Origin of the sequence: Neobacillus sp. C211, from assembly GCF_051842875.1 — a bacterium.
Taxonomy (GTDB): domain Bacteria; phylum Bacillota; class Bacilli; order Bacillales; family Cytobacillaceae; genus Neobacillus.
This window is the reverse complement of the sequence record NZ_JBPXRO010000019.1, coordinates 57,672-110,216: the sequence shown is the minus strand read 5'-3', so window position 1 is coordinate 110,216 and position 52,545 is coordinate 57,672. Positions and strand designations below refer to the sequence as shown.

Annotated in this window: 52 protein-coding genes, 4 tRNA genes and 6 pseudogenes (1 of these 62 cut by a window edge); 48 read left to right on the top strand and 14 right to left on the bottom strand. The window is 37.7% G+C overall.

All coding sequences use genetic code 11. From position 1 onward, the window contains the following. The first annotated feature begins 180 nt into the window (after positions 1-180). The 4 genes from ACSU6B_RS18300 (at position 181) to ACSU6B_RS18285 (ending at position 539) form a co-directional block, all read left to right on the top strand. Positions 181-257: transfer RNA gene (locus ACSU6B_RS18300), tRNA-Ile, on the top strand. 23 nt (positions 258-280) lie between these two features. Continuing rightward, positions 281-355: transfer RNA gene (locus ACSU6B_RS18295), tRNA-Asn, on the top strand. A 9-nt stretch (positions 356-364) separates the two neighbouring features. Then, positions 365-455 (top strand) — tRNA-Ser (locus tag ACSU6B_RS18290). 10 nt (positions 456-465) lie between these two features. Beyond that, positions 466-539: transfer RNA gene (locus tag ACSU6B_RS18285), tRNA-Arg, on the top strand. A gap of 419 nt (positions 540-958) precedes the next feature. On the opposite strand, the gene ACSU6B_RS18280 is transcribed toward ACSU6B_RS18285, so the two are convergent. The 8 genes from ACSU6B_RS18280 to ACSU6B_RS18245 all read right to left on the bottom strand — a co-directional run bounded on the left by ACSU6B_RS18280 (position 959) and on the right by ACSU6B_RS18245 (position 7,874). Beyond that, positions 959-1,489, bottom strand: coding sequence for an SRPBCC family protein (locus tag ACSU6B_RS18280; RefSeq protein WP_410887409.1), 531 nt, complete (start codon positions 1,487-1,489; stop codon positions 959-961). Between the two features lie 39 nt (positions 1,490-1,528). Next, a complete protein-coding gene (locus ACSU6B_RS18275; protein WP_168243682.1) occupies positions 1,529-1,927 on the bottom strand; it encodes a DoxX family protein in 399 nt (132 codons plus the stop codon). Positions 1,928-2,001: 74 nt separating this feature from the next. After that, positions 2,002-2,484 carry an SRPBCC family protein gene (locus tag ACSU6B_RS18270; protein ID WP_410887407.1) on the bottom strand — a complete coding sequence of 161 codons (483 nt, stop codon included), beginning with the start codon at positions 2,482-2,484 and terminating at the stop codon, positions 2,002-2,004. A 44-nt stretch (positions 2,485-2,528) separates the two neighbouring features. After that, a complete protein-coding gene (locus ACSU6B_RS18265) occupies positions 2,529-2,864 on the bottom strand; it encodes an ArsR/SmtB family transcription factor (protein WP_410887405.1) in 336 nt (111 codons plus the stop codon). Positions 2,865-4,346: 1,482 nt separating this feature from the next. Continuing rightward, on the bottom strand, positions 4,347-5,585 hold the full coding sequence (locus ACSU6B_RS18260; RefSeq protein ID WP_410887403.1) for an NAD(P)/FAD-dependent oxidoreductase: 1,239 nt from the start codon (positions 5,583-5,585) through the stop codon (positions 4,347-4,349). Beyond that, positions 5,582-5,914 carry a (2Fe-2S)-binding protein gene (locus tag ACSU6B_RS18255; protein WP_410887401.1) on the bottom strand — a complete coding sequence of 111 codons (333 nt, stop codon included), beginning with the start codon at positions 5,912-5,914 and terminating at the stop codon, positions 5,582-5,584. The genes ACSU6B_RS18260 and ACSU6B_RS18255 overlap by 4 nt, the downstream gene beginning before the upstream one ends. Continuing rightward, a complete protein-coding gene (locus tag ACSU6B_RS18250) occupies positions 5,907-6,182 on the bottom strand; it encodes a (2Fe-2S)-binding protein (RefSeq protein ID WP_410887399.1) in 276 nt (91 codons plus the stop codon). The genes ACSU6B_RS18255 and ACSU6B_RS18250 overlap by 8 nt, the downstream gene beginning before the upstream one ends. Positions 6,183-6,260: 78 nt before the next feature. Continuing rightward, entirely contained in the window at positions 6,261-7,874 is a 1,614-nt protein-coding gene (locus ACSU6B_RS18245; protein ID WP_410887396.1) for a sigma-54 interaction domain-containing protein, read from the bottom strand. A gap of 203 nt (positions 7,875-8,077) precedes the next feature. On the opposite strand from ACSU6B_RS18245, the gene ACSU6B_RS18240 reads away from it, so the two are divergent. The 6 genes from ACSU6B_RS18240 to ACSU6B_RS18215 all read left to right on the top strand — a co-directional run bounded on the left by ACSU6B_RS18240 (position 8,078) and on the right by ACSU6B_RS18215 (position 15,351). Beyond that, complete coding sequence (locus ACSU6B_RS18240; RefSeq protein ID WP_410887394.1) at positions 8,078-9,253, top strand: NAD(P)/FAD-dependent oxidoreductase; 1,176 nt, start codon at positions 8,078-8,080, stop codon at positions 9,251-9,253. Then, positions 9,253-10,290 carry a proline racemase family protein gene (locus tag ACSU6B_RS18235; protein ID WP_410887392.1) on the top strand — a complete coding sequence of 346 codons (1,038 nt, stop codon included), beginning with the start codon at positions 9,253-9,255 and terminating at the stop codon, positions 10,288-10,290. The genes ACSU6B_RS18240 and ACSU6B_RS18235 overlap by 1 nt, the downstream gene beginning before the upstream one ends. Further along, positions 10,287-11,240 carry a proline racemase family protein gene (locus tag ACSU6B_RS18230; protein WP_410887390.1) on the top strand — a complete coding sequence of 318 codons (954 nt, stop codon included), beginning with the start codon at positions 10,287-10,289 and terminating at the stop codon, positions 11,238-11,240. Before ACSU6B_RS18235 ends, ACSU6B_RS18230 begins: the two co-directional genes overlap by 4 nt. A gap of 32 nt (positions 11,241-11,272) precedes the next feature. Then, entirely contained in the window at positions 11,273-12,166 is an 894-nt protein-coding gene (gene dapA / locus ACSU6B_RS18225) for a 4-hydroxy-tetrahydrodipicolinate synthase (protein WP_410887388.1), read from the top strand. A 20-nt stretch (positions 12,167-12,186) separates the two neighbouring features. After that, complete coding sequence (locus ACSU6B_RS18220; RefSeq protein ID WP_410887386.1) at positions 12,187-13,689, top strand: aldehyde dehydrogenase family protein; 1,503 nt, start codon at positions 12,187-12,189, stop codon at positions 13,687-13,689. Positions 13,690-13,848: 159 nt separating this feature from the next. Next, on the top strand, positions 13,849-15,351 hold the full coding sequence (locus ACSU6B_RS18215; RefSeq protein ID WP_410887384.1) for an alanine/glycine:cation symporter family protein: 1,503 nt from the start codon (positions 13,849-13,851) through the stop codon (positions 15,349-15,351). A 657-nt stretch (positions 15,352-16,008) separates the two neighbouring features. Here ACSU6B_RS18215 and ACSU6B_RS18210 read toward each other — a convergent pair. Both ACSU6B_RS18210 and ACSU6B_RS18205 read right to left on the bottom strand, forming a co-directional pair. Continuing rightward, positions 16,009-16,254 (bottom strand): annotated as a pseudogene (locus tag ACSU6B_RS18210) (helix-turn-helix domain-containing protein); the annotation flags it as partial. A gap of 547 nt (positions 16,255-16,801) precedes the next feature. Continuing rightward, the gene (locus ACSU6B_RS18205; protein WP_410887415.1) at positions 16,802-19,021 is read right to left on the bottom strand and encodes a YhgE/Pip family protein; all 2,220 of its coding nucleotides are present in this window, start codon (positions 19,019-19,021) and stop codon (positions 16,802-16,804) included. Positions 19,022-19,612: 591 nt separating this feature from the next. Here ACSU6B_RS18205 and ACSU6B_RS18200 point away from each other — a divergent pair. From ACSU6B_RS18200 to ACSU6B_RS18160, 9 genes are all read left to right on the top strand, one after another. Then, positions 19,613-19,852, top strand: coding sequence for a hypothetical protein (locus ACSU6B_RS18200; protein WP_410887382.1), 240 nt, complete (start codon positions 19,613-19,615; stop codon positions 19,850-19,852). Positions 19,853-20,023: 171 nt separating this feature from the next. After that, the gene (yhfH, locus tag ACSU6B_RS18195) at positions 20,024-20,158 is read left to right on the top strand and encodes a protein YhfH (RefSeq protein ID WP_410887380.1); all 135 of its coding nucleotides are present in this window, start codon (positions 20,024-20,026) and stop codon (positions 20,156-20,158) included. Between the two features lie 395 nt (positions 20,159-20,553). Continuing rightward, positions 20,554-21,048 carry a DinB family protein gene (locus tag ACSU6B_RS18190; RefSeq protein ID WP_410887378.1) on the top strand — a complete coding sequence of 165 codons (495 nt, stop codon included), beginning with the start codon at positions 20,554-20,556 and terminating at the stop codon, positions 21,046-21,048. Between the two features lie 219 nt (positions 21,049-21,267). Further along, a complete protein-coding gene (locus ACSU6B_RS18185) occupies positions 21,268-22,296 on the top strand; it encodes a DUF1835 domain-containing protein (RefSeq protein WP_410887376.1) in 1,029 nt (342 codons plus the stop codon). A gap of 251 nt (positions 22,297-22,547) precedes the next feature. Further along, complete coding sequence (locus ACSU6B_RS18180) at positions 22,548-23,885, top strand: DUF5050 domain-containing protein (RefSeq protein ID WP_410887374.1); 1,338 nt, start codon at positions 22,548-22,550, stop codon at positions 23,883-23,885. A 240-nt stretch (positions 23,886-24,125) separates the two neighbouring features. Further along, complete coding sequence (locus ACSU6B_RS18175) at positions 24,126-24,275, top strand: hypothetical protein (RefSeq protein WP_214997700.1); 150 nt, start codon at positions 24,126-24,128, stop codon at positions 24,273-24,275. A 319-nt stretch (positions 24,276-24,594) separates the two neighbouring features. After that, a complete protein-coding gene (locus ACSU6B_RS18170; protein ID WP_410887372.1) occupies positions 24,595-25,074 on the top strand; it encodes a DUF2975 domain-containing protein in 480 nt (159 codons plus the stop codon). Positions 25,075-25,084: 10 nt separating this feature from the next. After that, positions 25,085-25,309 carry a helix-turn-helix domain-containing protein gene (locus ACSU6B_RS18165; protein ID WP_410887370.1) on the top strand — a complete coding sequence of 75 codons (225 nt, stop codon included), beginning with the start codon at positions 25,085-25,087 and terminating at the stop codon, positions 25,307-25,309. A 320-nt stretch (positions 25,310-25,629) separates the two neighbouring features. Next, complete coding sequence (locus ACSU6B_RS18160; protein ID WP_410887368.1) at positions 25,630-26,451, top strand: squalene/phytoene synthase family protein; 822 nt, start codon at positions 25,630-25,632, stop codon at positions 26,449-26,451. 335 nt (positions 26,452-26,786) lie between these two features. On the opposite strand, the gene ACSU6B_RS18155 is transcribed toward ACSU6B_RS18160, so the two are convergent. Then, positions 26,787-27,509: an NADPH-dependent F420 reductase gene (locus ACSU6B_RS18155; protein ID WP_410887366.1), complete on the bottom strand. Its 723-nt coding sequence runs from the start codon at positions 27,507-27,509 to the stop codon at positions 26,787-26,789. Positions 27,510-27,740: 231 nt separating this feature from the next. On the opposite strand from ACSU6B_RS18155, the gene ACSU6B_RS18150 reads away from it, so the two are divergent. The 13 genes and pseudogenes from ACSU6B_RS18150 (at position 27,741) to ACSU6B_RS18090 (ending at position 37,521) form a co-directional block, all read left to right on the top strand. Next, entirely contained in the window at positions 27,741-28,112 is a 372-nt protein-coding gene (locus ACSU6B_RS18150) for a winged helix-turn-helix transcriptional regulator (RefSeq protein WP_410887364.1), read from the top strand. Positions 28,113-28,587: 475 nt separating this feature from the next. Then, positions 28,588-28,962, top strand: coding sequence for a hypothetical protein (locus ACSU6B_RS18145; protein WP_410887362.1), 375 nt, complete (start codon positions 28,588-28,590; stop codon positions 28,960-28,962). A gap of 105 nt (positions 28,963-29,067) precedes the next feature. Further along, on the top strand, positions 29,068-30,615 hold the full coding sequence (locus ACSU6B_RS18140) for a spore germination protein (protein ID WP_410887360.1): 1,548 nt from the start codon (positions 29,068-29,070) through the stop codon (positions 30,613-30,615). Between the two features lie 4 nt (positions 30,616-30,619). After that, entirely contained in the window at positions 30,620-31,720 is a 1,101-nt protein-coding gene (locus ACSU6B_RS18135) for a GerAB/ArcD/ProY family transporter (protein ID WP_410887358.1), read from the top strand. Further along, positions 31,717-32,820 (top strand): Ger(x)C family spore germination protein, encoded by a 1,104-nt coding sequence (locus ACSU6B_RS18130; protein ID WP_410887356.1) that lies wholly within the window; start codon positions 31,717-31,719, stop codon positions 32,818-32,820. Before ACSU6B_RS18135 ends, ACSU6B_RS18130 begins: the two co-directional genes overlap by 4 nt. Positions 32,821-33,351: 531 nt before the next feature. Then, on the top strand, positions 33,352-33,822 hold the full coding sequence (locus ACSU6B_RS18125) for a hypothetical protein (RefSeq protein ID WP_410887354.1): 471 nt from the start codon (positions 33,352-33,354) through the stop codon (positions 33,820-33,822). A 130-nt stretch (positions 33,823-33,952) separates the two neighbouring features. After that, the gene (locus ACSU6B_RS18120; protein ID WP_410887352.1) at positions 33,953-34,108 is read left to right on the top strand and encodes a hypothetical protein; all 156 of its coding nucleotides are present in this window, start codon (positions 33,953-33,955) and stop codon (positions 34,106-34,108) included. Between the two features lie 287 nt (positions 34,109-34,395). Continuing rightward, positions 34,396-34,998: pseudogene (locus ACSU6B_RS18115) on the top strand (macro domain-containing protein). 56 nt (positions 34,999-35,054) lie between these two features. Next, the gene (locus ACSU6B_RS18110) at positions 35,055-35,888 is read left to right on the top strand and encodes an SPL family radical SAM protein (RefSeq protein ID WP_410887350.1); all 834 of its coding nucleotides are present in this window, start codon (positions 35,055-35,057) and stop codon (positions 35,886-35,888) included. A 347-nt stretch (positions 35,889-36,235) separates the two neighbouring features. Further along, entirely contained in the window at positions 36,236-36,379 is a 144-nt protein-coding gene (locus ACSU6B_RS18105) for a hypothetical protein (RefSeq protein ID WP_410887348.1), read from the top strand. A 158-nt stretch (positions 36,380-36,537) separates the two neighbouring features. Beyond that, a pseudogene (locus tag ACSU6B_RS18100) lies at positions 36,538-36,711 on the top strand (branched-chain amino acid transporter permease); the annotation flags it as partial. A gap of 72 nt (positions 36,712-36,783) precedes the next feature. After that, entirely contained in the window at positions 36,784-37,002 is a 219-nt protein-coding gene (locus ACSU6B_RS18095) for a PaaI family thioesterase (protein ID WP_410887346.1), read from the top strand. 336 nt (positions 37,003-37,338) lie between these two features. After that, positions 37,339-37,521, top strand: a complete 183-nt coding sequence (locus ACSU6B_RS18090) for a hypothetical protein (protein WP_215007432.1) — start codon at positions 37,339-37,341, stop codon at positions 37,519-37,521. A gap of 188 nt (positions 37,522-37,709) precedes the next feature. On the opposite strand, the gene ACSU6B_RS18085 is transcribed toward ACSU6B_RS18090, so the two are convergent. Next, complete coding sequence (locus ACSU6B_RS18085; protein ID WP_215007412.1) at positions 37,710-37,991, bottom strand: hydrolase; 282 nt, start codon at positions 37,989-37,991, stop codon at positions 37,710-37,712. Between the two features lie 527 nt (positions 37,992-38,518). Here ACSU6B_RS18085 and ACSU6B_RS18080 point away from each other — a divergent pair. The 5 genes and pseudogenes from ACSU6B_RS18080 to ACSU6B_RS18060 form a co-directional block, all read left to right on the top strand. Then, positions 38,519-38,758 carry a hypothetical protein gene (locus ACSU6B_RS18080; protein ID WP_410887343.1) on the top strand — a complete coding sequence of 80 codons (240 nt, stop codon included), beginning with the start codon at positions 38,519-38,521 and terminating at the stop codon, positions 38,756-38,758. Positions 38,759-39,171: 413 nt separating this feature from the next. Beyond that, entirely contained in the window at positions 39,172-39,498 is a 327-nt protein-coding gene (locus ACSU6B_RS18075) for a hypothetical protein (RefSeq protein ID WP_410887341.1), read from the top strand. Continuing rightward, positions 39,499-39,819, top strand: coding sequence for a hypothetical protein (locus ACSU6B_RS18070; protein WP_410887339.1), 321 nt, complete (start codon positions 39,499-39,501; stop codon positions 39,817-39,819). Positions 39,820-40,047: 228 nt separating this feature from the next. Further along, positions 40,048-40,566, top strand: a complete 519-nt coding sequence (locus tag ACSU6B_RS18065) for a YfiT family bacillithiol transferase (RefSeq protein ID WP_410887337.1) — start codon at positions 40,048-40,050, stop codon at positions 40,564-40,566. A 248-nt stretch (positions 40,567-40,814) separates the two neighbouring features. Continuing rightward, positions 40,815-41,100 (top strand): annotated as a pseudogene (locus tag ACSU6B_RS18060) (IS3 family transposase); the annotation flags it as partial. 291 nt (positions 41,101-41,391) lie between these two features. On the opposite strand, the pseudogene ACSU6B_RS18055 reads toward ACSU6B_RS18060, so the two are convergent. Together ACSU6B_RS18055 and ACSU6B_RS18050 are read right to left on the bottom strand one after the other, a co-directional pair. Continuing rightward, positions 41,392-42,619, bottom strand: a pseudogene (locus ACSU6B_RS18055) (IS3 family transposase). A gap of 176 nt (positions 42,620-42,795) precedes the next feature. After that, a complete protein-coding gene (locus tag ACSU6B_RS18050) occupies positions 42,796-42,984 on the bottom strand; it encodes a hypothetical protein (protein WP_215006231.1) in 189 nt (62 codons plus the stop codon). A 236-nt stretch (positions 42,985-43,220) separates the two neighbouring features. Here ACSU6B_RS18050 and ACSU6B_RS18045 point away from each other — a divergent pair, with 236 nt between their 5' ends. The 11 genes and pseudogenes from ACSU6B_RS18045 to ACSU6B_RS17995 form a co-directional block, all read left to right on the top strand. Then, positions 43,221-43,799 carry a TetR/AcrR family transcriptional regulator gene (locus ACSU6B_RS18045; protein ID WP_410887335.1) on the top strand — a complete coding sequence of 193 codons (579 nt, stop codon included), beginning with the start codon at positions 43,221-43,223 and terminating at the stop codon, positions 43,797-43,799. A gap of 375 nt (positions 43,800-44,174) precedes the next feature. Next, positions 44,175-44,384: an oxidoreductase gene (locus ACSU6B_RS18040; protein WP_410887413.1), complete on the top strand. Its 210-nt coding sequence runs from the start codon at positions 44,175-44,177 to the stop codon at positions 44,382-44,384. Between the two features lie 736 nt (positions 44,385-45,120). Continuing rightward, positions 45,121-45,723 carry a TetR/AcrR family transcriptional regulator gene (locus tag ACSU6B_RS18035; protein ID WP_410887333.1) on the top strand — a complete coding sequence of 201 codons (603 nt, stop codon included), beginning with the start codon at positions 45,121-45,123 and terminating at the stop codon, positions 45,721-45,723. A 169-nt stretch (positions 45,724-45,892) separates the two neighbouring features. After that, the gene (locus tag ACSU6B_RS18030; RefSeq protein WP_410887331.1) at positions 45,893-46,213 is read left to right on the top strand and encodes an SDR family NAD(P)-dependent oxidoreductase; all 321 of its coding nucleotides are present in this window, start codon (positions 45,893-45,895) and stop codon (positions 46,211-46,213) included. Then, positions 46,174-46,611: an SDR family NAD(P)-dependent oxidoreductase gene (locus tag ACSU6B_RS18025; protein WP_410887329.1), complete on the top strand. Its 438-nt coding sequence runs from the start codon at positions 46,174-46,176 to the stop codon at positions 46,609-46,611. Before ACSU6B_RS18030 ends, ACSU6B_RS18025 begins: the two co-directional genes overlap by 40 nt. 144 nt (positions 46,612-46,755) lie before the next feature. Continuing rightward, positions 46,756-48,150: an MFS transporter gene (locus ACSU6B_RS18020; protein ID WP_410887327.1), complete on the top strand. Its 1,395-nt coding sequence runs from the start codon at positions 46,756-46,758 to the stop codon at positions 48,148-48,150. Positions 48,151-48,459: 309 nt separating this feature from the next. Beyond that, positions 48,460-49,695, top strand: coding sequence for a beta-ketoacyl-ACP synthase II (gene fabF / locus ACSU6B_RS18015; RefSeq protein WP_410887411.1), 1,236 nt, complete (start codon positions 48,460-48,462; stop codon positions 49,693-49,695). A gap of 401 nt (positions 49,696-50,096) precedes the next feature. Next, positions 50,097-50,795 (top strand): YetF domain-containing protein, encoded by a 699-nt coding sequence (locus tag ACSU6B_RS18010; protein ID WP_410887325.1) that lies wholly within the window; start codon positions 50,097-50,099, stop codon positions 50,793-50,795. 336 nt (positions 50,796-51,131) lie between these two features. Further along, a complete protein-coding gene (locus ACSU6B_RS18005) occupies positions 51,132-51,596 on the top strand; it encodes a MarR family winged helix-turn-helix transcriptional regulator (protein WP_410887323.1) in 465 nt (154 codons plus the stop codon). A gap of 99 nt (positions 51,597-51,695) precedes the next feature. Further along, positions 51,696-52,046, top strand: a pseudogene (locus ACSU6B_RS18000) (SDR family NAD(P)-dependent oxidoreductase); the annotation flags it as partial. Between the two features lie 95 nt (positions 52,047-52,141). Further along, positions 52,142-52,545: the 5' portion of a YhgE/Pip domain-containing protein gene (locus tag ACSU6B_RS17995; RefSeq protein WP_410887321.1), read on the top strand. 766 nt of this gene lie beyond the right edge of the window; 404 of the gene's 1,170 nt are visible here — the first part of the coding sequence; its start codon is at positions 52,142-52,144; its stop codon lies beyond the right edge, outside the window.

Below are 52,545 nucleotides of genomic sequence, written 5' to 3'. Positions count from 1 at the left end.
AAGGGTGCTTATGTAAAAGATGGGATGTCTGCGGCGATCACATTTTCTTATTGTGCTAACGAAGCAGGTTACTTCAATAAGAAAAAGGACACTATCTTTAAAAGAGGTAAAAAAATATATGATGGAAGTACATTTTGAAAATGTTGTGAGTTCGATTCTCATCACCCGCTCCAAAATTATGGGCCTATAGCTCAGCTGGTTAGAGCGCACGCCTGATAAGCGTGAGGTCGATGGTTCGAGTCCATTTAGGCCCACCATAATAAGATAATATACTTTTTGTTCCGCAGTAGCTCAGTGGTAGAGCAATCGGCTGTTAACCGATCGGTCGTAGGTTCGAGTCCTACCTGCGGAGCCATTTTTTTATGGAGAAGTACTCAAGAGGCTGAAGAGGCGCACCTGCTAAGGGTGTAGGTCGGGTAACCGGCGCGAGGGTTCAAATCCCTCCTTCTCCGCCATTCATATAATGCGCCTTTAGCTCAGCTGGATAGAGCATACGCCTTCTAAGCGTACGGTCAGAGGTTCGAATCCTCTAAGGCGCGTAAATGTAAAAAACGATTGGATATGTACATTACTTTAATTGTCAATTCCTAGGTGATGGAAAATGGCATTCAAATTTTAATAACTATAATCTTCCTTTTTTAAAATTAATGGATTATTCGTTATTTTTAGTAATTAGGTCAGATGAATAAAGTTTGATTAAAATCCTGTATTAATTAAACAGGGTTTTCTTTTTATGTTCTTGCCGATGTTGTAAAATTCCAGTTTGTTACTCCACTAAAGGGCGCGTTTATTGAGGAACGGGTCTTTTTAGTGTATCGGGCCAGATTGTTGAGGATTGGCAGTTCTTTTTACAAAGTGATCGAAGTTGAAATCATAAAACGCTCTAGACTTTCAACCAAAAAAAACACCAATTATCGGTGCTTTTCTTTGATACACAAGGCAGCTATTATCCAATTCGTCACACTCTAGTCAAGTAATCGTCGAGCTGATCAAAGGTTCCGCCAAAACCTTGCTTCATTGATTCAAACTCTTCCAAAAATCTCTTACGTTCTGTCTCAGATGCATTTATAGGACCACCTCGAAGGATGATTGTGGTTTTGCCTTCATTTTCTGAAAGCGTCAGTGTATTTAATACTTCTAGCGGCCAGATCGGGCTAAATGGTGCACGGATCGTATTGCCCTCTTCATCAGAAAATGAATTGATGAAGATGATTTTCTCTGGTGCAATGATTTCGCGATAAACAAACTTGCCCCACATTTCGTACCCATCAGAGGATCGCATGCAGTAGTGAAAGACACCATCTGGGCGGAGATCGAACTTAGTTACATCTATCGTGAAGCCTTTCGGTCCCCACCAGTGCTTCAGATGTTCAGCATCGGTCCACACCTTGAATACCAGCTCGCGTGGTGCATCGAAGGAACGCGTGATAACCAATTCACATTCATCAGTGTTCATTATTGTGGAGTTTATTACATTTTCCTTTGACATTTCAGTTCCTCCTTAAATGTGTAGGTTGTTGCATTTTAGTTATATTGTTAAGCTATTCTTACTACTCAATGAAGCGGATTTTATTTTTTTGTGATGGAAAATATAAGAGCCGGCTATCAAAATGTAGCCGATAATAAAAAGCAGCCATCCACTAGCAGGGTCGCCAACAGATATGCTTGAATACATAGCACCCGTTAAATCAAATACAAAACCTGCATAAGCCCATTCCTTAATTCTCGGAAAGCCAGGAATAAGTATCGCCACAACACCTAATAGTTTGGCAATTCCGAGAAAGGGTAGGAGGTAGGTTGGATAGCCTAAATGATTAAATAAAGCAACTGCATCGGGAACAGACATTATATCCGGAATAGAACCAAAAATCATTAATGCCACCAACGGCCCTGTAAAAATCCAGTATATAATTTTTATTTTTTTCATTTACTCATTTCCTCCCTTAGTTTTGTATAATAATCGCATATTGCAAATTTCCTATTTTGGTGTGTTTTTGTTCCTTAAATCTTCGTCAATTGTTCCTCAAGGCGATCAAGCGTGGGTTTTGCTCCCTCAATGGCGCCGTACTCCTTGACCACCTTATCCAATTCGGCAGCAGACTTGAAGAGCATCCGCATGGTGAGCTCGGTCCTATTTCCTTGCTCTGCAAACGTTACAGTCACTTGAAATTGTTCGTCCTCTTCACCTCCGCCATGGGAATAAACGAGTCGTTCGGGGCTTACAACCTCGATGTAGACGATTTTATTGTCATAATCGACACCATCGGGACCGTGCATGACGTAATGCCATACACCGCCTGGCTTTACGTCTATTTCTTGAACCGTAATCGTAAAGCCTTTTGGTCCCCACCAATGCGGTAAATGTTTAGGGTCAGTCCAAGCCTTATATACTAGATCACGTGGAGAATTAAAGACACGATTGATAATAAGTTCCTGATCTTCTACAGACGTAAAAGTGTTATTCGTGGTTTGGCCTTCTGCCATGATTTCTTCTTCCTATTTCGTTTTTTTAATGTACTTTTGCAGGACTATTGCTTGTCGTCATGGTTCACTTCCTTGCTTTGCAGATCCTGCAAGTAATCGTCTAAGCGGTCGAATCTCTCGTTCCAGATGTGGCGGTAAGACTCTAACCATGAATCAAGCTCTTTGAACGGCTCGGCCCTCAGTTTGTAGATCCGTCGATTGGCCATCGCCTGCACCTCTACCAGCCCGGCATTATTAAGTACACGGAGATGTTTGGAAGCTTGAGGCTGGTTAAGCCCAAGTCGATCGGCAATTTCCCCTACTGTGAGAGGCCCGTCACGCAAGAGTTCTACGATGTGTAGTCGGTTGGGCTCAGCAAGAGCATGCAATGTTGTTTTCATGAATCAAATATACACAAATGAGAATATTCCTGTCAAGGTATATAGTGGAGCTTTTTTCCAAATTTAAGTTCCTTGTTGCCTCTGTGATTGTTTGCAGTCTGATTTTTACTAAACGAGAGGCTCTAGTTCCATATGCGCTAGTTAGCTTTAGAAGCACTTTATATTATTATAGATCTTCCACAATCGGGCGCTTTAATGGAGCAACGAAAAAAACCTAATTTCTCAATTTAATGCTGAGAAAGGAGAGCAAGGGCAAGTGCCCCCGTCAAGTTAAATGATCCAACTGCACATTTGGTTTTTAAGTTGAACAAGGAAACTTTATTCATTGCTGAATAATGCACCATTTCCTCATTATTATACAAAAAGGGATATGAGGAAGTTTCATATCCCTGTTTGGCCATGGAAGGTATCTCTTTCTGCTAAAACAGCGGAAATTAAAATAAAATTTGGTGAAATTTGGAAATTGGTTTATTGTTATATAGCGAATATATTAAATTGGGAAAAAATGATAGTTTTTAAACTAAAACTATCATTTTTTTACTTTTATTTTGAGTTTGAGGAACAGGAATGTGTAAAAAAATAATGTACATGCTTTTATTATTGGTATGTATCATGGGGGTAACAAACGGTATTGCAAATGCAGCACCAACAAAGGGCCAAGAATGTGCTGACTAAGGAAAATATTATTCATACCGAAGTGATAGAAATTGTTTGATACAAATCCTTTGAACCTAGATGCTTAGTATACTTGTAATTTTAACAAAGACAACCACACCGGCTATATTACAGCCGGTGAAGCTCACGGATGGAGGAAAAAAACATTCGTTTTTTCTTGATGGAAGCCGGCAGCGAGCCTGATTTAGGTTGCTGCAGAAACCTTAAACCATTGAGAGACATATGAGGAATAGATGATGTATGAAGTAGGCAGGGCTGTAAACCTTTAAGATTAAGAGACTAAAAGAATAAAAGGTAAAGGAAAACATCATATTTTCGACCTGGTGCACCTGTTCGTAAACCGATTGGAGCAATGAATTTCTCACTGGGGTAGAAAGTTCAAAATACAGGATCAAAGAAGAGGATTAGAATTGAAAACTTGTCCATATTGCGGTAGCAACATTGAAAGAATGGATCATCAGTATAACTTTTGTGATTTTTGTTGCATGAATATTGATATCAGGATTGTTAAAGAGAATCACGAACGCTTAGACGTTCGATTTCGTGATTTTGTTTTGGATTCTTATATTGATATAGGGAGATGTGATCATGAAACAGACAAATAATAAGTCATTTAGGGAAAAAGCAAAGGAAATTATAGATGTTAGTACTGAGGAAGGAGTATCAACACTATCCGAATGGAGAGACTAAATAACCCGTTCAAAAGAGCATTTTTTTGAACGGATTATTTTTTGTATAGGGTTAGTGAATTGAAGCCATTACTTCACAATAAAATTGACGGTTAGATCTAATCATTCATTCTTTCTTTTATCCTATATTTTGTAAAGAATCCTGTTCTTTTCCATAAAGCTCGTCCCAAAGCTCATAAATTTTCCTGCGGCCGTTTGCAATTTCAGGGTTGAATTGAATAGCAGCATTTTGACGGACAGTATGAACATTCTTCATTGCCTGTTCAAGCTTCTCGTTGATGTCATTACTACCTTTACCTGCTTGTTTAGCAATTGAAATTCCGGCTGTTGTTCCTTGGGCCATGGCGATTTTTCCGCTTTCGATGCCAGTGATATTTCCGGCAACAAATAATCCTTCGAGTGGGGTTTCCATTTTTTCAGAATGATGTGGAACATGTCCGCCTAGTTCCGGAACGTATTGGAATGGGCAACCAGCAACCGCTGTAAGCTCTGCTAACGGATACAAGCCACCTGCGATACATACAAAATCTGCTTCGTAAGTTTTTTCCGTACCTTTGATCACATTTCCAATCGCATCAATATCTGCAGTGAGGACGCCTTCTACCTGATCCTTGCCAAGAATTTCAAGAGCTGCTTTTCTAAGCTGCAATGGTGTGCCATTCACCTTAACGCCGCTCTTAGGGAAAAACTTTATTCCTAATTTGCGGAATCCTTCATTTTTCATAAAGTGGCTACCGAAACGCAAGATTGGTGACGGGGCAAGATGGGCCGCATTTAGAAGCGACTTCATGACTTCCTCCGGTTCTCCGGCATTTTTGCTAAGCGGGCTCTTTTCTGGCAGAACAATGCGTTCCACATTAATTCCAGTTAATTGCAGCTCGTTTAAAATCGCAAATGCTAGAATGTTAGCACCAATGATGATGCCTTTTTTGCCGACCTCAACACGATGAACATTGGTCATGACCTGTGCAGCCCCAATTGACATAACGCCTGGAAGAGTCCAACCTGGCACAGGAATTGGGAACTCAGCTGCACCAGTTGCCACTAGCACAAAAGGAGCTGTTAGTGTTCCTATATTAGTATGAACATTCCATGAATCCTCGTCTTTTTCAAGGTTGTATACAGAAACGCCGCAGCGGATATCTACTGATAGTTTTTGAGCTTCATTGTGCAGACGCTCTGATTCTTTTATTCCATTCCACCATTCACCAGACGGTTCCTGGTGCAATTGGCCGAGTAATCTTCCGCCTGGTCTGACAAATTCATCAATGACGGTTACTTTTAAGCCATTTTCAGCACAGGATATGGCACCAGCTAAACCGGCTGGTCCAGCTCCTATTACGATTACATCTATCATTGATTCTCCACCATCCTTTTAACAATATTAGGATGCTGTTTCCCACTTTCAACAACCATATTTTCCTTCACAACAGTTAAACAGGCTCTTACATTGGCCTGACCATTTACATTTACACGGCATTCCATGCAGTGTCCGATATTGCAGTAGAACCCTCTTGGTGTTCCGCCTTCCTCATGAACACGCAGTGTTCTCACACCGTTTGCTAGCATGGCTGCCGCGATTGTTTCATTCTCGTGTGCTTCATATTCTTTTCCACCAAATATGAAAGGAATCTTTTTTCTATCGTCTAATTTTCCTAAAACCGGATGATCTATAATTCTAGCCATGATTTTCACCTACTGTTCCAAAAGTTACTGGGCGAATTGGAGGCTGATATTTTAATGGAATTTCGCCTTCTTCTGTATTAGGTACGACACTTTCAATGATCCGATCGACCGTAATTCTGCAAGTGCGTCCTCCGCAGAAACCCATTCCTGCCCTTGTTCTTAGCTTTAGTTCCCTGGCTGTGCATTGATATTCTTCCGCTGTTGCGAAAAGCTGTCCATAGGTAACTTCTTCACAACGGCAGATCACAAGTGCTTCTTTGTTACTCATTTGGAAAATCCCCCTCTTTAATTATATGTAAAAATATAATGCAAGAATCGTACCAACTTTGAAGATTGTAATTTTAAATTAGCCTAAGCCAAGGCGTTTTAGACGATTGTAAAGGGTCGCTCGGGTGATTCCCAGCTTTTTTGAGCATTCTAATTTGTTGCCATGGGTTAATGCCAATGCTTTTTCGAACACCTTCTTCTCATGCTGATCCATTTCTTCCTGAAGCGGCAAAATGACTGTGTCCATTTCCATGTTGTTTTCCTGTAGGTCCGTATTAGATACATCTGGATAGCTCATTTCTGAATGAAATGGCAAGTATTCTTTTCGAATGACGCCATCTGTCGTAAAAACAACAAGGCGTTCAATGACATTACGTAGCTCTCGGACATTGCCTGGCCAATAATATTGAAGCATCTCTTGCATAACCTCCTGTGGGAAGTTATGGATCGGTCGCTGATAGCGCGGTGAAAAATCCTTTAAAAAATAATAAATCAGTTCAACGATATCTTCTCGGCGCTCTCTTAATGGAGGAATTTTTATACTGACGACATTCAGCCGATAATATAAATCCTCACGAAATTGGCCTTCTTTTATTAATTCTTTTAAATCCCTATTTGTTGCGGCAATTACCCGGAAATCAGCTTCAATTTCTTTTTCGCCGCCAACCTTGTAATACTTTCTTTCCTGAAGCACCCGAAGCATCTTGACCTGCATTTCTAAAGGCATTTCGCCAATTTCATCAAGAAAAAGAGTACCGCCTTTAGCGAGTTCAATTTTTCCTTTTTTTCCTCTATGATCTGCACCGGAGAAGGCACCTCGCTCATATCCGAATAATTCGCTTTCAAATAATGATTCAGGAATGGCGCCACAGTTGATTGAAATAAATGGTGCGTCAGGCCCTTCGGTTGCCTCATGAATGGCTTTGGAAAAGACCTCCTTACCGACCCCGCTTTCTCCTAAGATCAATACAGTTGATCGGACAGTGCATACCTTTTTCGCCATTTGCACCGTTTTTTCCATTACAACACTTTTCCCTTTAATGGCATTAAAGGGATCTGAAGGTCTGTATTTTGCTACCTCCTGTTCTAAACGGTGGACTTCTGTCGACATATTAAATAGTTTTTCATTAAGAACAACCTGGTTTGTCACATTGGTCTCTGATACAACTGCCCCGATAATACTTTCATTAAAGTAAACAGGGTTGGCATTTATAAGAACAAATAGATCAGATCTTGCTTGGTGATGCTTTCCCCGAATTCTTTTTCCTTTGTGTAATGATTCCAAGATTTCTAGATTTTGATGTTCAAAGAATTCTATTATTGGTTTGCCTATAATCTCATCTTTGTTAACGGAGAAAATTTTTTCAGCTCCTTTTGTCCATGTGCGGACACGTTCATCGGCATCAATCACCGTGACTGAAGCGTCCGACGTTTCAATGACAGTTTCATAGAAAACCTTTAATTGATTGTAGGAATCGTGTAAAAAATTAATGATTTGTTCATTTGTGATGCAGCCAAGCGTTTGACCGTTTGAATCTGTGATGGCAACGACAGGATAGCGCTTAAAAGAATCAGCTAATACGGCAAAGGAATCATGCAAATAAACCTTCGGTAAAGTGTTTTCATTATCTACTTGGTTTAGACAGATAAAATTATTTTCAATTATTTCTTTGACTGACGGTAATTCAAACATGACAGCCTCCTGATGTGTAAAAAAAAATTTACACTGTTTAATATTTTATACACTAATTTATCAAAAATTTTGACAATTGTAAACGAATGTAAAAGAATATTTGGAATAATTGTAAAATTAGTTTGAAATTTGTTGTTTTATAAAAGTTGGCACGCTACTTGCAATAATATAAGTATGTAACGAGATGAAGGGAGGTTGGTTTTGTGAGACATCATTGTGATGTTTTGATTATAGGTGGGGGAATCATTGGCTGCGCAATTGCCTATTATACTTCTAAATCTGGAAGAGATGTAACAGTTATTGAAAAAGGTGAATTTGTCAGCGGTACTTCATCCCGCTGTGATGGAAATATTTTAGCTATTGATAAAGATCCTGGATTTGACAGTCAAATGTCACTTGTCAGCCAGAGATTAGTAGATGAATTAAGTAGAGAATTGAAACAGCCTTTTGATTATCGCGCACCTGGAAGCATACTTGTCTGTGAGACAGAAGAAGAAATGGAAGCCGCACAAAAATGGGTTGACCGTCAGAAGGGGGCTGGTTTGCCGTTCAGGATGTTGGATCGTCAGGATATCCGCCAAGATTCCAAGTATTTTGCTGATGATTTATTAGGCGGCTTAGAATGTGCGACAGATTCAACAGTTAATCCATATCTTCTTGCTTTTAACCTTTTTGAGGGTGCAAAAAAGATGGAAGCTAAAGCGCATAAACAAACTGAAGTGACTGGAATGAAAAGGAAGACGGACGACACTTTTACAGTTGAAACAACTAATGGGACTTTCACTGCAAATCATGTCATTAATGCTGCAGGTGTATGGGCTCCATATATTGGCGAGATGCTGGACTTGACCATTCCAATTAAACCAAGAAAAGGCCATATCATTGTCGCATCACGCCAGGAATTTGTAGGTCCAAGAAAAGTTATGGAATTTGGCTACTTAATATCCAAATTTGGCGGCAAGCGCCAGGTTGATCCGATTACTGAAAAATACGGTGTAGCCCTTGTTTTCGAACCAACTGAAAGTCAAAATTTCCTGATTGGAAGCAGTCGCGAATTTGTTGGATTTAATACAAAGGTCAACAATGAAATTATTAAATGTATTGCTAATCGCGCAATTAGATTTTATCCAAAAATGGCTGACATGATGGTCATACGTTCCTATGCGGGGTTAAGGCCTTGGACAGAAGACCACTTACCAATTGTGTCAGAAGTTGAGGGAATTCCAAACTATTATATTGCAGCTGGTCATGAGGGAGATGGAATAAGTCTTGCCGCTGTTACTGGAAAAGTGTTAGAGGAAATGATTAATGAAAAGGACACTTGCATCCCAATTGAACCGCTGAGATTTTCTCGATTTAAGGAAAGGGTGTTGAGCTGATGAAGGCAAATCGAGTTTTTACAACCATTGATACACACACGGGCGGAAATCCGACAAGAACATTGATTAGTGGACTCCCAGAGTTAAAGGGAGCAACAATGTCCGAAAAAATGCTACATATGCAAAAAGAGTATGACTGGATTCGTAAGCTGCTGATGAATGAACCAAGAGGACATGATGTGATGTCAGGTGCACTGTTGACAGATCCGTGTCACCCAGAAGCAGATATTGGTGTTATATATATCGAAACTGGCGGTTATTTGCCAATGTGCGGACATGACACAATAGGTGTTAGTACAGCATTAATTGAAGCAGGGCTAATCCCTGTTCAAGAACCAGTTACTTCAATCAAACTTGATACACCAGCAGGACTTGTTGAGGTAGAGATTAAGGTAGAGGACGGAAAAGCAAAAGAGGTTTCCTTCTGTAATGTCCCTGCATTCCTGTTAAAGAGTGTATCTGTTGATGTTGAGGGAATTGGAATTATTGATGCAGACATTGCTTATGGTGGCAATTTCTATGGAATTATTGACGCAAAATCTGTTGGATTAGAGCTGATACCGGAGAATGCATCAAAAATCATTGAAATAGGTATCAAAATTAGAAATACCATTAACGAAAAAACGGATGTCGTTCATCCACAGTACCCATTTATTCGCGGGTTGACCCATATTGAATTTTTCACTGATCCAACCCATAAAGAAGCAGATGTGAAAAACACGGTCATCGTCCCTCCAGGCGGGATTGATCGTTCACCATGCGGTACAGGTACATCGGCCAAATTATCTGTCCTCTATTCCAAAAAGGAGATAGGTATCGATGAGGAATTTGTGCATGAGAGTATTGTCGGCTCTTTATTCCGTGGACGAGTCCTTGAAACCACAGATGTACAGGGCGTGGAAGCTGTTATTACAAGAATCACTGGTTCTGCATGGCTAATGGGAATGCACCGGTTCTTTTATAACGAGGAAGATCCGCTTAAAGAAGGCTTTTTACTCATTCCCCCAATGGAACATGAAATGGAGGATGTGAAATGAAAATTCAAAGTGCTTACATAGCAACCGATGTACACGTAGCAGGAGAGGCATACCGTATTATTAGGAATGCTCCATTTATTTATTATCAAAGTTTACAGGAGCTGAATGATCAATTTCCACTTGCCTATGAGGAACAGATTAAACTTCTTTTAAATGAGCCCCGCGGATTTGCTGGACTGAATGGCTGTTTGGTCGTTCCACCTATTAAAAGCGGTGCCGATGTAGCTGTTATCTTTTTCGATCATAACGGAACTCTTCCAATTCAATATGGTGGAATTGTCGCTGTCATAACCGTATTGCTAGAGTGCGGTCAATTAAAGGCAAATCCTTCCAATGAATACAGCATTGAAACAGTCAACGGTATTGTTACTGTTACTGCTGGTATGAAAGACGATGAAGTGAAATTAGTTAAGTTAAAAAGCGAACCATGCCAGGTTGTACAAACTCGTGTGGCAGTGTCTTATTTAGATTTACAGACAGAAGTTGCTCTAGTTAAAGCCGATCAGCTTTATGCGATATTTGATAAGGCAGAACTACCTTTTGAGATTGAGATGGAGAACCTTCCTGACATTAACCAATGGGGACAAAAGGCGATTGAGGCCTTAGAAGGCAAATATGCTGTCAGCCGAGTGATCTTGCTGGATCATTCGCAAAAAAGTGAAGGAAAAATCAAAACGGTAACATTCCGTCCTGATCGTTATATTGTGCGTTCTCCAGGATTTGGCACTCTAGCTGCCTGCAACGCCTATTTATTAGGAAATGGTGATATATCTGCAGATAGCCGAATTGAAAATGAAAGCATTTTTAATGGCAAATTGACAGCAGAACTTTCAGCACAAATTGAAAACGGTTACGAGTTTAGTTTTTCAGCCCGCGGATTTATTACGGGTATGCAGACATATGTATTAGACCCGACAGATCCATTATCCGCAGGGTTTTTATTAAAATAAAAAACTATTAAATATACAGGAGGAAAATAAAAATGACTACAATTAAAGGAGCTTATCCGGTATTAATTACACCAATGACACAGGAGCAAGAAATCGATTGGGGCGGAGTAAAGAATAATGTTAATTACTTCATGGATCAAGGTGTGGCAGGTATCGTCATCAATGGGAGTACAGGTGAATTTGTCAGTCTATCAAAAGAAGAAAAATTCCAAATGGTAGAAACTGTTATGAAGGAGGTAAACGGCCGCATCCCTGTTATTGTTGGTACTGCTGCTGAAACAACAAAAGAAACAATTGAGTATACAAAGCAGGCTGAAGCACATGGGGCTGATTGTGCTCTAATCATTAACCCTTATTACATGAAGCCGAAGGAAAATGAAATCTACCATCATTTCAAAGAAGTATCTAGTGCTGTTAATCTACCAATCATGCTTTATAACAACCCATTTACTTCTGGCGTTAATATGAGCACAGATTTAATGCTTCAGATTGGTAAGGATTGTGAAAATGTGACTCACATTAAGGAATCAAGCGGTGAAATTGGCAAGGTAAGAGATCTCGCAAGAAAAGGTAAGGGAGATTTTGAAGTTTTCTGCGGCGCTGAAGAGCTTGTTATGGAGTCTTACTTAGTTGGAGCAACTGGATGGATTTCTGTTGCAGGAAATATCGTGCCTAAGCTTGTTACAGACATGTATAACCATTTCCAAAACGGTGAGTTGGAAGAAGCATGGGCCATCAATGATCGTATTTTACCACTTTGTGCGTTCCTTGAAGGATCTGGAAAGTATGTGCAAATTGTGAAGAGAGCCATGGAATTAAATGGACAGGATGGAGGTCCTGCGCGTTACCCTCGTTTAGGTCTATCACCTGAGGAAGATCAAAAGCTAAAAGACCTACTTGCCAATTTAGAAACAGTAAATAACTAAAACTGTGAAGGAGAGAGAAAATGCAAGCGACAAACTACAATTTGAAACCGAAAGTTCAGGAATTCTTGGAAGGGGTGAAAGGGTTATATATCAACGGTGAATATGTACCGGCGATTAGTGGTAAAACGTTTTCCGTTGTTAATCCTGCAAATGAAGAGATCATTGCGGAAGTAAGTGAAGCACAAGAGGAAGATATTAACGTTGCGGTAGCTGCTGCAAGAAAGGCATTTGATGAAGGCAAATGGACAAAAATGGATGCCGCAGAACGCTCTCATCTAATCTATAAATTTGCGGACCTCTTAGAAGAAAATCGAGAGGAACTTGCACAGCTAGAATCATTGGATAATGGAAAGCCCTACAAGGTCGCTCTCGCAGATGATATCGATGGAACCATCCAGCATTTTAGATATTATGCCGGCTGGGCCACGAAAATATTTGGTAAGACAACTCAAATTTCAAAGGATTATGTAACCTATACTGTACACGAGCCTGTTGGGGTTGTAGGCCAAATTATTCCATGGAACTTCCCGCTTGCCATGGCTGCCTGGAAGCTCGGATCTGCACTTGCCGTTGGATGTACGACTGTTATTAAGCCAGCAACTGAAACACCACTATCTCTTCTATACGTAGGAAAGTTGTTTAAAGAAGCTGGTTTTCCAGACGGTGTTGTGAATATTGTGCCAGGAACAGGAAGAATTGCGGGAGAATCGATCATCGCTCATAAAAATGTTGATAAAGTCGCATTTACTGGATCAACAGCTGTCGGAAAAGAAGTTATGAAAAAAGCTGCAGATCAAATTAAAGGCGTTACGCTAGAGCTTGGCGGAAAATCACCAGCCATTATTTTAGAAGATGCCAATCTTGAAGAAGCAATTGAAGGGGCCTTTAACGGAACGATGTACAATCATGGGCAAAACTGTAGTGCTTGTACACGTGTATTTGTACAGCGAAACATTTATGACCGTGTCGTAGAAGCTTTAGCTGAGCGGGCGAAAGCACTGAAGCTAGGTGACGGAATGAACCTTGAAACGGAAATGGGCCCACTTGTTTCAGCTAAACAGCATCAAACTGTACTTAATTATATTGAACAAGGGAAAAAAGAAGGAGCGCGCCTTGTAGCCGGTGGGGAAAAAGGATTTGAAAAAGGATATTTTGTACAGCCAACCATTTTCGCTGATGTAGAGGATCATATGGTGATTGCTCGTGAAGAAATCTTTGGTCCAGTCATGTCCATTTTCGTTTTCGATACGGTTGAAGAGGTCATTAAACGAGCAAACGATAGTGACTATGGCTTAGCCGCAAGTATTTGGACAGAAAGTATGAAAAAAGGTCATTACATTGCCAGCAAGCTGCAATCAGGTACTGTTTGGATTAATGATTTTGGTCTTGAATGGGAAACAATGCCTTTCGGTGGCTATAAACAATCAGGAATCGGCCGCGAAATGGGTGGAGAGTATGGTTTACAAAACTATACAGAAGTGAAAAGTGTATTTGTTAACATCAAGCAGGACGAGTTAATCTAAGGAACAATGGGACGGGTCACGTGTACTATCGGTTGGGAACGGGACAGCTAGTCTGTCTATGTCCTATTGCACAGTCTGTATTTATCTGAAAATTACAACTATATTAAATAGTTGGAAAGTGTAGAATTATCAATTTTAAGTTTGTGGAGGAGGTATAGGATGGAAGAATTAGTGAATAAAGCGTCGGGTATGGTTTGGAGTCTCGGGCTAGTAGTGTTTGCTCTTGGTGCTGGATTGTTCTTTTCCATTATGACACGTTTTGTGCAAATTAGATATTTTAAGGAAATGATTAGGCTTCTTTTTGACAAGGGTGAGCCAGAATCTGGTGTGTCCTCTTTCCAGGCGTTTTGTATGGCTTTAGCTGGCCGGGTCGGTATTGGAAATATCGCTGGGGTTGCTACTGCGATTGCATTTGGAGGTCCAGGAGCGGTTTTCTGGATGTGGATCATGGCTTTATTAGGAGGAGCAAGTGCTTTTGTTGAATCGACTCTTGCACAGGTCTATAAAGTAAAAGATGGTAATCAATACCGAGGCGGAACTCCTTATTTTATTGAAAAAGGTTTAAATATGAAGTGGTTCGGGGTGTTGGTTGCGATTGTTGTTACACTGTGTTACGGAATTTTAGTTCCAGGTATTCAGGCTAACACGATTGCTGTTGGATTCGAAAACACAATTGGACTCAATAAAAGCATCACGGGTATCGTTCTTGTTGTATTACTTGGCATCATTATTTTTGGCGGTGTGAAGCGAATCGCTTCTGTTGCGGATAAAGTTGTACCTTTTATGGCTTTAGGGTATGTGATTATCACTTTCGTTCTTTTAGTTGCCAATGCATCAGAAATTCCAGCAATGTTTGGGTTAATTATTTCAAGTGCATTTGGGGCAAATGAAATGTTTGGCGGTATGATCGGTGCAGCGATTGCATGGGGTGTTAAGAGAGCAGTATTTTCCAACGTTGCTGGTGTAGGGGAAGGAACCTATAGTTCAGCTGCTGCTGCTGTATCCCATCCGGCAAAACAAGGTCTTGTTCAAGCATTCTCTGTTTATATTGATACGATCATTGTCTGTACAGCTACGGCACTTATGATTCTAATCACCGGCATGTACAGTGTTACTCCAGAAGGACAGCAGCCGATTGTTGACAACATCCCAGGTGTTGAAGCTGGACCAATGTGGACACAGGCGGCTGTTGAAAGCGTTATCCCTGGATTTGGTGGTTTGTTTGTTGCGATAGCGATCTTCTTCTTTGCCTTTACAACGCTAATGGCTTACTACTATATTTCTGAAACAACCCTCTTTTACCTTGGAAGAAATAGAAATTTAAAAGGGTTTAAAGTAGGCTTAATGATTCTTTTCTTAGGAATGATCTACATTGGAAGTGTCGAAAACGCATCCCTATTATGGGGACTTGGTGACTTTGGCTTCGGAAGCATGGCTTGGCTAAACTTAGTGGCTATTTTAATGCTAACTAAAACAGCCTTAAAAGTATTTAAAGATTATGAAAAACAGAAGAAAGCAGGCATTGAACCAGTCTTCGACCCTGGTAAACTCGGCATTAAAGGTGCTGATTTTTGGGAGGAGAAAGTGAAAGAACGTAATTCAAAAGGTAAGAGGAAAATAGAAGAAAAGCAATCGGTAAAGGAGAACACTTTACATTTATAATTCTTAAACACCCTTATTGCGGGTGGTGACAGCTTCACTGGTACTTCCCCCAACTACTGGAGCTTGATTCTTATAATTTTTTGGGTTCTTATTAAGCTAAATTATTGTTGTACAATCTTCAATTATAGAACAATGAAAGTTCTTTATTACTAAGAAATTCAGAATAGTACGCACTATAAATGATTGGATGTGCAAAATAAATATAAAATTTACACAAGTGAGTTATGGTAACTAAAAAAAAGTGAGAAGAGGACCAGCAAACTTAAGTTTTGTTGGTCCTCTTCTCGTATAGGTGTTCAATTTAAGTACACCCTGCATGAACAAATGAAAAAGCGATGATATCAAGCTATCAATATGTTCAAACAGACTTGTTCAAAGTATAGGATGGAGATTATATGAAATTTGGCTATGCAAGGGTCAGCACAAAGGATCAAATGTTCTTTATATATATAACGAGCAATGCAAAGTTATGTTTTAACTTTCACTTTCCTTTTACTTTAATTAACTTTGCGTTAAATCCTTATTTAACGAACAATTTAATAAAGTTAAAACGAAATATATTATAATAGGCCTAGTCACAGGGTTGCTGTCATAGACCGCAAAGTAACAGATAAGTATAGAGATGATATGGGGAAACAGGAGCAAAGTGCATGCTCCTTATGTTGTTACTAGGATCCGTTTCTGAATAGCTCTGTATAGAGAGCCTTGTGAAATACCAGTGCCTTCTATAATCTCTTTTACAGAGTATTCCTTACTTTCATACATCCGTAGGGCCAATGCTATTTTATCCTTGTCAAACCTTCGGTCTTCCAAGTTTTTTCCCACGCTTCGTGCTGCTTCCAATCCCTCTTTTACTCGTTCAGCGATGAGATTCCGTTCCAATTCAGCAATAACGCACATCAAAGAAGAAGAGGTTGGGGACAACTTGCGTGGCTTTTTTACAAAATAAAGTACATAATGATAAAAATTGGAAAGTTTTACAACGGAAAATTGATCAAATTTTGATGATCTGGAAGATAAACATATTTATAAAAATATACAAGAAATTATTAAAAGTTCATTATCAAGAAAGTTTTCAATTGTTTTGAAAGGTCTCCTAATTTGAGATATGCCTTCTTATTTCATTAAGGTTTTATCAGTGTTCTTTGTCATGTGCCTGAATACGAAAAATCGTGTGGTTGCTGTCCATCGTTGTCATGTCGGAAGTTTGAATGCCAGTGTTAGGGTGTGGTAGGTTGACAGTTTCGTTCAAACCAAAATTTAATCTGGGATTAAAGAAATAACCAAGGTTGCTGCTACTCTATATTTCGCAAGTATTCGATTCCATAGGTGAAATTTTAAATTGGGGATCAGCCTTAAGGAGTATCCCGAAAGTAAGATCAATATAAATAGGCCCAATATCTCTGTATAAAGAAATAATGGGCCTATTTACCATATTTAAATGATTTACTTAAGCGGCAGAGATGCTTTTCTTATGTCTTAATTGAAGAACAAAAAATAAGAATGTAATAGCATTAAAGACAAATCCAAACAAGGCTAACATTAGTGCATTGCTCCATACATCATGCAGATCATTTCCAATCGAGATAAGGTCACGAAATCCTTTGATCGCGTACGTCATTGGAAGGAATGCATGTATGTGTTGGTAAAATGGAGGTGCTAGAGCTATAGGGAATGTGCCAGAGCTTCCGCCAATTTGCAGTAAGAGTAGAATGAATCCAAGCATCTGTCCGATTTTTCCCAAAATGGTACAGAGCATTTGCACCAAAGATAGGAAAGTAAGACTCGTCAAAATTGTAAATAGATATAAGCCCCATACATGTTTAACTTCTAGGCTCATGCCTTGGATAAGTATAGTTACTGCTAGAATGGATTGAACCAACCCAACCATAATAACTACACTGTGCTTACTGAGAAACCAAGAAGCCCCAGATGATGGTTCTAACGGTGTTTCCTTAAGTTGATAGGTAGAAACGAAAAATAATGCACTAGCCATCAAGCCTATAGCCAAAATATAAGGAATTAATCCAGCTCCATAATCATTTACCTCGCTGATTTTGTAAGATTCCAACTTTGTTGGATTAGAAAACATGTCAAAATTTTTATCATTCAATTTCAGTTCATTCGCTTTTGTAGCACCGGATTGTAATGAAGAAAGTAATTGACCCGTTCCGTTAGATAGTTGGGAAGCTCCTTTATATATTGATGCGGAACCATCTGCAAGTTTTTGAGAGCTTTTACTTAATTGATTGGCACTAGAGTTAAGCTTTTCAATCCCTTTTGCATATTGATTACTTGCATTGTCCATTTTTAAAATACTGTCGGAAACAGCGCTGGTTCCATCCGTTAATTTGTTAGCACCGCTATGTGCTTCGGCTAACAGTTTGTTAAATGTCCCTAGATTTGAACTAAAGGTATGTTGCCCTTCTGCCAATCTTTTAGCGCCTTCATACATTGATAGTTGTCCTTTTACAAACTGATCAAGTTGACTCTGCACTTGCTGTGAACCTTGTGAAACGTTTACCAGCCTAGACTCGAATTCAGTGATTCCTTGTTCTAAATCAACCGGCGCTCCTATGGTGGAAGGAGACATGAAATGATCCAAATTCGAAAGCAACTGTTGTTTCTCTTGCTCTGAAAGACTTTTGCTTGTATTGATAAGCTCTTTTTGTTCTTTAATTAGTTGGTTCTGGCCCTGAATAATTTGTTGTAAGGAGTTTAGTTGGCTTATTATTTCAGGCTTTTTTTCATTTACATCCTCTAACGCGATCAAAAGTGGGTCAAATTTTTCTTGAATCCCAATTGTACCCTGGTATGCCTGCTGTAAGTTTCTTTTAAGATCGTTAGCTCCTTGTTCTAATTCTTTAGAACCTTTAGAAAGAATTTCGCCATTTTTGTTAAGGACTCCCAAGCCATTTTCTAAATTACCCATCCCACTATTAAGTGTTTGAACCCCGTTAGACAGTTGTCCAATTTCCGTTTGAAATTGTTGTGTTCCATTGTATATCCTTTGTGTGCCGTCTTTAAATAAGACGGTGCCAACAGCTAAACTCTGCAAATAGTCTTGTAGGGTTTCGGAAGCATTTGTAATTTTGTTGGCAGCCTGGTCTATTTTATTCGCTCCATTACTTGCTTTTTGTAAATTATCGCCTACTTGATTTAAACTATTAAATAATGTGATTGCATATTGTTTTGTGATAGAATTTGATATTTTCTCATTGATTTTACTCATTCCAGAGGTTGCTATCTTTGATGCAGTATAGTTTTTCCCTGGATTTGTGTAATATCTCAACCCCATTTTACTAGGATGTTCGTCTAACAAGGATGATCCATTTTTAGAGAAATCATTTGGAATTTCGACTACCATGTAAAAATCTTCATTTTTTAATCCTTTAAACGCTTCTTTACTATTGGTAAATGTCCATTTAAACGAGTGATTCTGTTTCAAATCATGAACCAAGTCTTTTCCCAACTGCAAATTCTGCCCAGCAAATGTTGATCCCAGATCTTTATTTACTACTGCAATTGGAAGGTCCCCAGTTTTAGAATAGGGATTTCTAAAAGCGGATAGAAAAATGCTGCTATAGAGCAACGGTATAAAAAGAATGGCTATCAATGTTAATCCAGTTTTGCGATGGCTGAAAATATTTCTCCACTCGCCCCTTATCATATTCAACTATATTATCCCCCATTGTTTCCGGGTACCGATTTATTTTGTGGGACCCTTATTTCATAGGCTAATTTTACTATAAGATGTCCTTGGGTGTTAGATACTTCATTTTTCCATTTTGAATACTTTTTATATTGACCCAATTCACCTTTTGGAAACGATTATCCCACATTGTTTAAAATCTTGGCTAAAAACATACCGAACGTACTCTGGGCGGCAGCACTACGGACTGATCAGAAAGGAAAAAGCCCCCTTTCTGTCATTCCGTACGTGTCGCTTCGGCATTAAATGGACCGATAACCACGGTCTGTACGGCTCACGCCTACATTCCGTAGGTTCCTATTCCATTTACGGCTTATGCGCCATACCGAACGAGCCGAAAACCGAAAAATCAAAAGATTGAAAGATCAAAAGAATAAAAGACAAAATGAGAGCAGTCGAAACGGCTGCTTTTATTGTTTATTTTTCCCTTTTGCCTTCCGAATCGTAAAACAACGCAAGCCTTCTATCTAACGATTTCAGTGATTAGTTCAAAAGGTTATTAAGCTGTCGGGTGCATTTCTTAAATAAAATCCAGTACAAGGAACAGGTATGAAAGAAGTAATTCGTGTTGAATTATGTAAATTATTGGGTTTGAAATCACAAAATGCTGGAAGAGCATCTAACCTTTTTTGGATGGGGTTCGGGGATATGATTCAAATAAACAGAAAAGGCAGAACCCAAGAAACACCAGAATATGCATTACATATTCAATGTTCGTGGAGAATTACCTTAGATAACACAATTGTTGTAGCTTCCGAGATTTCTATCTCCTCACTCGGAATGGGATGATGGTACTGAGGATTTCGATTGTGATATACAAGGTAAAAATAGATTTGATGAAAATATTAAAACTTTTATTATTTATTTAAAAAAGGTCTATACTTTTTTCTCTTTTTTGCTTATACTGTACTATAACAAGATAAGAAACAACGAACTGTATTAATGAAGGGGGAGATTTAAATGTTAATTAGTCCGGTTGGATTTTTCCGAAATTTGCCAAAAAAGGAATGCCCTGAATGCGGGCAGCATATGCAAGAGCAAGCAGAAAGTTATTTGATGGATTGTGATCGTTGTTTATCCAAAAAAGAAAAGTAAAGTTTGCTAACTCTCCAGCATTGATCTGCCCCGTAAATGTTAGACACCATTCTAACATTTTCGGGGTGTTTTTAATTTCATAACAATAAATTAGTAGAATTCTTGGAAAGTAGAAAAGCATTTGATACAGCAACTAAAGTAATTATATTTATCGAAATGAATGTCTAAATATCTGTTAATTTTTATAAATGAGCCATATTAACTAACCTCTTGCATTAATTAAAAGATCGTCTTTTTTTACGATCTTTTTTATGAGTAATCAGAATCTCCAAAATATTTACTCCTTGCAGAAGATTGAAGTTATGTACTTAAACTTACTGGGCAGGTTCGTGGAAGAGGGTTTATTATTACATATCTAGAATATGTATTATCATTATAAGAAAGTGGGTGTATTGATGATGTTTCATCAAAACGAATATGAATGGGTTCGTCAGACACGATTAACGGTGCTAGACTATTGTAAGGAACTTAATCAAAATGATTTTACTCGCCAAAATGGATACGGTTGGGAAAGTGTGCGAGACTCATTGGTTCACATAGCAGATTGTTATATTGCGTGGCTCGGCTCATTTGTTTTATTAAAAACAAATGAGCCAATTACACCAAAGGATGAACGACAGAAATTGAAACTGGACGATATAAAAATACGCTTTGAACAGGTTGATTCTTTTGTAAATGAGGTATTTGAATTACACGGAAAGCAATTATCTGAGCCAATTCAAAGAAGGATTCCTTGGAGAGATGAAACAGAAATTATAACATTTACCCCTGGTAAATTAATAATGCATACTATAACTCACGAATTTCACCACAAGGGACAAATTGTAGCTATGATACGTCAGATGGGTTATGAACCTCCAAATACAGATGTATTAGGAACTAACGATTAATATATGTAAGAGAAAATAGATTTCTTTACATTTCTCTATTAACAGCTACAAGGGTAAAGTTCAGCTGCCAATTCAGGCGGCTTTTCCTATTGAACTTAAGGAACAGGTTTGTTGAAGAAGGAAACTAAATCCAATTAACGGATAAGGATTTAGAATTTACACTTAGAGGTTTGATATACTGAACATATGAACAGCTCAATAAGATAAGGAGTTTTTTATGTGGATATTTTTGAGATTAAAAACATAGTTAAAGACTTACCAGAACGGGCAGTAAGGTCATACTTGCAACTTATTCTTTTTAGGATAGGACTGTTAGAGGAAAGGGAATATTCTTTAGTTGAGTTTTCAAAAGACCTTAAAGAATTTTATAACCACATTCTTTACCCACAAGACCCAAATGAAAATATATTCGATAAAGGCGATTACAAAAAAGTTCACATCAATTTCGGATACCCATTTTTAAGACATACATTAAAAGAAATAAACTTACACGAGGAAGAATTTATTGTTACTTTCGAAGATAATTTTGCTGTTGCCCCATTAGGTAATTTGGACACAGAAAATGGTCAAAGAGAAAGATTTAAATGGATAAAAAACAACTTAGAACGAATTGAAGAAGAAACAGAAAATTTTTGTGATAAACTTCAAAGAACGATTGCTCGATTAGTTTCTATTCCAGAAAATATTCCAATTTACATATGGGTTTCAGGAAACGCTAATGAACAAACAGGACTTCTTTTTACAATTTACTTGTTAAGGGAAAGAAAAAATAATATCTTTATCGTTAATACTGAGCAATTGTATAGAGAATTATTTAAGAAAAAATCTAAAAAGTACATCCCATTTTTTTCAGGGGGAATACTTACTGAAGAATTACAATCCATTTACAACTATACTCAAGAAAATCAAAAAAATTTATCTGACACAGAGCGTAAACAGGTTGAAATACAGTGGTTAAAACTTTCTGGAAATTCTGCAACCTTAAGAATTTGGGAAAACGGTGAAATAAAGTTTGTTCCTGAAGACTTTTACGATGATTTTATAATTGAAAAAGCCAAGAAGCTGATTGGTAAGAAAAAGGGATATATAAAGTGTGCAAGGTTAATTGGTGAAGTGTATGGACATATTTTTCAGTATATCGGTGATAGTTTTTTAGAATATAGGGTTAGAAAATTAATCGAAAATGGAATTTTTACTTATGAAGGCAGCTTAGAAGCAATGCGTAGTTACGGTATTAAATTTAGTTAAATATTTTATTGGATACGTTGAGGGAAGCTCGAAATAGAAATAGGGGCTTCTCTTTTTCATAATTCTTATTTAACTTTTGTTAAAATGTTTGTGAAGAATAGTACTTAAAGTAACGTGTGCTAGAGTTAAATAAGGGGGTGCTGCGGCATCTCCTTTTATATTGAGCTAACGGATGTAAAATCAATTAGGCACTTTTTCTTTTACAGAATAATACGATAAATAATGTAATCTGTCATAAGGAGGGTGCAATAATGAACAGAAACCTTAATCTTAGTTATGTTGTTCAACCAGTTGATAATTTATATTCAATAGCATTGAAGTTCAATACTTCTGTGGAAAGTATTGTTTTCTTAAATCATCTCGTAAGCCCGATCATATATATTGGCCAAACGCTATTGATTCCCGAAACAGCTTCAAAAAAGGGTATTGAAGCTAGGCAATTACAATACAAACCTGTTACAGCGTATACAGCAGATAGACCTATTTTGGTTAATGGTGTAGATATTAATACTGGGCTATATCCTGTATTAAATTTTCAACCTACAGGTGCAACCTACCCTTTTATTTATGTTCCAATTGCCGAGTTTAGCAGGGTTGGGGCCAAGGTTGTATGGGATGAGACAAATCAGGTAATTAGGGTTACTTCTGATTATGATGAATTGAAAAATAGAGTCAATGCCCTAACCCAGGAGAATCAATATTTATTATCACTTACTGAAGATTTGTCTATGGAGGGGCTGGGGAATACAGCAGGTAATATATTGAACAGTGGTATTGTTGGTAAAGAAAACGAATGGCTTTATTATAATAAACGGCAAGGTACAGCGTTGTATGGAACATTATCTAAAATTAAAACAGATTTGACAATGGATACACCGTTAATGGCCAATGATGATCCAACCTATATTAATGTTTTAAATGGATGGGTCTATTATCGAAATGGCAGGGATAATGGGAAGATATACAAAATAAAAATTGATAGTACAGAAAGGACAAAATTAACGGATGATAGTTCTACCGATATTATGGTTGCAGGTAATTGGATTTACTATGCAAATCAGTCGGACGGTGCTAAATTATATAAATTAAACGTAGATGGAACAGGAAGGATAAAATTAAATGAAGATCAATCCTCCGCTATTAACCTAATTGGTAATTGGATTTATTACCAAAATGTATCAGATGGCCAAAAACCATACAAAGTAAAAATTGATGGAACGGAAAAAACAAAACTAAATGATACAAGTGCCTACAATATTCAAATAAATGGCTATTGGATTTATTTCAGAAATCCAGCAGATGAAAATAGAATTTATAAGATGACTTTAGATGGATCAAATAAAATCAAATTAAGCGATGTTCCTACTTCAACCTTTAATGTGTCAAATGGTTGGATATACTATACCACTGTAGATATACCTGGCGGTGATCTCTACAAAATGAAGATTGATGGAACAGGTAAAACTTTTTTAAATGAACATTTTGTAACAAACACAAACATTTTCGACGATTGGATTTATTACACAAGAACGGAGAAAATGGTATATCGAATAAAAACAGATGGGACACAAAAGCAAACTGTGTATTAGTGCTTTCACCTCCCAAAAATCCTTAATTGACAAATTATCGTAAGATGTTGTTTAACTAACGGTTGCAAGAGTTGAAGATTCAGCTGCCATTTTGGTAGCTTTTTATTATTCGACTAACGTAAGCGGGTTAGCTTAAGAAGAAACCATAATGAGCATTTGAATAAAGTTATAAATTAAACACAAAATGAAAAGGGAAATGAATACCCTAATATAAACAAGATGAAATGTAGGAGTGAAAGTATGGATAAAAACAAAGGGAAAACACCAAATGTTTCAGGAAGTTTTCAAGTGATTGAAGATGACCGAAAAGAAACTATTGAGGAATTGAGAAAAGACAACAAACTAGATGAAGAAACGGAATACTACGCACGAGTTTTTATGGAAGAATAGGCGTTTCTTTCAACAAGTGGATTGTAATACAAGAAGAGCTGGCTGATATTGCTAGCTTTTTGTTATTCAACTAAAGGGGCTTAACAATGTAATTCGCACCACATCAACTAACGGGTACAGGTTAATTGAATAAGTTATAAATTGAATAGCTTAGGTTATACAGCATTTCGTTATCATACAGGAATGCTTTTTATTTTTTTAAAAAATTAAAGGATATATCTATAACAAGGATAATATAATTAAAACCAATAAGTTTTTATTGATAATCAATAAATTTTGTTTTAGAATCAATTTAAAATTAATTAAGTGAGGTGCTTTTATGAAACAAGTTACGACACTCGTTTTAAAGCTAGCTGTTATTTTTATAGGAATCCTAGTTCTTGCATTGTGCATGTTTTTAGTGCCCCATATGGCGAATTTCGCAGCAAAATTGTATCCAAATATTGCCCCAATGAAATATCTCGTTTTCATCGTGATGTATGGAGCGGCTGTGCCTTTTTACTTTGCTCTCTATCAGGCTTTCAATCTTTTACGGTACATTGACGAGAACACAGCGTTCTCGGAATTATCTGTAAAGGCGTTAAAGAACATAAAGTGCTGTGCGATTACAATCAGTGGTTTGTATGTATTAGGTTTGCCACTCTTTCATTTTATAGCAAAGAAAGTTGACCCTCCTATTGGATTAATGGGACTCATCATCATTTTTGCTTCGTTGGTTATCGCCGTTTTTGCTGCTATCCTCCAACGGCTTCTACAAGAAGCGATTAACATAAAATCAGAAAATGATTTGACGGTCTGAGGTGGAGGATATGGCAATTATTATTAATATAGATGTGATGTTAGCAAAACGAAAAATGAGCGTAACGGAGCTTTCTGAGAGGGTTGGAATTACTATGGCGAACCTTTCTATTCTAAAAAACGGGAAAGCAAAAGCGGTTCGTTTTTCAACATTAGAAGCGATATGTAAAGCTTTAAATTGTCAGCCAGGTGATATTTTGGAGTATAAAAGTGACGAAGATACTGAAGAATCATAGACAACAAATTTTTCATTAACGGTTAGCTTTCATTCTATAAGTCAATATAGAAAAATGCTCAGAGTTATGCCCTGAGCATTTTTTGTGTTTATTATTGTGTTCAGGTCGTCCAAGAGACGAAAGAGATAAAAAGTCTATTTACTTTACTGACCCAGACGGTCATAAGTTTGAATTTCATACAGGCACTTACTATCCGGGCAGGTTTATTGAGTAACAAGGGCTTAAATTTTATTTATTATTAAATATTTTATATAGTGGGGATAATACAATTTAAAATTACACAAATTTAGCATGTTGACAAAAAAAGGGGACAAAACAAGATGAGTAAAGCACTAAATTTACATAGAAGTGCAATAGACATGTTGATGGCGACAAGCCGGACCTTCTTTATTCCTATTAGTCATCTACCGTCAGGATTACAAGAAGCTGTTACATCCGCTTACTTATGCATGAGAGCTATTGACGAGATTGAAGACCACCCCCAACTCCGATTGGAAACCAAACATAATCTATTACGTTCAATCAGCCTGCTCTTGAAAAAGCCCTTCAATAATAAGGAGTTAATGGCTTTATTTCACCCATACAACTCTCTCCTTCCGGAGGTTACCTTACGATTTGGCGATTGGATAAAGCTTTGTCCACCAACAATTGTAGCGAGCATTTCGAATGCCACATCTACTATGGCGAAGGGGATGGCGGACTGGGCTTTAAAAGAGTGGCGGATTCAGGATGAAGAAGGTTTGAATGAATACACATTCTACGTTGCAGGTTTGGTAGGAGTCATGCTCTCAGATATTTGGAAGTGGTACGATGCTGTTGAAACGGACAAGGATCTAGCTATAGCCTTCGGTCGTGGCTTGCAGTCTGTAAATATTCTTCGCAATCGTGCTGAAGATTTAGAACGAGGTGTGGATTTCTTTCCTAATGGATGGGAGTTAGAAGATATGTTTATGTACGCCCGACGTAACCTAGCATTGGCTGACGTTTATTTGGAGGATATTAAACCCGGTCCGATCCTTAATTTTTGTAAAATCCCGATAGCTCTTGCTCATGGTACACTTGATACTTTAACAGAGGGGAAGGAAAAAATGAGCAGGGCTACCGTAATTGAAATAGTTAGTCGAGTAGTAGATAGAAAATAAGATTCCACAATTTAGAGATAAATTTTTATATGTGTACTTGTTGCACTAACGGGTGCTAGAGTTAAACATAGGGTTGCTGCGGCAGCCTTTTTTTATTGAGCTAACGGAGCAGTTTAGTGTAACAACAATACAATTTTTTTACGGCGATGAAAATTGTTAACAACATCATTATATATCAAAAGTGTTACATCCAAGATGGATGAACAGAGAGATTTAAAATATGCTAAAATAGTGATCAAAGTTATTTTGATCACTATTTTAGTTTCAAATTTCCAATGTCTTCAATTCAATTTATAATTAAATACCAGAGCAATGATCAATATGAGTTTCCTAAATTATGAATGATAGGTTTCTCTGTTTAGATTCACAATATCTTTATGTGAAAATCTAGCTGAAAACTTCTCCATTGCCTTATCCCGTAGGAATGGGGCTTTTTCTTTATTTGCCTTTTTTAATGCTTCCGTTAGTTCCTCTTTTGTTAGTTCTGTGCAGTATGCAGGAGTTCCTGGCTGTTGTCTCCATGAATCACTTAAAGAACCACTATCTACTGCGTCGAAGCCTAGCTCGTTTATTACGTCCATGATTATTTGTTTTTGTGATAGGTTATTACCAGCAATCGCCATGGCAATGCGTCCACTAGGAACTTCGGGGGTTCCTTTATTTTCTAAAGTATAATCTAATTGATTGTTGAAAGCTTTAATAATAGGTCTACCTAATTGATTTGAAACCCAAACACTTTCAACCATCCCGTTCTCAATTTCTTCAATTTTATTGTCTCTAAAAGGGTAATAATTTGAAGTGTCTACAACGATTACTTCATCTCCAGCTTTATCTACAATGTTGCGAATGCTTGGAATCACATGAAAAGGGAGAGATATTATAAGAACATCAATATTTTTTATTACATCTTCTACACTCACAGGTGTTCCAACAATCTTTTTTCCTTCTAAACGATCAATTCCTCGAGCATCTGCAATTTTGACATCATGTCCATTCGTAACTAATTTTTTAGAAATAATTGACCCTATCGTTCCTGCACCTATAATTCCAAATTTCATAATTGTTCCTCCTAAATATAATTTTGTTCGATTATGATTTAATATCAGCTATGGAATTTTCCAATTGCCTCAACACGAAATTGTCTACATTCCTTTTTTGCAAGCATTAAGGTAATTGAGTGTTTTGGTTATAAATAATATAATGAACTCATTACTCTTACTTTTGAAGTAGGCAATAAAAAATGATATAGTACACTTTTTTGTACTTTATGGTAGAAAAGGGATGTAAGTATGGCTAGAATATGCAAGGATGGATTTGAAAAAGAGTTTATTAAGGAGCAAAGAGACGTTTATGGTATTGCGTATACCCAAAATATGCTTTCAGGACGCTGGAAGTATCTTATTCTTTGGTTTTTAAAAACAAAAGAACGTCGTTATAGCGAAATTAAAGCTTTTTTATGGGACATTTCACAAGGTTCTCTTACAAAACAGTTGAGAGAATTAGAAACAGATGGATTAATTAAACGAGAGGTTTTTCCTGAGGTACCTCCACGTGTTGAATATTCATTAACAACTAAAGGGCGTGAATTTATCCCAATACTTGATATGATGGAGAATTTCGGCAAAAAATTCGGGGAGAAACCTGATGGAAGAAAGACTTAATTATCACAAGATCTTAGCCAGGTACTTTATTTAGCATTTCCAAGTAAACATACCAATTGTTGATCTTGGAATAATCTCCCTAAATAAGTGCAAGATAATAACGATTAATTGGTGGAGGTTATTAGTGTGCTTAACAAAAAAGAGAAGTTAACATCGTTATTTTGGATTGCTATACTTGGCTTAATTTTAACAACGATATATTCAGTAATCCTTGGTATTTTAGGATATAGGACAATGAACAGGATCGATTATATTTACAAACAGAATAAACCAAGATCAAAAAATAGTTAATAAAGAGTGACTGAGAAGTCGCTCTTTTTTATTCCTTCTTTAAATAACGAAGCAGTTTACTTGTGCGAAATGTTCCTGATTTAAATTGAGATTGGTCACAATCTTCAGGTAAAGGTCAGGCAGTTCCTTTCGGAACTGAAGGGTTATATCGAAGAATCAAATGATGGGGTAACGCTCTGAAACTTTGGAGCCGAGTGATGTTTTGGCTACTGGTTCAGTTTCTGGTAGTTGTCCAATGAAGTCAGGCGACATCGTACCTGTTGAAGTAGAGAATATCGGTAAGCTATGTAATTATGGGTTTTATTCATTTTGGACTAATTCTAAACGTAAGAAAAATAAAAGGAAGGAAGTGGAGAGAATGAAACGTCAAAGGACTTTTTTTATTATTAAAGATCTGATTTTTGAAATCCAGAAACGAGAAATTACACTAAAGCAAATCAGAGTAGCACAGGTTAAAATTGAAAATGAGGAATATAAAGAACTGAGAAAAAAATTCGATGAAGATGTTTTTCATATAGAAAAAAAACCGGAAGGATGGTTTATAACACAGAAAGAGTAAACCCCACTCTATTTTGATGAATCAGGGGAAGGATTAGAATATTTTTCCTTATACAATGCATACTAAAAACATAATTTATAGCAAATGCAGAAAGGGACGGAGTTGATGTTTTATTTTCTTAAGTTTTTAAGAGGAAAGCGCTCTTCTCAGTTCCATCAAACAAAAAATAATTCTAATCTTCAGAAAAAAAACATGAAAGATGATGTCCTGGACTCTGATTTATCCCAAAATACAGAGATTCTCCAACTGCTATTTTCTCAAGCACCGGATTTAGTGATTCGTCGCTTTCCCATCGCCGCGAGTAAAACGGAGGCCGCTTTGGCGTACTTGTCCGGTTTGACGAATAAAGATGCAATCCATAATTATGTTCTAAAGCCATTGATGCATAGTTCCTTCGATCCTAATAAGGAACTGCCAGTCACAATAGGAGAAATCGAAATGGTCTATACGTGGGGGCAGATCGAAAATGCGATTCTAGGAGGAGATAGCGTTTTATTGTTAAACGGGCAAATCACCGGGTATCAATTAGATACAAAAGGGTGGCCGCAAAGACAGCTTAATAATCCTCAAAATGAAATGTCTCTAAAAGGTGCTAGTCAAGGATTTGTGGAAACAGGGAGTCAAAATATTGCCCTAATCCGCAGGTATATTCCCCATCAGGAATTAATCTTAAAAGAGATGAACGTCGGTATTCGAGGGAAAACAAAGGTTTCCCTTTTATATTTGAGAGATGTGGCTTCTAAAGATGTACTAAGAGAACTGGAAACGCGGATTCAAAATATTACAGTAGACGCGATCATTAATACCGGCGAACTTATCGAGTTCATTGAAGATAATCCCTATTCGCCTTTTCCGCAAATGATGTTGACGGAAAGACCTGATACAGCTGTATCTCATATTCTTCAGGGAAGATTTGTGATTATTATGGATCATTCTCCGAACGTATTGATTGCTCCGGCAAACTTTATGTCCTTTTTTCAGGCTGTGGATGATTACGGTACCCGTTGGTTAGTTTCTTCATTTATCCGAGTCTTGCGTTTTTTAGCCTTTATGATTGCCTTATTTTTGCCCGCCATTTACGTCGCCTTTATTTCCTTTAATTTTGAGGTCATCCCGATGGAACTTTTGCTTACGGTTGCAGAATCAAGGATTCAAGTTCCGTTCTCACCCTGGATGGAAGCTGTGATTATGGAAATGATCCTGGAATTGATGAGGGAAGCGGCATTAAGGCTGCCGACTCCAATCGGTCAGACTATTGGCATTGTGGGCGGTATTATCATTGGCCAGGCAGCTGTGCAAGTGGGAATTGTCAGCAACATTATGATCATCGTCGTTGCCGTTACAGCCATTGCTTCTTATAACATCCCTAATTATGATATGAGTTCGTCCATCAGACTGTTAAGATTTCCTATGATGTTATCCGCTGCCATGTTTGGAATTGTAGGGATTGTAATCGGATGGATGACCGTAGTCGGCCATCTGACTAGTCTTGAATCACTAGGCACGCCTTATGGAACTCCTCTGGCTCCTTTCCGATTTGCCGATATGAAAGATGCGTTTCTACGCTTCCCTTTATGGGCAATGAAAAGCCGCCCTAAAGGCACAGGAGCGATTCCAACCATTCGACAAGGGCGAAATCGTACGAAAAGGTGAAACGATGAAAAAATATACCTATAATGAAATCACTCTCATGCAGTATATATTTTTGATTAATGGAACACAGGTGGGAACTGGGGTCCTGTCCCTCCCGCGTATACTTGCGGAAAAAGCAGGTACCGACGGTTGGATCGCTATACTAATTGGCTGGGTCTCCTCCGTGGCTGCCAGCATTTTTTTAGTTAAAACGGGGGAAAGATACCCTGATGACACGCTTTTCGAAATTCTTATACGTCTATTCGGAAAAATAGTGGGAAAAGCCGCCGTCATCGTTTACATGATGTACTTTGCTTTCTACGCTTGGGCCGTTCTTGTGAATGGCAGTCTATATATCAAAGCATGGTATCTGCCTAAAACCTCAAATTACATCATTTTACTGTTATTTTCGATTCCCACCTTATTGGTAGTCCGTAACGGGGTTCGCGTTTTAGGCAGATACTCCGAGCTGTCTTTTTACATGGTGATGTGGATTCCTCTGTTTTTCTTGGTACCGCTAAGGGATGGAAATTGGCTCCACCTTCTTCCGGTGCTTAAAGAAGGGTGGGAACCAGTAATATCCGCTGTGCCGACCACTGTTTTTTCCTTTTTGGGATTTGAAGTCGCGTTCTTCTTGTACCCCTTTTTACAAAAAAAGCAACATGCGGTTCTCGGAATCACGATTGCGAACACCTTAACGATGTTGTTTTATGTATTTGTAACGATTGTCTGCTATGTCTATTTTAGCCCCGATGGGATTATCGAATTTAATCAGCCCGTATTGAATTTACTTAAACTAATTGAGTTTCGCTTTTTGGAGCGTTTTGACATGGTTTTATTGGCTGTATATCTGATTGTTGTTTCAACAGCCTGGATGCCTTGCGTATTCCTTGCTGCCTTTTGTTCTAGTCAATTGCTTGGAAAACAGGATCACAGCCAGCACGTCATTATTTTATTATTAATCATTATTGGATTGGTCTATTGGCGTGATCCTACTTGGATTGAATCGGAAAAGTGGCAGCAATGGGTTGCCAAAGGAGGGCTGCAATTGGCATTCGTAGCTCCTCCCTTTTTATGGATCTATAGCTGGATATATGAAAAGTTCCGTCGGAGGGTAAGCCAATGAAAAGGAAGATACTACTCTGCCTATCACTTGTGGCTATGATGATGACCGGATGCGCGGACCAAATGAATGTTGAAGATGTCACTCTGACACTTATTCTAGGTTTAGATTTGGATGAGGAGGATCATTTAGTGGTGTACATGTCCAGTCCGGTGTTTAATAAAGAAGCAAAGGTAAAAGAGGAGAAGGTCGAGGTGAAAGCTGTTACGGTTCGAGATTCCAGGGAACTGTTTGATACGACGGTAATGGCTTTGACATCAGGAAGCAAAACGCAATTAATCCTAATTGGGAAAAAGCTGCTCAAACGAAAAAATTGGATTGATTATATCGATCCTTACTACCGGGACCCCAAAAATACGGTAACCACAAGAGTTGTCGCCGTAGATGGGCCTGTTTCAGACGTCATTTTTTTTAGACCAAAAGATAAGCCGCGTCTTCCTTTGTATTTGGCAAATTTAGTGGATACGGCCTACAGAAGAAATGTCACTATAAAAACCACCATTCAAGAATTTCATGAGCAAACAACGGAAAAAGGGATGACAGCAAGCATCACCGAAATGAAAAAAGACCACAAAATCATGTTGACCGGCACGGCTCTGCTGGATGAACAGAGCAGATATAAGTTAAGCATAAAACCGCATGAAAACAAATTATTACGCATCCTGCAGGATAAAACACAAGGTGATTTCCCATTTACCATTTCAGTCCCTTTGGAATCGAATGGACGGGATAAACATTGGATCAGCTTTAGTACGCCGAACGTCAAGGTAAAAACAAAGGTAAGGTATAACGGTCATTTTATTTTTGACACAGACGTAAAAATGAGAATTGCCATTACAGAACGGCTTTTTCCATTCAATGTAAGGAAGGACACAGCGAAACTACAAAAGAGTATAGAAACGGAACTGCAAGCAGATTTCGAGCGCTTAATAAAGAAAACGCAAACCGCCACCATTGACCCGTTTGGATTTGGGATTTATGCCAGAGCCTATACGTATCCAGAGTGGAAAAAAGTCCAAAATCAATGGGGGAAAGCCTTTTCGAAGGCTGATGTAAACGTCAATGTACGTGTAACCATTGCCGGGATGGGAACGATTAAGTAACACGGGCCAATGATGTTCTACCATGAAATAAGTTTCTTCAAGAGAAGAAAAATGACAAAACTTAAAAAGATCCTGCTCAATCGATAAAAAAAGAGGAGAGCGATTTAATAAGTCTATGGATTAGGGTTGACTGGATTAAGGTCAGTAACAGAATTGACACTTCCTAACCATTTTTATTCTCTGTGGTGCAGCACTGATTTTGTGCTGCAGAGATGGCTAACGGGTGAAATTCTTTAAGATGGAGAAATGCTCTTTTTTGTTAAAGAACAAATTTAACATCACCAATTTTACCGATTAGGTGTTTTAATTTACCTAGACAGCAGGAAAAGAAAAACAAAAAATTACCTTGATTGAATCACGATAGTTATTGCTTGTTCGACTCACGGTTCATAGAGTTAAAATTCGGAGCTGCTTTTATGGGCGGCTTTTTCTTATTGGACTAACGGATGCGATAGTTTAACAAGAAAAAATAATAATAAGATTTAGTTAGAGGAATGTTATAAAAAACATATCAGAAGGAAGTTGATTTATATGGATAATAAAAAGACATTCGCTTTAGCGATGTTAATCGTTCCTTGGCTAACTGTTCCTTTCATGGGGAAAAAATCATTTTTTAGGTTTTTACCTGTAGCAAGTTTTGTAAATTTATTCATAAGTGTGTTAAGTGTAATTGCTAATAAGAAAAAATGGTGGGTAAATAAAAATCCTTTATCTCCCGGTTTTGTTGATTTTACATATATATTAGGTCCTTTTTTTGTAGTCACACTATGGGTATTTAAACTAACATACGGCAGTTTTCTTAAATATTTAATGACAAATATAGTAATAGATGCCATTTGTGCTTATCCTTTTGCGCAAATATGGGAAAAAGCAGGAGTATTTAAATTTAAAAAGTTGAATCATACTATATGGTATTTTATTTGTGTGTCTTTAGCAATTATTATTTATGGATATCAGTATATAGTGGAAAAATCGATTAATAAAAATCAAAACGCGGTTTAAAGAAATACTTTATAGTATGTTACTACATCTTTTTGTGAAATTAAGGATAAGTAATCTATCTAGGCAAATGACATCAAGAATTGCCTTATTAAATTGAAAACTTAATTTTTATAGGGGGTAAGAAAAATGGGTGAACCCCAAAGAAATGTTATTGTGGAGTATAGATGAGGTTGGTGGATTAAAGGTCTTTTTATCAGATGGTTATAAATTAGAAGCATTTCCTGATAGTTCAGAAGACGATGAACAAGGTGAACACTGGAGGTTCTTTCACCGAAAAAAGGTTTGAACTTCAACATTGTGAAGATATGTACTTAAAGTAACGGGTTCTTTAGTGTAAAAAAGGGTTGCTGCGGCAGCTCTTTTTCTTGTTCCACTAACGGACAGCATTCCTGTAATGAAGAAATATGAGGTTTAAACATAAAAAAGCCCCTTGGAATGATATGAGTGTCCAAAGCTTGGAGGCAAAAAGGACAACAAACACATATACCAGGAGGCTATTCAAATGAATTAAAACCAAAATAAATAGATTGCTCAAATTACTTCTCAACCATTAATTATAGGTGTTGATATTGCCTGAAAACAATTTCAACTTTAGTCCCCGATAACCCCTTTAACCAATCGGATAAATTTATCTTATGGAAAGGTGACATTACGCAATTAAATGCAGATGCCATTGTCAATGCTGCTAATAAATACATGTTAGGTTGTTTTCAGCCTTTACATGCCTGTATAGATAATGCTATCCATTCCGCCGCAGGTCCACAACTAAGAGAAGATTGCGAAACAATTATGTCCATTCAAAAGGAATTGGAGATGACTGGAGGGGCAAAAATTACAAGTGGCTATAATCTTCCCGCAAAATTTGTTTTGCATACAGTTGGACCCTTTGTTCCAAAAGGAACAGAACTAACGGAAAAACAAAAGGCAGAATTAGCGTCCTGTTTCCAGTCCTGTTTGGAACTTGCCAATTTTAAATAGGTGTAATAAACAATCGCTTTTTGCGCGATTTCAACTGGAGTGTTTGGATTTCCAAAGCCAGAGACAGCTAAAATCGCAGTAAAGACAGTTAATGATTGGTTAAATACACATTCCAATCATTTTGAAAAAATCATATTTAATGTGTTTAGTGAAGGAGATTACAAGGAATACATCAATGTCTTTGAACCGAGGAAATAGGAACTTACCCCTAATTTTCTAAATTTACGATAGACTTAACAAAGAGGTGAGTTCCAATGAGAATTGAAACAAAAGAAATACTTTCAAAGAAGATTCTTACTGAAGCCAAAGGTTATTTAGATGTTGGTTTTACACATTCATTGAATCCTTACAGTGGTTGTGCGTTTTCCTGCCTCTACTGCTACGTAAGGGAAATGCCCATTCAAAGATTTAAAGATATTTCATGGGGTGAATGGTTGGACATAAAAACAAATGCAGCAGAAAATTACCGAAAAGAAATCATAAAACTTCGCAAGAAAATGAATCCTGTTAACATTTTTATGTCTTCTGCAACAGATCCCTATCAACCCATTGAACGTAAAGCAGAAATTACAAAAGGGATATTAGAAGAAATGATTGAAAATCCTCCTGACTTTCTTCAAATCCAAACACGAAGCCCACTTGTCACTAGGGATATTGATTTGTTAGTAAATTTGAAAGAAAAATGTAAAGTTCTTCTATCCATGACCGTTGAGACAGACAGGGAAGATATTAAGCAAATATTTGCTCCATATGCACCTGGTATTAAATTAAGGTTAAATGCCTTAAAACAAGTTCATGCTGCAGGAATATCTACTCAAGCTTCTATATCACCAGTTTTACCATTTACCCCTGATTTTCCAAAAGCATTGGATGGAATCGTGGACCATATTTGGATTGATACACTATCCATTGGAGATGGTGCAATGGGCAAACGTTCAGAGAGATTAGGAATGCCAAATTTATTTGAGCAACATGGATTAACTCAGTGGTATGAAAAAAATCTACATGTAAAGGTGGAAAAATATTTTAATAAATCTTTTCCTAGTCAAATCATACGGGTTTCTAAAAATGATGCTTTCCTAAGATAAATAGAAATATAAGTTTAGGTTTTTTCTCAATGATTAGCCGGAACTTTTAAACACACTTCAATTTGAAGCTTGTAAATTTATTATAAAAGGAGTTGTGTCCGATTGAATATTAATTCAATCTTGCACAGCTCTTTTTTAATTATCTATGCTTGTGGATTAGAAACGATACTCAAGGAAAAACTACACCTGTTCAAATCTTGCTATTGGGTGTGCCTTAAAGTGGGCTGAAAATGGAAAAGTTAATTCTTTTGAAAAGCACTACTTATGAAGGCAAGCCAGGTGTATGGATTAATTTCAATACTCCACTTGTGAGTGCTTATTTAATTTAATGAAGGAGATGTTTCAATATGGCAAAGAACAGGAACCATACACAAGAAACAAAACAGATTACAAGTAAAGAAACAGTTATTGAGAATACGAATGCAGAACAGGATGAAGCAATCCAAGAAACTGCTAATGAGACTGCACGGGAAGTCGGTAAAGAGGTGTAGAAGAAGTTGGGGGGCATCTGCCACAGTAAAAGAAGTGACTAGGAGGGCTACAACTCCTTCTCTGATCAATTTCGAAATTATGAATCCAATTTTTTTAAAAACTTAAAAATGAAGGATTTATTTTTGTTATTCAAGTAAAAAGATTTTTATCAAAAAAAGTTTTAGTCATTTATTGTTTTAAGGATGTAAGTTTACTTTTCGGAAGTCATGGTTTTCCTGAATTTATTGGAGTAGCGGTAGTGGCACTTCTTCATTTTTGGAAGAAAAATATGCTCCTTTCGATAGCTGGGGGAACGATTGTCTACATGATTATGGTTCAAATGTTTTTTTAATCAAATTGAAATCATTCAATAAATCAAAGGGGTGGGTATCTGTGAAGAAGAAAATTGATGAGTATCAAATTTATGAAAAACACTACGAACAAATTTATAAGCAAGTTAAAAACGATGTATGCTCAGTCTTTAGGCATTCAGTTAACCAAATTTGAGGCAGGTTTTGCAGAAGCAATGCTTGAAGTGCAAAACCATATGGTAAATGCCTATAGAACGGTTCACGGAGCAGTTATTTATGCTTTAGCAGACCATGCCTTTTCGGTAGCCTGTAATGCATATGGAAAAACCTAGGTAGGAATCTCCACTACCATCCAGTTTATCGAAGCAGCTAAACCGGGTGACAAAAGACAGTGAAATGGCAAAGTATATCGTTCATAGTGGATGGGAAAGCAGTGCGTTTACTCATCCCCATGAACATGCTAATTTTCCTTTATTTAGTATCGTTATTGATATAAATTTTGGATTAAAACAAATTAAACTTCACGAAATTATTATTATGACCCACGATGATATCAAACTGAATTTGTATTTTATAGAGATGAAGAGGGAATCCATATATTTTTCCACCTTAAATATGAAGGATTATGGTATGACGGTACAAGACAGATTCCTGAAAGGTTTAGTTTTGTGGTTAATACAAATGAATTTATTGAGGCTTTAGACGATTTTATTAATCAACTCCAAGATTATTTATCGATAAGCCATCCAGAAATACTTGAAGACTTTTTGGTTAAAAGAAGTTTTGGATATGATAAGCGTTTTAATCAGTTTGCAGAAAACAATAGGAAGAAAAATATTTTTGCTGAATAGGGGTTTACTGCTAACACATGCTTGGGTTAAACAAGAGGTTACTGCGGCAGCCATTTTTTCTTGTTCCACTAACGGAGCAGGTTAGTTGAGGAAGGAATTGTTCATTAACGTCGTATTTGACACAAACTGTGACATAAGGAAATAAAAAGAGAGGGTTCTAAAACATCTTAGAATCCCTCTCAATATTGTTAATCAGCTTCGATTCTAATAGCTTGGATTTTTTGACAATCAACGATAAGAACTGATCCTGGTTCTGTCTCGTTATCATTAAAGAAAGCACAGCAATTATTTGGGTCAAAGCTTACGAAAATTACATCTTCAAGAACGGTTCCTCCAGATAGGAAAACATCTACTTCTGTAAGTGTTTGTAATTTTCTAAGCTGGTCACATGCGCATCCTCTGCAACGATTTGATTTTTTTCGTTTACGCTTACTTTTACAATCTTTACATTCATTTTTTTCAGAATTCAATATGTATCACCACCTTTATAAGAAGATGGTACATTGTATGTGAGTAAGAATCGTAAAGTAATGGACAAGGATGGAACTATATAAAAATAAATTATTGTACTGCGTATTTCGAATATATTGTGTACTTCTTGTTCAACTAACGGGTAGCGTTAATCAAAGAAGGATTAAGGCTTATTTTAAGAATTCACGCTTATTTTGGGAACTTCAAAGTCAAGTATTGGGTAGATATGTGGTAAAATATTTCTCTTTCTTTTTTCCAGGTTTTTTCTTAGGGATTTATCCTCACTGAAGTGTATCCTTTTGCATCGATGATGTAAGAGTGAAAAAAAGGTCGCTCCAGAAATGATAGTACATCATTTCACTAAACTATAGGGGCTTTAGTAAGAAATAAGTCCATTTTTGCAATTATTAATATCCTGTAATGAGGTGCCTTATTTCAAATATAAAGGTGTCGACCTTTATTAAGTATAAAATTATATATAAATTAAATACTATATTTGTCCACATTAAGATTAAGGAATGATGATATGATCCAAGATAGGATGTTAAGAATAGGTATATTAGGTGTACTTTCAACAATACCAGGAGAGATTGTTTCGAGGATATTTGCACATTTTGGCTTTGGAAAGTTTGGTATTTATGAATTAGCAAGTCTTATTATTACATTTAACAGACCTGTATTTACCATAGGATTAATTGTAGATTTTTTAGTTAGTAGTGTTTTTGCAGTCTTACTTTACTTTAAAAGTTTGGTTCATGCCATTTAGTTATAAAAACGGCCGTAGGCAGTTTATTTGCCTGGTTAGTATGTGAACTATTATTCACAACATTAATAGAAGGTAAGTATATCGATATTAGACCCATCAATGATTATTATTCTCATATTTTCTGTGCCATCATTTTTGGTATTACATTAGGATTGTTGCTAAAAAAATTTATATTCAAGAGTTAACCCTATATAAGGAGTTATATTAAGTGTAAAAGAGATTGTGAACAATAGCACTTAAACTATCGGGTGCTTATGTTAAAGAAAGAATAGGGGGTGCTACGGCATCCTTTTTTTAGTTCAATTAAAGGGCAGTTTAGTTGAACAATCAATTTTGATAAGTAACAAAAATGGATAGTATTGGATATGCATAAACTTATACCAGACACCAAAAGTACAAGGAGTGGAATTCAAGTGAGAAAAATTTTATGGGCTATGGTAAGCTGTCTCGTTTTGTTAGGTGGACTAGTTGTTTTTGAACATACTCCAAAAGCTAAAGCTAGCATTTCCACTCAAAATGATAAATTAGATTCACTTAAAACTTACAAACAAAAGGCTAAATTCATTTTTTTAGTGGAAAAGGAGCTTAAGGAAGAAGGGTATAACTCAACTTTAGTTAGAATGCTCTATGCTAGCCAAGATACAGATAAAAAAGAAATTACCATTGAAATTTCAAAGATAGTAATGGGTAGAAGATGTTATGCTGCATTGCCCCATATTGCATATCAAAGGAGCAATTAAATGTATTCTTACAAAAAAATAATGGTAATTTCTTTATCTGTACTTGCCCTCTTATTTCAAAGCGGTTTCGTCAAGGAAGGTCGTGAAGAATGTTTACACTGTGTAAAGTGCTATGACAAAGCTTGGGATGACGGCTATAAATTTGGAAAAGCAACAGGTGCGGTTAACGAAAGATACAGGATAATTCGCAATCTTATTAATGCTAAGATGAACGATGAGCAAATTATTCAGTACGCACATACATCCTATGTGGAATTAGAAGATGTCAAAAACCAATTAAAAATCTTCAAAGGTCGATTTGAATTTAAAATGCCTCAATGACCTATTGTTCAACTAACGGAGCAATAGTTGTGCGAAATGATGCGCTGAAAGCCGCACGTACTGGTGTGGACGGGGGGAAAAGAAAGCGATAACTTCAAACCCTTACCTATCTGTATAAAGAACATATATAGCTGTAAAGGATTTTAAGAAATGATATAGAATTATATTTTATACATTTCATTTAGTTAACCAAAAAAATTTCAAGGGATTTTATAGGAGGAGTAGTAGATGGATATGAAATATCCAATTGGAAAATTTCAATTTGATGGTGATATTACTAAAAGTGTTACAAAGGACTGGATAAATGAGATTGAAGAATTACCAAGTTTATTACGAGATGCTGTAAAAGACTTAGATAATGAACAGCTTGATACACCATATCGTTCAGGAGGGTGGACTCTTAGACAAGTAATACATCACCTTGCGGATAGCCATATGAATGCCTACGTTCGCTTTAAATTGGCTCTAACGGAAGAAAAACCTGTAATTAAGCCATATGACGAAACGAAATGGGCGGAACTTTCTGATTATAAATTGCCAATTGATATTTCACTATCACTGCTCGAAGCATTGCACAAACGCTGGACAAACCTTTTACGTAGTCTAAGCCCTGCGGATATGAAAAAGACATTTATACACCCAGATTCAGGGGAAGTTTCAGTAGGTAAAAATATAGGAATCTACGCTTGGCACGGTAGACATCATCTTGCACATATTACTTCTTTGTGTAGTCGTAAGAGCTGGTAAGGGTCTTTGTGAACGATTACACTTAAAGTAACGGGTGCTAGAGTTCAAGGTCTGCTTAATATACAACGCAGGTCTTTTTTTACGAAAGGTAAAGTGAAATCTCGTTTGAAAGACCCCTTATTGTTCTTCTATATTATATTTCTGCATCAGTTTCTTGTTCAATGTCATTTCGAACTTCCTAATAAGAAGGCAACCGGGGTTAATGGTACAACCAAAGAACAATACAGTGAAAATCTAGAAGAATATATCGTGGAAATGAGTTAAAAAACAAACTGATTGACGATGCATTAGAGACGTTTAAAATACAGCGATTATTAAGCATGAAGGGCTGCCCATATGACAATGCCGTAGCTGGGGCAACTTTCAAAATCATTAAAACAGAGTTTGTGAAAGTTCAACATTTTAATAGTTTAGAAGATTTGACAAGAGAATTACACGACTATGTCCATTGGTTTAATCACATACCAATTCATGGAACACTTGGCTATATAAGCGATTGATTATAAACTTGAGCACCTTAATGAAATTGTCTAGTTTAGTGTTGACAATCCAATCGTCTTTATGAAGACCACATTCTCTGTTTTGCCCAAGTGATTTAGTCTTCATCGCCTTTATGAAGACCACTTTCTCTGTTTTTCCGAAGGGATTTGATCTTCATCACCCTTATGAAGACCACATTCTCTGTTTTTTCCAAGGGATTTGGTCTTCATCGCCTTTATGAAGACCTATTTCTCTGTTTTACCCAAGGGATTTGGTCTTCATCGGCCTTATAAAGAAAACTCACCAATATTGAAGTGACCCCGAAAAGTTAGACAGGTAATTTAATTAAGCAGCTACTAGGGTTTGAGTACGGTATTGCACCGGACTCAAACCTTTTAATTTTGTCTTAATTCGTTTTTTATTGTAATAATCGATGTAAATGCTAATTCTTGTTTAAATTGTTCAACACCTTCAAACTCTTGTGTATATAAAAATTCTGATTTTAAGATACCAAACAAGTTCTCCATTACTGCGTTATCGTAACAGTTTCCTTTACGCGACATACTCTGCGTGATGTTAAGTTGTTTTAGTGCATGTTGGTACTGGGGCATTCTGTAATGCCACCCTTGATCCGAGTGAATAAGCAACTTGCCCTTATCAGTTAGTCGTTCAACTGCCTGGTCCAGCATGTTTTTAACAAGTGAATATCTTGGTCTTGAATCAATCGTAAAGGTTATGATTTCACCGTTAAATAAATCTAATATAGGAGATAGATAGAGTTTCTCTCCAAATAATTTAAACTCTGTAATATCGGTAACCCACTTCTCATTTGGATTTTCTGCTTCGAAATTACGATCCAAAATATTCGGTGCGGTTTTACCAACTTCCCCCTTATACGAGCGGTATTTTTTCATACGGACGATGCTTTTTAAGCCTAACTCTTGCATAAATCGCTGGACTTTTTTGTGATTCACCTTATGTCCTTGATTCTTTAATTCAGCCTTAATACGACGGTATCCGTAACGTCCTTTATGTTCATGATAAATAGCCTGAATCAATGTTTTAAATTCGGCATCTTTATCTGGACGATTGAATGTTTTTACCAAGAAATAGTAGGTACTCCGTGGAATTTCAGCTAGTCCTAGTAACGCTGTTAAAGGAAAGTCAATCCTTAGTTCGAACACTACTTGAGCTTTGTCTTTTTTTGTAATGTTTCCTTGTTTTTTGGACGCCCCTTTTTCTTTGATTCGAGGGCATCAATTCCATGTTTTTCGAATTGCCTTCTCCATTTTCGAATTAAAGAAGGATCAGCTATCTTAAAAATAGCAGCTGTTTCATTCGGCGACGTCCCGTAATCATTCATATATTTTAGTACGTCTAGTTTAAACTGTGTTGAGTAACTTGTATAGGATTTTACAAACGCTTCTACACCATTTTCTTCGTACTGCTTCACCCAAGTTATTACTAAAGAAGATGCTGCCCCAATGGAAGCCCCAATCGTACGATAACTATCATTACCTTGTAAGTAGCGCTGGACAGCCGCTAATTTATCCTTCGCACTAAATTTAGCCATAAAAAATGCACCCCTAATTGTTAGATAGTGTCCAACAATTCGGGTGCAGTTCATATGCGGCGAGTTTTTAGGTTTTAATATATCTATTGCTATGTCTAAACTTTTGTCATTTCGGCTTTAAATTTCAGAAAAGCACCTCAAAACGGAACACTTTACAATTTTGCAAGCCGGTTAATTTATGCGAGCCATTTACCTTCTGCAACTAATAACGCCTTAAATGTATTAAATAACTTTTCGTTGTACCGTACACTATTCGGATCACTACTTACACCGCCAATAATTTTGTTATCTAGTGTAACAATTATATTCCCCGCTCTATGTTGGTAAATACTTACGTTAGATAGCTTTAATGTTCTATTCGCCATAAAGCTCCCCCTTTTAACGTCTATATATAATGTTTACGTAAAATATTCCCCAAAAATGACCTTGGATTTTTTTCAAGACCACATCTGTCATTAAAATTGACAGGACACCATTTGGAAAGTTTGGAACCTGAATAAGTTTTACTACATTTGATAATATTTGGAATAAGTATTATGAGCTTATTTTATTTACCGATCGTTCTCAAAATGTTATATTGACGATAGAGGAGGAACTTAGAATGGCAAGAAGTAAAGAATTCGAAGAGAACGTAGTATTAGACAAGGCGATGAAGCTCTTTTGGGAACAAGGTTATGAGAAGACATCCTTGACCGATCTGGTAGAGCATATGGGAATCCATCGCAGAAGTTTGTATGACACGTTTGGCGACAAACATACGCTTTTTTTGAAAGCTATGGATCGATTTCACGATAAAGTCAGTGCTGAGCTTACGGGAGAAGTAAAACGCTCCAAGACTGCAGTGGAGGCTCTTCAGTTTATTTTTAGTTTCATGATATATGGTGAAGAGAACTCACCATCAGGCTGTTTAATGGTGAATTCGGCGGTGGAATTGGCAATGCGCGATGCCGATGTGGATTCAAAGTCCACTGAATCGTTCAAACTATCAGAGCAGCTACTCAAGGATATTATTCTGTGGGGGCAGGAGGAGGGAGAATTTACCTCAGATTACGATGCCGGCGAACTGGCGGAACATCTTCATACTGTATGTGTTGGGTTAAGGGTAATGACAAGAACCTCAATTCCCAAAGAAAAACTACACCGTATAGCCAATTTATCCATAAAACTTTTAGATAAATAATCATTTTTTTTCTTAGAATTATAGTTCCTATATGAGTAAGTCTGAGCTGTAGTAAAGCTTACTCCTAAGAAAATATCATTGCTTATGTATTTTTTAGAATGATCGTTCTCGTATGTGAGTCTTTCCTTGCTTAAGCTCTCTCCATGAAGGGATCATTCTTTTGTGTTTTTTAGAATGGTCGTTCTCGTATGTGAGTCCTTCCTTACTTAAAGCTCTCTCCATGAAGGGATCATTCTTTTGTGCTTTTTAGAATGACCATTCCCATATTGCGAGACTTGCCTATGTCCGAAACTTCCCCTTAAGGAAATCATTACTTGCGTAGTTTTGAGGAGGAAGACATTTTGTTGTACCAAAATTAAAAAATAAAAGGAGCACATAAATTCTAATAAACGAACGGATAAATACGGTGGATCAATAGAGAATCGTGCTCGCTTTGCTATCGAAATAACGAAAACAATCGTTGAAGAAATTGGAGCAGAAAGAACAGGCTTTCGTATTTCACCAGGGACACCTCTTGGTGGGAATGAAGAAGGTGAACAAGGTCCTGAAGTTTATCTCCATCTTGTAAAAGAATTGGCTCCATGAAATTCGTTCAATTTGGTCAAATCCATTATTAGTCAATCGAGCTGGTCGAGCTCTAGTAGATAGTAGTGTAGATATTGATAATGGCGTTGCTGATATGGTACCAGTCGGTGTATGGTCATTAGCTAATCCGGATTTAGTAGAACGTCTCAAAAAAGGGTTCCTTTCAATGAAGCAGACCGTATAACATTCTTTGGTGGTAACGGAAGCGTGGGTTAAACGGATTATCCTACTATGAAAGAATTAAAAACTCAATAGGGGTAAATATAGCTTATAGGGTTAAGAATTAGACATCGTGGGAAACAGCTGTCTTAGTAATTAATATTATAAAAGTTTGTGCCGTTTTGGGCTCATCCTGAAAATCAGTGCTTGACGCTTGAATTACGTTAATTTGCAGACGTTTATAATTTTAATGACATTAACAAAGCATTAATAAAAGTTTCTACTGGACACTCACAAGGCAAAGTTATTATAACCTTCTAATCTAAAATTTAAGTACGTGGAAGAATAGTTTTTATCCAAGAATGCAAGATTGTGAAATATTGTACTAAAGCTATTGAATTTGTATTCGCCTAAGAAATTGATATGCTCCCATCCAAGGGGTGAAATACAACCATCTATCTATTATGCCGTAGTTGACTGATTTAGATTAATTGCTCTTTCCATAAATTTTTTGTTAAACTGTATCGTAAGCAAAGGGAACAAAGCAATTGCGTTAAAATGAGGGGGGAGAGTAGATATGGCGAGACCAAGAGAGTTTGATCAAAAGGCCGTACTCGATAAAGCTCTGGATCTGTTCTGGAGCAAAGGGTTTGAAAGAACATCTATTCAAGATTTGGTGGAGCATACGGGGGTTCACCGAGGCAGTCTTTACGATACGTTTGGGGATAAAAATCAATTATTTCTAATGTGTTTGGATCGATTCCACAACCTGTATAAGGATCAGGTCTTCCTTATTTTGGAGGAGTCCGGAGAACCAAAAGAAATATTGGATCGATTTTTTACCGAGTTGATTGATATCGCTATGAGTAATGAAAAGCAACGAAGGGGCTGTTTTATTGCGAATACCGCAATGGAACTTGGTTCTTTTAACCTTATTATCTCTTCACGCATTGAAGCTTATACAATCGAAATGGAGACACATTTTTTTAATTTTCTCCAGCGCGCTCAGCAAGCAGGTGTCATCAAAAACAATTTAAGCGTACGCGAACTAGCTCGATTTTTAGTAAATACAAGGCATGGTCTATTTGTACTGGCCAAAACTGCAACTGATCGCAAAGTGTTAGAGGACGTATGTAAGGTAGCTATGTCCGTGATAATGCATAAGAAAAATAATAGTTGACTGGTCGTTCTTAAATGAACTAAAGTATATCTGTGCTGTAAAGACTGTATCTAATTATTTAAGAACGATCATTCTTTATCGTTCTGGCTCTTAGTTTGTATAACACATAAGTAGTTTAGATTTTTTTTCACAGTTTAAGAACGATCATTCAAAAAATGAGTAGTGAAAAATGGATATTTCTAAACAAGTTGCTCTTGTCAGTGGTTCAAATAGAGGTTTAGGCAAGCATCTAGCTCTTGAACTTCTAGCGAGGGGAGCCAAAGTATATGCCGGAGCGAGGAACCCGGCATCAATCGATCTACCGGGCGCTATTCCGCTGCAGCTCGATATTACAAATCCCCAATCCGTAACTGCTGCGGCGGAAGCGGCTGGGGATGTGACCCTTCTGATCAACAATGCGGTTCCTCAACGGGTGCTTCTCTCCTTACAGGTAAGCTGGACGATATACAGTTGGAATTCGACACTCATGTTTTCGGCACAATATCTATGATTCGCGCTTTCGCTCCAATTATTGAAAAAAATGGAGGGGGCTCGATACTGAATATCCTATCCGCGTTATCTTGGGCCAGTATAGGTGAGTCAGGTGCGTACTCGGCTGCGAAATCCGCTGCATGGGGAATGACGAATGCATTACGCTTAAATTTGGCCCCTAATAACGTTAGGGTTGCCGGACTACACGTAGCGTACATGGACACGGACATGACAGCCAACATCCAAGCACCTAAGTCAGATCCAAAGGACATCGCAAGAATCGCAATAGATGGAATCGAAGCTGATCTCTACGAGATTGTTGCTGATGATCTAACTCGGAATTTACAACAGGGCCTTTCCGGAGGAGTTTCTTCCCTCTACCCGCAATTAGGTATTAAAAGAAGTAATAACATATAGAATCGATACTTACACACAGGATATTTGGATACAAAGCAGCTACCGAAGGTTAGGAACCAATAATCGAACTTTCGAATTTTATTTTATGTATTCTTATGTCTGTCTGTACGGCAAGGACATTATGATATTAAGGAGGTAATATGTATGAAAAACGAATCCACACTCCCCGATTCATCGGCAGATGTCTCCGGAGCTTTCAAGGAAGGATTGGTAATCCCGCTGCTCGGATTCACCGTCATCCTGGTTGTTATGAATACGATGATGTTCAACCTGGCTTTGCCCCAAATTACAAAAGATTTCGACTTGTCGTCGGTTGCGGCATCGTGGATAGTGACAGGCTACTCGATCGTGTTCGCCATTTCCTCCATCACTTATTCCCGATTATCCGATTTCGTCCCTATTAGGAAGCTGTTTACGATCGGATTACTCTCCGTTGGCGCGGCATCAGTTCTTGGTTTTTTCAGCCATCACTATATCCTGCTCCTCATCGCCAGGCTGATACAAGCTTCAGGGGCCGCTTCTGTACCTGCTCTGGGAATCGTGCTGCTCACCCGCTACATTCCATTATCGCGGCGAGGTAAATCGATGGCTACAGTGATGTCTGCAAGCTCTCTCGGCCTTGGCCTCGGTCCAGTCATCGGGGGCTCCATTATTCAATATTTCGGCTGGAACGACTTGTTTCTCGTTACGGGAATTACACTGCTGCTCGTTCCTGTTTTCTATCGGCTACTGCCAAAAGAGAAAGCACAGAAGGGCTCCTTCGACATAGCCGGAGCCGTGTTGATTGGAATGGGCACTACGGGAATACTGTTGTTTTTGACCAGCAGGTTCTGGGTGATGCTTGTTGTAGGGCTGGTGGCTCTACTCTTGTTCTGGTTGCGAATCCATCGCACGGACAATCCCTTCGTCCAACCGGCGCTGTTTCGCAACAAACCGTATATGAACTTGAACGCGCTCGGAACCATGGCGTATATGAGCAGCTTTGTGACGCTGTTTCTTATTCCGCAAATTTTGGCCCATCTGTTTGCCTTAACTCCGGGCCAATCGGGTCTAGTTCTATTCCCCGGGGCTATCTTGTCGATGCTTGCGTCCAATTGGATCGGCAAAATGATAGACCGTTTCGGCAACAGCATACTATTTCGTTATGCTCCGTGGCTGCTTATTCTGGCTGCCGCCCTGTTCGCCTTAACGGCCGTACATTCAATCTATGCCATTGTCGCAAGCTACATGCTGCTTAGCATCAGCTTCTCCTCGTTGACTACCAGCGTATCCAATGAAATATCGCGCATTGTGCCTAAAGAGCAGACCGGCGCGGGAATGGGCTTGTTCCAGCTATTGCAATTTTTAGGCGGAGCCTTCAGCGTTGCCGTTACTGGCATTTCGATCGCCTTGCAGAAAAATCTCCCCCTCCCCAATGCTTACGCGAATATTTTTTGGGGAATGACGGTCATTGCAGGTATAGCTATTGTCTGCTCGCTTTTTTATAGGTCAAAAAAGCAATCTATGCCGGTACAAATTGACATTAAAGCTCGCGTCTAGCGAAGGTGCGATAAGTCGAGATAAATCCAAAACGGGTTATATAGAGGTAGCAAACGTCGATTTTGAGTCCATTTGACCAGAAGATGGAAAATGACTTGAGACATCCGTTAGGAAAAACTCAAGTTATTTTTTTTTAAAACAAGTTCCGAATTTTATTTGGACGCATTAGCAGTTCTTCTCATCTCAAGTACCAAAGGCGGATTACAATATAAGCATGTATTAGGAGATAATTTCTTTTCGAAATTATTGAAACAACTTAAAGATCTTTTGAAATAGTATGTGAAAAAGAATGAAAGAGGAGTGTTGTTGATGGCACGAAGAGTTTCAGTGACAGGATATGGAGTCGTTTCACCGTTAGGAAATACGGTTCAAGCGTTCTGGGCTAATATTAAAGAAGGTAAGTCAGGAATCAAAAAAATTAATTCTGAAGACTTTAACAATATTAGCACCCAAATTGCAGGTTATATTACCGACTTTGACGCAGAGCAATATCTCGATAAAAAAGAATTAGGAAAATATGACTTATTCGTACAATATGCTGTTGCTGCTGCTCAACAAGCTTTAGAACAGGCGAATCTAGATTTACAAAATGTTAATAAGGAGCGATTAGGGGTTTATATTGGTTCCGGTATTGGGGGGATTAATACTACATTAGATAATCATAAAGCTTTAATTGAAAGAGGACCAAGAAAAGTTTCTCCATTTATGGTTCCTATGATGATTAGTAATATGGCGTCGGGAGTTATTTCTATAAAAACGGGTTTTAAGGGACCCAGCTTTTCACCTGTTTCTGCTTGTGCAACAGGGAATCAAGCAATTGGTGAGGCTTTTTTAAATATTCGACATGGATATTCTGATGGCATATTAGCTGGAGGGGCTGAAGCTCCTATTAATCCATTAGCTTTTGCTGGGTTCTCAAGAATGAGAGCAATGTCTACTTTTAATGATTTTCCAGAAAAGGCAAGTCGCCCATTTGACAGCAGGCGTGATGGCTTTGTCATGTCTGAAGGAGCAGGTGTTTTATTCCTGGAAGAGTATGAACACGCGAGAGAACGAGGAGCAACAATTTTAGGAGAAATCGTAGGTTATGGTTCCACAACAGATGCCTATCATATGACTTCCCCTGATTACACCGGAGCAGCAAATGCGATGAGATTGGCTTTAGATATGGGTAATATAAAATCCACTGATGTGGATTATATAAATGCGCATGGGACAAGCACCCCTGAAGGAGATAAATCAGAGACCAAAGCGATTAAAAGTGTTTTTGGTGCTCATGCTTATAACTTAAAGGTAAGTTCCACGAAATCAATGACTGGACATCTTTTTGGGGCAGCTGGTGGGATTGAGGCTGTTATAACACTCAAAAGTATTATGGAAGATATAGTTCCTCCAACTATTAATTACGAAACACCAGATGAGGATTGTGATTTAGATTATACTCCAAATCATGCAGCCAAGACAAAAATAAACTATGCTATTTCTAATGGTTTTGGTTTTGGCGGACATAATGCCGTGTTGGTATTTAAAAAGTTTTCTATATAGATAAGACTGTAGTAAAGGGACTAATTGATATGTTAAATATTATTTTAACGTTTAAACCCTAACTATCTCGATGCTTTAGTAAAATAACTAAGGAGACATTTTTGCAGCTCCTTATATTTTTCGATATTTCACAATCGGGCGCTTTTCTTGAATAAGAAGGCGTCTTTTTGTATTTTACCGGATTCTGGAACAATACTTATTAGGGATTGGAGTTATATTAATGTGTAGAAGTGATTGTGAAGGATTCCACTTAAACTATCGTGTGCTTATGTTGAAGATCGTGCTGCCATCAATAGCACAATATGTTCATAATACAAAATAACAAATGGATAATAATATAAATTAAATAGGTTGGAAAGGGATTACATAAAAAAATATCATTAACTTAAAGGAGTTTATTTATGCCAATTTCGGAATTAGTTCTTAGGCTTGCTATTGCCTTTATTGCATTAATAGCTTTAACAAGGCTTATGGGAAGAAAAGAAATATCTCAAATGACCTTTTTTAATTTTGTATCTGCTATTTCAATTGGTACATTAGGTGCTTCCCTTGCAATAGACCCATCAATAAGTATCACAAATGGGTTAATAGCGTTAGTTGCTTGGAGTGCTTTTACGGTTATCACTGGATTTTTGGATTTAAAATCCTCAAAATTTCGTTATGCAATAGAAGGTCAACCAGTAATTCTTATAAAAAAAGGCAAGATAATGGATGAAGCACTTCGTAAAGTTCGTTTAGACCTTGACGCTTTAAATACACAATTGCGTAAAAAAAATGTATTTGCTGTATCAGATGTAGATTATGCAATTTTTGAAACAGATGGAACTCTTTCTGTCATGAAAAAAGAACCAAAGCTGCCTTTGACAAAGAGTGACGTGAATATTAAACAGAATAATGATAATGCTTTCCCTATTGCTACCTCTGTAATTTCCGATGGTGAAATTAAGGAAGAGAACTTAGAAAGGTTAAATCTCGATAAGATATGGTTAGAAAAACAATTAAAACTATCAGGTATAGATTCTATATCGGACGTGTTTTATGCTGAGGTTCAGAAGGATGGTACACTTTTTATTGATACTAAAAATGACATTCTACACTAACCTTTTTTTGAGAGATTAATATCCCTCTTTTTTCCCTTTGTAGATAGAATTTTGGTCAATTTTGTTCGAATTATTGTGAATTTTTATACTTAAAGTAACGAGTGCAAGAGTTTAAGATCCTGCAGCTACATTCTTGGTGGCTTTTTGAATATTCGACTAAAAGGGAAGGTTTATAAATGAGGGTTACAAATATGTAAACAAATAGAGGTGATTGTTAAGGTTTAAGATGATTATAAAGATTGACATCGACAAAATACGTGTATATACTCGTAATTGAGAACAAAATTCAACAGTTGGAATATATCTTCTTGATTATAGAAAAGGTTGGTGAAAATTATGAGAGAGCAAGATTCAACGGCAGATTTTTCAGGGACGACCGATTTTGCAGCTGAGTGCGCTAGCTTGAATTTAAGAAAGGCGTCCCGGTTCATTACCAGTTTATATGATGAATATTTAAGACCAGTCGGGCTTCGGTCTACACAGTTGTCATTGTTGATGGCACTTGAACAGGCCGGGTCTGTCACCATTACATCTCTCTCCGAAATTCTTTTGATGGATCGGACCACATTGCCACGAGATCTCAAGCCGCTTGAGAGACAAGGCTGGGTGTCGATCACGGAAGGGGAGGATCGCAGGAAACGATTTATTGCTCTGACACCCGACGGCCGGGACCTTCTTAAGCGTGCGCTGCCGTTATGGGAACAAGCGCAAACCCGTATTCGAGACTATATGGGCGATGACCGTTATAAAGGTTTGCTTGGTCAATTGTCTGATATCGTTAAGCTGAACAGGCAAGATTAATTTTTTTCATCAAAAAGGTGTATATACACTTATCCGGATTCGGGGCATGGATTTTTGTCTCGTATGCCGCGGCTTACGATGAACATGTCTTAATTTTCCCTCATCAAAACGACTTCGGTACTTGGATTCGTGCCGCTAGCGATGACCGCTGTATATTCGGCAACGAAAGCAGCACTCCATTCCTACTCGCTTTCTCAACGGTACATGCTTAAAGACACTTCGGTAAAAGTACTGGAAATGGCGCCGCCGGGGGTTCAAACGGATCTGATGAATCTCAACAATCCGCACGCGATGCCGCTTACGCAATTTATTGAAGCAACGTTGAATGTACTTGGTACGGATACAGACGAGGTTCTGGTGGAAGAAGCGAAAATGATTCGAAATAACCAGGGCCCGAACGAAGGCGCTTTTGTGACCCAGTTCAACGATATGATGTCGAGCGCATTCTAGGTGAGCACCTTCAATTTTTCGAAATGAGCAGTACATTTTTAAACACACGTTTAATTAATACAGACATTTAATTATGACAAAAGGAGAGATGTGCCATGAAAAATGCAATGATCGCATTGCTTCGCCAGCCCACGACGATTATCGGAGTTGTTGTGGCATTGATGTTTCAGCTCATTTTTAGTATCGTATGGATGACAGGCTACAACGGAATTACCGACAACACCAAGAATTTGATTATCGCCATCGTTAACGAAGATCAAGGACTCGGGTCTAACATCGCTGACGGACTTGCCGGGAACCTGCCTTTCCGAATCGAGAGGATGGATTCGTTGTCCGCCGCCCAAACGAAGTTGAACAACCGAGACGTGCAGATGGTGCTGTATCTGGCATCCGATTTCTCCAAGCAGCTGCAAACTCCAGGTCAAACGGCGCAAATCCATTACTACTTGAACGAATCGAACCCGCAACTCATCAAGAGCATTATGCAATCGGTTGCCGG

What these genes read in the sequence shown, in the direction of transcription:
- ACSU6B_RS18280 (WP_410887409.1), bottom strand. Translation starts at nt 1,489, where the DNA reads ATGTCAAAGGAAAATGTAATAAACTCCACAATAATGAACACTGATGAA.
- ACSU6B_RS18275 (WP_168243682.1), bottom strand. Translation starts at nt 1,927, where the DNA reads ATGAAAAAAATAAAAATTATATACTGGATTTTTACAGGGCCGTTGGTG.
- ACSU6B_RS18270 (WP_410887407.1), bottom strand. Translation starts at nt 2,484, where the DNA reads ATGGCAGAAGGCCAAACCACGAATAACACTTTTACGTCTGTAGAAGAT.
- ACSU6B_RS18265 (WP_410887405.1), bottom strand. Translation starts at nt 2,864, where the DNA reads ATGAAAACAACATTGCATGCTCTTGCTGAGCCCAACCGACTACACATC.
- ACSU6B_RS18260 (WP_410887403.1), bottom strand. Translation starts at nt 5,585, where the DNA reads ATGATAGATGTAATCGTAATAGGAGCTGGACCAGCCGGTTTAGCTGGT.
- ACSU6B_RS18255 (WP_410887401.1), bottom strand. Translation starts at nt 5,914, where the DNA reads ATGGCTAGAATTATAGATCATCCGGTTTTAGGAAAATTAGACGATAGA.
- ACSU6B_RS18250 (WP_410887399.1), bottom strand. Translation starts at nt 6,182, where the DNA reads ATGAGTAACAAAGAAGCACTTGTGATCTGCCGTTGTGAAGAAGTTACC.
- ACSU6B_RS18245 (WP_410887396.1), bottom strand. Translation starts at nt 7,874, where the DNA reads ATGTTTGAATTACCGTCAGTCAAAGAAATAATTGAAAATAATTTTATC.
- ACSU6B_RS18235 (WP_410887392.1), top strand. Translation starts at nt 9,253, where the DNA reads ATGAAGGCAAATCGAGTTTTTACAACCATTGATACACACACGGGCGGA.
- ACSU6B_RS18230 (WP_410887390.1), top strand. Translation starts at nt 10,287, where the DNA reads ATGAAAATTCAAAGTGCTTACATAGCAACCGATGTACACGTAGCAGGA.
- dapA (WP_410887388.1), top strand. Translation starts at nt 11,273, where the DNA reads ATGACTACAATTAAAGGAGCTTATCCGGTATTAATTACACCAATGACA.
- ACSU6B_RS18220 (WP_410887386.1), top strand. Translation starts at nt 12,187, where the DNA reads ATGCAAGCGACAAACTACAATTTGAAACCGAAAGTTCAGGAATTCTTG.
- ACSU6B_RS18215 (WP_410887384.1), top strand. Translation starts at nt 13,849, where the DNA reads ATGGAAGAATTAGTGAATAAAGCGTCGGGTATGGTTTGGAGTCTCGGG.
- ACSU6B_RS18205 (WP_410887415.1), bottom strand. Translation starts at nt 19,021, where the DNA reads ATGATAAGGGGCGAGTGGAGAAATATTTTCAGCCATCGCAAAACTGGA.
- ACSU6B_RS18200 (WP_410887382.1), top strand. Translation starts at nt 19,613, where the DNA reads ATGAAAGAAGTAATTCGTGTTGAATTATGTAAATTATTGGGTTTGAAA.
- yhfH (WP_410887380.1), top strand. Translation starts at nt 20,024, where the DNA reads ATGTTAATTAGTCCGGTTGGATTTTTCCGAAATTTGCCAAAAAAGGAA.
- ACSU6B_RS18190 (WP_410887378.1), top strand. Translation starts at nt 20,554, where the DNA reads ATGATGTTTCATCAAAACGAATATGAATGGGTTCGTCAGACACGATTA.
- ACSU6B_RS18180 (WP_410887374.1), top strand. Translation starts at nt 22,548, where the DNA reads ATGAACAGAAACCTTAATCTTAGTTATGTTGTTCAACCAGTTGATAAT.
- ACSU6B_RS18175 (WP_214997700.1), top strand. Translation starts at nt 24,126, where the DNA reads ATGGATAAAAACAAAGGGAAAACACCAAATGTTTCAGGAAGTTTTCAA.
- ACSU6B_RS18170 (WP_410887372.1), top strand. Translation starts at nt 24,595, where the DNA reads ATGAAACAAGTTACGACACTCGTTTTAAAGCTAGCTGTTATTTTTATA.
- ACSU6B_RS18165 (WP_410887370.1), top strand. Translation starts at nt 25,085, where the DNA reads ATGGCAATTATTATTAATATAGATGTGATGTTAGCAAAACGAAAAATG.
- ACSU6B_RS18160 (WP_410887368.1), top strand. Translation starts at nt 25,630, where the DNA reads ATGAGTAAAGCACTAAATTTACATAGAAGTGCAATAGACATGTTGATG.
- ACSU6B_RS18155 (WP_410887366.1), bottom strand. Translation starts at nt 27,509, where the DNA reads ATGAAATTTGGAATTATAGGTGCAGGAACGATAGGGTCAATTATTTCT.
- ACSU6B_RS18150 (WP_410887364.1), top strand. Translation starts at nt 27,741, where the DNA reads ATGGCTAGAATATGCAAGGATGGATTTGAAAAAGAGTTTATTAAGGAG.
- ACSU6B_RS18140 (WP_410887360.1), top strand. Translation starts at nt 29,068, where the DNA reads ATGTTTTATTTTCTTAAGTTTTTAAGAGGAAAGCGCTCTTCTCAGTTC.
- ACSU6B_RS18135 (WP_410887358.1), top strand. Translation starts at nt 30,620, where the DNA reads ATGAAAAAATATACCTATAATGAAATCACTCTCATGCAGTATATATTT.
- ACSU6B_RS18130 (WP_410887356.1), top strand. Translation starts at nt 31,717, where the DNA reads ATGAAAAGGAAGATACTACTCTGCCTATCACTTGTGGCTATGATGATG.
- ACSU6B_RS18125 (WP_410887354.1), top strand. Translation starts at nt 33,352, where the DNA reads ATGGATAATAAAAAGACATTCGCTTTAGCGATGTTAATCGTTCCTTGG.
- ACSU6B_RS18110 (WP_410887350.1), top strand. Translation starts at nt 35,055, where the DNA reads ATGAGAATTGAAACAAAAGAAATACTTTCAAAGAAGATTCTTACTGAA.
- ACSU6B_RS18105 (WP_410887348.1), top strand. Translation starts at nt 36,236, where the DNA reads ATGGCAAAGAACAGGAACCATACACAAGAAACAAAACAGATTACAAGT.
- ACSU6B_RS18095 (WP_410887346.1), top strand. Translation starts at nt 36,784, where the DNA reads ATGAAAAACACTACGAACAAATTTATAAGCAAGTTAAAAACGATGTAT.
- ACSU6B_RS18080 (WP_410887343.1), top strand. Translation starts at nt 38,519, where the DNA reads ATGATCCAAGATAGGATGTTAAGAATAGGTATATTAGGTGTACTTTCA.
- ACSU6B_RS18070 (WP_410887339.1), top strand. Translation starts at nt 39,499, where the DNA reads ATGTATTCTTACAAAAAAATAATGGTAATTTCTTTATCTGTACTTGCC.
- ACSU6B_RS18065 (WP_410887337.1), top strand. Translation starts at nt 40,048, where the DNA reads ATGGATATGAAATATCCAATTGGAAAATTTCAATTTGATGGTGATATT.
- ACSU6B_RS18050 (WP_215006231.1), bottom strand. Translation starts at nt 42,984, where the DNA reads ATGGCGAATAGAACATTAAAGCTATCTAACGTAAGTATTTACCAACAT.
- ACSU6B_RS18045 (WP_410887335.1), top strand. Translation starts at nt 43,221, where the DNA reads ATGGCAAGAAGTAAAGAATTCGAAGAGAACGTAGTATTAGACAAGGCG.
- ACSU6B_RS18035 (WP_410887333.1), top strand. Translation starts at nt 45,121, where the DNA reads ATGGCGAGACCAAGAGAGTTTGATCAAAAGGCCGTACTCGATAAAGCT.
- ACSU6B_RS18030 (WP_410887331.1), top strand. Translation starts at nt 45,893, where the DNA reads ATGGATATTTCTAAACAAGTTGCTCTTGTCAGTGGTTCAAATAGAGGT.
- ACSU6B_RS18020 (WP_410887327.1), top strand. Translation starts at nt 46,756, where the DNA reads ATGAAAAACGAATCCACACTCCCCGATTCATCGGCAGATGTCTCCGGA.
- fabF (WP_410887411.1), top strand. Translation starts at nt 48,460, where the DNA reads ATGGCACGAAGAGTTTCAGTGACAGGATATGGAGTCGTTTCACCGTTA.
- ACSU6B_RS18010 (WP_410887325.1), top strand. Translation starts at nt 50,097, where the DNA reads ATGCCAATTTCGGAATTAGTTCTTAGGCTTGCTATTGCCTTTATTGCA.
- ACSU6B_RS18005 (WP_410887323.1), top strand. Translation starts at nt 51,132, where the DNA reads ATGAGAGAGCAAGATTCAACGGCAGATTTTTCAGGGACGACCGATTTT.